At 68.9% G+C, this 52,233-nt stretch carries 43 protein-coding genes and 1 tRNA gene; 18 read left to right on the top strand and 26 right to left on the bottom strand.

From position 1 onward, the window contains the following. The 4 genes from AC3WQY_RS20390 to AC3WQY_RS20375 form a co-directional block, all read left to right on the top strand. On the top strand, positions 1-724 hold a 724-nt coding region (locus AC3WQY_RS20390), incomplete at its 5' end, for a C40 family peptidase (RefSeq protein ID WP_492710370.1). 94 nt (positions 725-818) lie between these two features. Further along, positions 819-1,616, top strand: coding sequence for a DUF2189 domain-containing protein (locus tag AC3WQY_RS20385; protein ID WP_285232591.1), 798 nt, complete (start codon positions 819-821; stop codon positions 1,614-1,616). A 284-nt stretch (positions 1,617-1,900) separates the two neighbouring features. Further along, on the top strand, positions 1,901-2,119 hold the full coding sequence (locus AC3WQY_RS20380; RefSeq protein ID WP_285232592.1) for a DUF2788 domain-containing protein: 219 nt from the start codon (positions 1,901-1,903) through the stop codon (positions 2,117-2,119). Continuing rightward, positions 2,116-2,739, top strand: coding sequence for a YitT family protein (locus AC3WQY_RS20375; RefSeq protein WP_285232593.1), 624 nt, complete (start codon positions 2,116-2,118; stop codon positions 2,737-2,739). The genes AC3WQY_RS20380 and AC3WQY_RS20375 overlap by 4 nt, the downstream gene beginning before the upstream one ends. Here the strand turns inward: AC3WQY_RS20375 and AC3WQY_RS20370 are convergent. From AC3WQY_RS20370 to AC3WQY_RS20355, 4 genes are all read right to left on the bottom strand, one after another. Continuing rightward, complete coding sequence (locus tag AC3WQY_RS20370) at positions 2,732-3,310, bottom strand: DUF3501 family protein (RefSeq protein ID WP_492710369.1); 579 nt, start codon at positions 3,308-3,310, stop codon at positions 2,732-2,734. The two genes, AC3WQY_RS20375 and AC3WQY_RS20370, sit on opposite strands and share 8 nt — an antisense overlap. A gap of 16 nt (positions 3,311-3,326) precedes the next feature. Further along, positions 3,327-4,682: a (Fe-S)-binding protein gene (locus AC3WQY_RS20365; protein WP_492710368.1), complete on the bottom strand. Its 1,356-nt coding sequence runs from the start codon at positions 4,680-4,682 to the stop codon at positions 3,327-3,329. Positions 4,683-4,747: 65 nt separating this feature from the next. Next, positions 4,748-5,170, bottom strand: a complete 423-nt coding sequence (locus tag AC3WQY_RS20360) for a rubrerythrin family protein (RefSeq protein ID WP_285232596.1) — start codon at positions 5,168-5,170, stop codon at positions 4,748-4,750. 126 nt (positions 5,171-5,296) lie between these two features. After that, a complete protein-coding gene (locus AC3WQY_RS20355) occupies positions 5,297-6,166 on the bottom strand; it encodes an alpha/beta hydrolase (protein ID WP_492710367.1) in 870 nt (289 codons plus the stop codon). Between the two features lie 104 nt (positions 6,167-6,270). On the opposite strand from AC3WQY_RS20355, the gene AC3WQY_RS20350 reads away from it, so the two are divergent. Then, positions 6,271-6,346: transfer RNA gene (locus tag AC3WQY_RS20350), tRNA-Ala, on the top strand. A 283-nt stretch (positions 6,347-6,629) separates the two neighbouring features. Here the strand turns inward: AC3WQY_RS20350 and AC3WQY_RS20345 are convergent. Then, positions 6,630-7,628 carry a universal stress protein gene (locus AC3WQY_RS20345; protein ID WP_492710365.1) on the bottom strand — a complete coding sequence of 333 codons (999 nt, stop codon included), beginning with the start codon at positions 7,626-7,628 and terminating at the stop codon, positions 6,630-6,632. A gap of 147 nt (positions 7,629-7,775) precedes the next feature. Here AC3WQY_RS20345 and AC3WQY_RS20340 point away from each other — a divergent pair, with 147 nt between their 5' ends. The 4 genes from AC3WQY_RS20340 (at position 7,776) to AC3WQY_RS20325 (ending at position 14,858) form a co-directional block, all read left to right on the top strand. Continuing rightward, positions 7,776-10,454, top strand: a complete 2,679-nt coding sequence (locus AC3WQY_RS20340; protein WP_492710363.1) for a winged helix-turn-helix domain-containing protein — start codon at positions 7,776-7,778, stop codon at positions 10,452-10,454. Positions 10,455-10,559: 105 nt separating this feature from the next. Further along, positions 10,560-11,621, top strand: coding sequence for a beta-keto acid cleavage family enzyme (locus tag AC3WQY_RS20335; RefSeq protein WP_492710361.1), 1,062 nt, complete (start codon positions 10,560-10,562; stop codon positions 11,619-11,621). A gap of 2 nt (positions 11,622-11,623) precedes the next feature. Next, positions 11,624-12,178: an RBBP9/YdeN family alpha/beta hydrolase gene (locus AC3WQY_RS20330; protein WP_492710360.1), complete on the top strand. Its 555-nt coding sequence runs from the start codon at positions 11,624-11,626 to the stop codon at positions 12,176-12,178. A 94-nt stretch (positions 12,179-12,272) separates the two neighbouring features. Further along, positions 12,273-14,858 (top strand): sensor domain-containing diguanylate cyclase, encoded by a 2,586-nt coding sequence (locus AC3WQY_RS20325; protein ID WP_492710359.1) that lies wholly within the window; start codon positions 12,273-12,275, stop codon positions 14,856-14,858. A 42-nt stretch (positions 14,859-14,900) separates the two neighbouring features. Here the strand turns inward: AC3WQY_RS20325 and AC3WQY_RS20320 are convergent, their stop codons facing one another. The 7 genes from AC3WQY_RS20320 to AC3WQY_RS20290 form a co-directional block, all read right to left on the bottom strand. After that, the gene (locus AC3WQY_RS20320; RefSeq protein ID WP_492710358.1) at positions 14,901-16,325 is read right to left on the bottom strand and encodes a GGDEF domain-containing protein; all 1,425 of its coding nucleotides are present in this window, start codon (positions 16,323-16,325) and stop codon (positions 14,901-14,903) included. Positions 16,326-16,345: 20 nt separating this feature from the next. Beyond that, positions 16,346-16,642 carry a hypothetical protein gene (locus tag AC3WQY_RS20315; protein WP_492710357.1) on the bottom strand — a complete coding sequence of 99 codons (297 nt, stop codon included), beginning with the start codon at positions 16,640-16,642 and terminating at the stop codon, positions 16,346-16,348. 94 nt (positions 16,643-16,736) lie between these two features. Beyond that, positions 16,737-19,112: an efflux RND transporter permease subunit gene (locus tag AC3WQY_RS20310; protein ID WP_492710356.1), complete on the bottom strand. Its 2,376-nt coding sequence runs from the start codon at positions 19,110-19,112 to the stop codon at positions 16,737-16,739. 21 nt (positions 19,113-19,133) lie between these two features. After that, complete coding sequence (locus AC3WQY_RS20305) at positions 19,134-20,213, bottom strand: WD40/YVTN/BNR-like repeat-containing protein (protein ID WP_492710355.1); 1,080 nt, start codon at positions 20,211-20,213, stop codon at positions 19,134-19,136. Positions 20,214-20,225: 12 nt separating this feature from the next. After that, positions 20,226-21,581 carry a DUF1329 domain-containing protein gene (locus AC3WQY_RS20300; RefSeq protein WP_492710353.1) on the bottom strand — a complete coding sequence of 452 codons (1,356 nt, stop codon included), beginning with the start codon at positions 21,579-21,581 and terminating at the stop codon, positions 20,226-20,228. Positions 21,582-21,592: 11 nt separating this feature from the next. Beyond that, positions 21,593-23,281: a DUF1302 domain-containing protein gene (locus tag AC3WQY_RS20295; RefSeq protein WP_492710351.1), complete on the bottom strand. Its 1,689-nt coding sequence runs from the start codon at positions 23,279-23,281 to the stop codon at positions 21,593-21,595. A gap of 236 nt (positions 23,282-23,517) precedes the next feature. After that, entirely contained in the window at positions 23,518-24,366 is an 849-nt protein-coding gene (locus AC3WQY_RS20290; protein ID WP_492710371.1) for a TauD/TfdA dioxygenase family protein, read from the bottom strand. Positions 24,367-24,543: 177 nt separating this feature from the next. Between AC3WQY_RS20290 and AC3WQY_RS20285 the strand changes: the two genes are divergently transcribed. Next, positions 24,544-25,557, top strand: a complete 1,014-nt coding sequence (locus AC3WQY_RS20285; protein ID WP_492710350.1) for an AraC family transcriptional regulator — start codon at positions 24,544-24,546, stop codon at positions 25,555-25,557. 18 nt (positions 25,558-25,575) lie between these two features. On the opposite strand, the gene AC3WQY_RS20280 is transcribed toward AC3WQY_RS20285, so the two are convergent. From AC3WQY_RS20280 to AC3WQY_RS20260, 5 genes are read right to left on the bottom strand one after another with little or no spacing between them, the layout of a single operon-like run. Further along, on the bottom strand, positions 25,576-26,211 hold the full coding sequence (locus AC3WQY_RS20280; protein ID WP_492710348.1) for a DsbA family protein: 636 nt from the start codon (positions 26,209-26,211) through the stop codon (positions 25,576-25,578). Then, a complete protein-coding gene (locus AC3WQY_RS20275; RefSeq protein WP_492710346.1) occupies positions 26,208-27,191 on the bottom strand; it encodes a quinone oxidoreductase family protein in 984 nt (327 codons plus the stop codon). Before AC3WQY_RS20275 ends, AC3WQY_RS20280 begins: the two co-directional genes overlap by 4 nt. 33 nt (positions 27,192-27,224) lie before the next feature. After that, the gene (locus AC3WQY_RS20270) at positions 27,225-28,529 is read right to left on the bottom strand and encodes an MFS transporter (protein ID WP_492710345.1); all 1,305 of its coding nucleotides are present in this window, start codon (positions 28,527-28,529) and stop codon (positions 27,225-27,227) included. Positions 28,530-28,559: 30 nt separating this feature from the next. Beyond that, positions 28,560-29,564: a YeiH family protein gene (locus tag AC3WQY_RS20265; RefSeq protein WP_492710343.1), complete on the bottom strand. Its 1,005-nt coding sequence runs from the start codon at positions 29,562-29,564 to the stop codon at positions 28,560-28,562. Further along, a complete protein-coding gene (locus tag AC3WQY_RS20260; RefSeq protein ID WP_492710342.1) occupies positions 29,561-31,195 on the bottom strand; it encodes a 3-(methylthio)propionyl-CoA ligase in 1,635 nt (544 codons plus the stop codon). Before AC3WQY_RS20260 ends, AC3WQY_RS20265 begins: the two co-directional genes overlap by 4 nt. A gap of 551 nt (positions 31,196-31,746) precedes the next feature. On the opposite strand from AC3WQY_RS20260, the gene AC3WQY_RS20255 reads away from it, so the two are divergent. From AC3WQY_RS20255 to AC3WQY_RS20245, 3 genes are all read left to right on the top strand, one after another. Beyond that, on the top strand, positions 31,747-33,291 hold the full coding sequence (locus AC3WQY_RS20255; protein WP_492710340.1) for a methyl-accepting chemotaxis protein: 1,545 nt from the start codon (positions 31,747-31,749) through the stop codon (positions 33,289-33,291). A 145-nt stretch (positions 33,292-33,436) separates the two neighbouring features. Next, positions 33,437-35,023, top strand: a complete 1,587-nt coding sequence (locus AC3WQY_RS20250) for a putative bifunctional diguanylate cyclase/phosphodiesterase (RefSeq protein ID WP_492710339.1) — start codon at positions 33,437-33,439, stop codon at positions 35,021-35,023. After that, entirely contained in the window at positions 35,020-35,859 is an 840-nt protein-coding gene (locus tag AC3WQY_RS20245) for a hypothetical protein (RefSeq protein ID WP_492710338.1), read from the top strand. The genes AC3WQY_RS20250 and AC3WQY_RS20245 overlap by 4 nt, the downstream gene beginning before the upstream one ends. Before the next feature lie 133 nt (positions 35,860-35,992). Here AC3WQY_RS20245 and AC3WQY_RS20240 read toward each other — a convergent pair whose 3' ends face one another. After that, complete coding sequence (locus AC3WQY_RS20240) at positions 35,993-36,412, bottom strand: DoxX family protein (RefSeq protein WP_492710337.1); 420 nt, start codon at positions 36,410-36,412, stop codon at positions 35,993-35,995. A gap of 111 nt (positions 36,413-36,523) precedes the next feature. On the opposite strand from AC3WQY_RS20240, the gene chrA reads away from it, so the two are divergent. Continuing rightward, the gene (gene chrA, locus AC3WQY_RS20235) at positions 36,524-37,861 is read left to right on the top strand and encodes a chromate efflux transporter (protein WP_492710336.1); all 1,338 of its coding nucleotides are present in this window, start codon (positions 36,524-36,526) and stop codon (positions 37,859-37,861) included. Positions 37,862-37,870: 9 nt separating this feature from the next. On the opposite strand, the gene AC3WQY_RS20230 is transcribed toward chrA, so the two are convergent. The 8 genes from AC3WQY_RS20230 to AC3WQY_RS20195 form a co-directional block, all read right to left on the bottom strand. Next, positions 37,871-38,086, bottom strand: a complete 216-nt coding sequence (locus AC3WQY_RS20230) for a hypothetical protein (RefSeq protein ID WP_492710334.1) — start codon at positions 38,084-38,086, stop codon at positions 37,871-37,873. 80 nt (positions 38,087-38,166) lie between these two features. Beyond that, positions 38,167-38,688 carry a hypothetical protein gene (locus tag AC3WQY_RS20225; RefSeq protein ID WP_492710333.1) on the bottom strand — a complete coding sequence of 174 codons (522 nt, stop codon included), beginning with the start codon at positions 38,686-38,688 and terminating at the stop codon, positions 38,167-38,169. Then, positions 38,681-39,946 carry a TolC family protein gene (locus AC3WQY_RS20220; RefSeq protein WP_492710332.1) on the bottom strand — a complete coding sequence of 422 codons (1,266 nt, stop codon included), beginning with the start codon at positions 39,944-39,946 and terminating at the stop codon, positions 38,681-38,683. The genes AC3WQY_RS20225 and AC3WQY_RS20220 overlap by 8 nt, the downstream gene beginning before the upstream one ends. Then, a complete protein-coding gene (locus AC3WQY_RS20215; RefSeq protein WP_285232604.1) occupies positions 39,946-40,245 on the bottom strand; it encodes a DUF3240 family protein in 300 nt (99 codons plus the stop codon). The genes AC3WQY_RS20220 and AC3WQY_RS20215 overlap by 1 nt, the downstream gene beginning before the upstream one ends. Further along, entirely contained in the window at positions 40,238-43,333 is a 3,096-nt protein-coding gene (locus AC3WQY_RS20210; protein WP_492710330.1) for an efflux RND transporter permease subunit, read from the bottom strand. Before AC3WQY_RS20210 ends, AC3WQY_RS20215 begins: the two co-directional genes overlap by 8 nt. Position 43,334: 1 nt before the next feature. After that, positions 43,335-44,468 (bottom strand): efflux RND transporter periplasmic adaptor subunit, encoded by a 1,134-nt coding sequence (locus AC3WQY_RS20205; protein WP_492710329.1) that lies wholly within the window; start codon positions 44,466-44,468, stop codon positions 43,335-43,337. 85 nt (positions 44,469-44,553) lie between these two features. Continuing rightward, complete coding sequence (locus AC3WQY_RS20200; RefSeq protein ID WP_492710328.1) at positions 44,554-44,907, bottom strand: hypothetical protein; 354 nt, start codon at positions 44,905-44,907, stop codon at positions 44,554-44,556. Positions 44,908-44,984: 77 nt separating this feature from the next. After that, entirely contained in the window at positions 44,985-45,689 is a 705-nt protein-coding gene (locus AC3WQY_RS20195; protein WP_285232608.1) for a winged helix-turn-helix transcriptional regulator, read from the bottom strand. Between the two features lie 232 nt (positions 45,690-45,921). Here AC3WQY_RS20195 and AC3WQY_RS20190 point away from each other — a divergent pair, with 232 nt between their 5' ends. The 4 genes from AC3WQY_RS20190 to AC3WQY_RS20175 all read left to right on the top strand — a co-directional run. Beyond that, positions 45,922-46,815 (top strand): hypothetical protein, encoded by an 894-nt coding sequence (locus AC3WQY_RS20190; protein WP_492710327.1) that lies wholly within the window; start codon positions 45,922-45,924, stop codon positions 46,813-46,815. Positions 46,816-46,854: 39 nt separating this feature from the next. Further along, the gene (locus AC3WQY_RS20185) at positions 46,855-48,636 is read left to right on the top strand and encodes a cytochrome c3 family protein (RefSeq protein ID WP_285232610.1); all 1,782 of its coding nucleotides are present in this window, start codon (positions 46,855-46,857) and stop codon (positions 48,634-48,636) included. Then, positions 48,633-51,749, top strand: coding sequence for a cytochrome c3 family protein (locus AC3WQY_RS20180; RefSeq protein WP_492710326.1), 3,117 nt, complete (start codon positions 48,633-48,635; stop codon positions 51,747-51,749). Before AC3WQY_RS20185 ends, AC3WQY_RS20180 begins: the two co-directional genes overlap by 4 nt. 11 nt (positions 51,750-51,760) lie before the next feature. Next, positions 51,761-52,233 (top strand): hypothetical protein (locus AC3WQY_RS20175; RefSeq protein WP_492710325.1); only part of this gene is annotated, 473 nt, incomplete at its 3' end.

The following is a 52,233-nucleotide window of genomic DNA, read 5'->3' as shown; positions in this document are numbered from 1 at the left end:
CACCCGCCCTGCCCGTCTCAAGCCACTGGCTTGCGGGCTGAGCCTGTGCGCGGGTCTGCTGGGCAGCGGGGCCTGGGCACAGCAAGCGCCGCAAAACCTGACCCCACCGCCCGGCACGATGACCGGCGCCTACGGCCAGAGCCTGCTGCAACAAGCGCCCGCGGCCGTAACGCCGGCCCCGGCGACAGCTGGCCAAAATGCCAGCAACGCCACCAACGCCACCGACGCCGTCTCGCGTTTTCTGCAGGAGCGCGGCCTCCTGAGCCAGGCGCAGCTGGAGTCCAACAAATTCCTCAGCTCGGTGCGCGATACCGCCTCCGACCTGGTGCTGTCGGCGATGAACTTCCTCGGCGTGCCCTACAAGCGCGGCGGCAATTCGATCGACAGCGGTTTCGATTGCAGCGGCTTCACCCGCCACATCTTCGAAAAGAGCGTGGGCCTGGTGCTGCCGCACCGCGCCGACGAGCAAGCCCGGCTCTCCAGCCTGATGCCCATCAAGCAGGACGAGCTCAAGCCCGGCGATCTGGTGTTCTTCAACACCATGCGCCGCACCTTCTCGCATGTGGGCATCTATGTGGGCGAGGGCAAGTTCATCCACGCCCCGCGCACCGGCAGCTCCGTGCGCGTGGAAGACATGCGCGAGGCCTACTGGGCCAAGCGCTTCACCGGCGCGCGCCGCGCCGACCTGGGCAGCGCGGTCGACGCCAGCACCTTGCTGCGCTGAGCGCCCCCGAAGGGGCCCGCGCACAAGCGGCCAAGGGTTCTCTTGATGACCATCAAGCCGCCTGCCGTGCGAGCATGGCAGCATGATGATCTTCATGCCCAACAAACATACCGAGAAAGCCCTGCAGGAGTCGCGCCGCTTCGGCGTCAAGCCCGTGCCCGTGCTGCGCCCACTGGGCTGGCTGGCGCGCGGCTGGGCCGATCTGGTGCATTGCCCCGGCCCCTCGCTGCTGCATGGCCTGGTGCTGGCGCTGGCCGGCGCCGCCATCTTCATGCTGGCGCGCCACCGCTTCTGGCTGCTGGCCGGCGCCTTCAGCGGCTTCCTGCTCGTCGCCCCCATCCTGGCCACCGGCCTCTACGCGATCAGCCGTGAGCTGGAGCGCGGCCGGCGCGCGACGCTCGCCACCGTGCTGCAGGTCTGGAAGCCGCGCGACGGCCGCCTGGTGGGCTTCGGCCTGCTGCTGGCCCTGGCCGGCAGCGGCTGGGTGCTGACCTCGGCGGCGCTCATCACCGGCTTTGCCGGCGTGCCCATCACCAAGCCGCTGGATTTCGTGCGCCATGTGGTGCTGAACGAGGGCTCGCACCTGTTCGAAGCCTGGCTGGCGCTGGGCGCGGTGCTGGCCGCGCCGGTGTTCGCCTCCACCCTGATTGCCGTGCCGCTGCTGCTGGATCGCCAGATCAGCGTGCTGGGCGCCGTCTTCACCAGCTGGCGCGCGGTGATGGAATACCCGGCGCCGGTGGCGCTGTGGGCCGCCCTCATCATGGCCCTGACCCTCGTGGGCATGGCCACCCTGATGCTGGGCCTGGTGGTGATCCTGCCCTGGCTGGGCCACGCCAGCTGGCATGCCTACCGCGACCTGGTGGATACCTCGGGCATGGCCCGCATCGATTGACCAGGGCCTACTAACACTGCGTTTGCCAGATGCGTTGCCACCAGAAAAGCCGTGAACTAGGCGCAAACCGAAGCCGGGGCCACTCCCCCGGCGAGGCTTTGCAACGACGTGCACGGCCTTTCTGGTGGCACCCCGAAGGGAACGGGGCTGGCAGGGCCCATCTCGTCGTTGAACTCCTCACCCAGGCAGAAAGCCTGGGCTTCGTAGTCCGCCTAGACCTGGGCCCTGCCGGCCCCGTTCGCACTGGCGAACGCAGTATTCGTAGGCCCTAAAGACCTGACCCCATGTTCGGATACTCGGAAGAGCAGATCGCGCAATTCGGCCTGACGTTCGGCGTCACGGCCTTCATGCTCTACATGGTGTTCATCATCCTGCAGCTGGCGCGCGAGTCCAAGGCCGGCAAGTTCGGCACCTTCATCCTGCTGCTGGGCCTGGGCTTCGGCCTGGTAGGCTTTGCCGCCAAGGGCCTGATCAAGTACTTCCTGAGCGGCCTGGGCGAATGAGCAATAGCAACAAAGCCGGCACGCGCAGCTTCCGCCACTCGCTGTTCGAGGATGCCCAGGCCCTCATCACCGGCACCCTGTTCGTGGCGCTGGGCGTGGCGCTGTTCAAGCAGGCCGGCATGCTCACCGGCGGCACGGTGGGCATCGCCTTCCTGCTGCACTACGCCAGCGGCCTGCCCTTCGGCGCGCTGTTCTTCTGCCTGAACCTGCCTTTTTACTGGCTGGCCTACCGCCGCATGGGCCTGGCCTTCACGGTCAAGACCGTCTGCGCGGTGACGCTGATGTCGCTGCTGGCCGAGGTGCTGCCGCGCTGGCTGCAGTTTGCGCAGCTGAACATCTGGTTTGCCGCGATTGCCGGCGGCTTGCTGATCGGCGCCGGCATGCTGATCCTGTTCCGCCACAAGGCCAGCCTGGGCGGGCTCAACATCCTGGTGCTGTTCCTGCAGGAAAAGCGTGGCTGGCGCGCCGGCTACGTGCAGGCGGCGCTCGACGCGGCGATCCTCCTGAGTTCGCTCGCCTGGGTGGCGCCGGAGCGCATCGGCCTGTCGCTGATCGGCATGGCGGCCATGAATGCCGCGCTGGCGGTGAACCACCGTCCCGGGCGCTATCTGGCTATTTGAGATCCCCAGCCAGGCTGGCCAGGGTCTCGGCCGGGATCTGGCCGTGGATCGGGTAGTTGGCGTGGTCGCAGCCCAGCTTGGCGGCCGCGCCGGCGCGCAGCGCCTCGCGCATCGCGGGCGTGAACTCGAAGCGCACGAAATGCACGGCCGAGGTCTTCTCGGCGTTCTCGCGCTCCAGATCCTCGTCGGCGATCGCGTAGACCCGTGCATGGCCCTCGACCTCGACGAACAGGCGGTCCTCCACGCCGATCAGCCGCGCCAGCTCGCGCTTGCGCTCATGCGGGTCGGGATACTCGAGCAGCATGGTGGCCTTCCAGTTCGTGCCATCGGGCACCAAGGGCAGGTAGGCGTCCAGCTCGCCCTGTATGCCCTCCTCCTCGAAGATCTTCTCGATGCGCAGCATCTCCTGGATCTGATAACGGATGGTCTGCTCGTCCTCGAACTGCAAGCTCATGTGCTCGCCCAGGGCCACGCTGCGCAGGCGGCGGTGCGCGATCACCGCGCCGTGGTGCTGCTTGCGGTGCCGGGCATAGGCCTCCAGGGTCATGAGGCTGTCGCGGGTGATGGTCATGTGCTCGCTCGTCTTGCTAGGTCAATCCATAGGCCATGCGCAAGAGGCTCAGCGGGTGAGCCAGATGCCTGGCCGGCGTGCCGGCCTGCTGCATGCCCTGGGCGATGTGGTGGCCGGCCAGCGCGCAATCGCTGGCGATATGGTCGGGCTCGTCCTTGGCCATGGCCTTGAAGACCGGCTTGCCGATCTTCATCGCCACCGGGTGGTAAGGCGTCTTCACGCCATAGGTGCCGGCATGGCCCGAGCAGCGCTCCACGGTGTTGAGCTGCACGCTCACCGTCTGGCCGATCAGCTTGAACATCTCCTCGGTCTTGCGGCCGATCTTCTGCACCCGGCCATGGCAGGGGATGTGGTAGCTGACCTTGCCCAGCGCGGCCTTGAAATCGGTTTTCAGCAGGCCGTCCTTGTGGCGCGCGATCAGGTACTCGAAGGGGTCCCAGACCGCCTCCATCACCAGCTGCACATCGGCCTCGTCCGGGAACATCAGCGGCAGCTCCTGCTTGAACATCAGGGTGCAGCTGGGAATGGCCGAGAGGATGGCATAGCCCTCGCGCGCATAGCGCGCCAGCACCGGGATGTTGGCGTCCTTGTGCTTCTCCACCGTGGCCAGATCGCCCAGCTCCAGTTTGGGCATGCCGCAGCATTTCTCCTTCTCGACGATCACGTAGGGGATGTCGTTGTGGGCCAGCACCTTGAGCAGGTCGTGGCCGATGCCGGGCTCGTTGTAGTTGATGTAGCAGGTCGCGAAGATCGCCACCTTGCCGGGCGTGCGCTCGCCATGCGTGGCCGGGCCCTCACCTGCACTTTTGGCCGCGCCCCAGCGAAAGCGCTGGCCGGCCAGCTCGGGCATCCAGGCCTCGGGATGCACGCCCAGGGCCGCGTCCATGGCCTTGCGCGCCACGCGGGTCTTGTTGACGGCATTCACCAGCTGCACCACCACCGGGATGCCGGCGAACTGGCCGTGCACATCGGTCGAGGCCAAGAAGCGCTCGCCCGCGCCCACCTCGCCCTTGCGGAACTTGATCGCCTTGGCACGCAGCATGGTGTGCGGGAAGTCCAGGTTCCAGACATGCGGCGGCACATAGGGGCACTTGGTCATGTAGCAGAGGTCGCAGAGATAGCACTGGTCCACGACCTTCCAGAAGTCCTGCTTGGCCACGCCGTCGAGCTCGCCGGTCTTGCCCTCGTCCACCAGATCGAACAGCGTCGGGAAACTCTGGCACAGGCTCACACAGCGGCGGCAGCCATGGCAGATATCGAAGATGCGCTCCATCTCGTGCAGGCATTGCTGCTCGTCGTAGAAGACGGGGTTCTTCCAGTCCAGCGGGTGCCGGGTGGGGGCTTCGAGATTGCCTTCGCGCTTGCTCGTCATGCAGTTGCTCCCGCATACAGGGGCGGCGTCCTGAAAACTTGTTCAGGGCGCCGCCACAGCCCTCCTCACATGTCTACCAGGGCATCCAGGGCCTTCTGGTAGCGGTTGGCATGCGAGCGCTCGGCCTTGGCCAGCGTCTCGAACCAATCGGCGATCTCGTCAAAGCCCTCGCTGCGTGCGGTCTTGGCCATGCCCGGGTACATATCGGTGTACTCGTGCGTCTCGCCGGCCACCGCGGCCTTGAGGTTGTCGCGCGTCGGCCCGATCGGCAGGCCGGTGGCCGGGTCGCCCACGGCCTCGAGAAACTCCAGATGGCCATGCGCATGGCCGGTCTCGCCCTCGGCGGTGGAGCGGAACAGCGCGGCCACATCGTTCTGGCCCTCGATGTCCGCCTTGTTCGCGAAGTAGAGGTAGCGTCGGTTCGCCTGCGATTCACCCGCAAACGCGTCCTTCAGGTTCTGCTCGGTCTTCGATCCTTTCAAGCCCATGTCGCTCTCCAGTGATGGTTGGTCGGTCGGTGGCTGCCTGAGAGGCCCGAAACTGCGACACCCGGCAGCACAGGGCGACGCTAACTCAAGCCACCAGGGCCCGCCAATACCAAGAATCAATCTGGCTCATAGCAGTGCGCTATACCAGCGCAGGTCCAGCAGCTTGCGCGCCAGCTGGTGGCTGCGCCCCTGCGGGTCGGCCAGGTCGTGCAGCACGGTGAAGTGGTTGAGCCCGGGCAGCGTCTCGCACACCGGCACCGCACGCTCGCCCCAGGCGCGGCGGATGGCGCTGTTCTGCTGCAGGAACTCCTCGCTCTCGGCCCCGCCCACCAGGGCGTAGAGGGGCGAATCGGGGGCCGGGAAGTTCACCGGGCTGAGGCGGCGCACCGCATCGGCGCCGAGCTGCAGGTCGCGCTGCAGATAGGGCGTCTGGCGGAGCGGCGCCAGATCATGCAGGCCCGAGAGCGAGAGCACGCCCTTGACCAGCTGGCGTGGCAGGTCGGGCGCCACGGCCTTCCAATCGCAGCAGCTCAGCATCGCGGCCAGATGGCCGCCGGCCGAATGCCCGGCCAGCACGATCTGGTTCGGGTCGCCGCCGAAATCGGCGATGTTGCGCCACACCCAGGCCAGCGCCTGGGTCAGCTGCAAGGGGATGCGCTCCATGCTGACGCCCGGGCACAGGCTGTAGTTGGGCAGCACCACCAGGGCACCCTCGTCGGTGAAGGCGGGCGCGATGAAGGAATGATCGGCCTTGTCCAGCGCACGCCAGTAGCCGCCATGCAGGAACACCAGCACCGGCGCCTTGGCGCTCTCGGTGCGGAACAGGTCCAGGCGCTCGTCGGGCCCGGCGCCGTAGGCCAGGTCCGGCTCGCAGGCCAGCTGCTCGCGCACCAGTTGCGAGGCCCGCTGCCAGCGCTCCAGCAGCACCGCGCTGTCGGCCACGCGGGCACGGTTGTTGTACTGGGCATCGAACCATTCGGGCGACCGGCTGGACATGAAATCCTCCGCAAACAAGCATCAAGACCCGGTAGTTTCCCCAGGTCCACCGGGCGAACGCTACCGCAAAAGCCCTAGGACTCTGGCTATACTTTCTCTGCGTCGGGGGGGTAGCTCAGCTGGGAGAGCGCCGCGTTCGCAATGCGGAGGTCGGGAGTTCGATCCTCCTCCTCTCCACCACCATCACCATCGTCGGCAGCTCAGCGCTGTGCGCCTTGACTCATAAAGCTGCCGGCTTGGCAGCTTTATGGGCTTCTGGAGGCGTCGGCAAGGTTATGAATACCACCCGCCCGGGCCGGGCATCGAAGGAATAGCCCTTGCGCCTCCGCAGCCGCGCGCCACTTTGACGTGGGCGACAGGGTGCGCTTGGCGTTTGAATCGCGCTGCCCTCTGACCTGATCTCGCCTCCGGTGGCTCGAGCAATGGCTGGGCAACGGCATCGCGCTTTGTGAGCCAGGAGTGCTCAGGTTGCCAGTTGGTCCAGTGCGCGCTGCGCCGCCACGCCGGTGTTGTAGGCAGCGCGGGCGCGCTCGCCCGCAAACACCTGATCCAGTGCCAGCCAGTCGGCATCGATCAGGTAGCGCTGCGCGGCCGGCAGCACCACGCCCTCCTCGCGGCCCAGATGCTCCCAGACGAACTCGGCATAGGCCTGCAAGTGCTGCTGCAAGGCCTGCCAGTCGCTGCGGCCGGCCGCGGCGGGGGACTCCAGCCGCGCCACGTCGTCGGCCAGTTGCTGCAGCAGCTCGTGGTCGCGCTCGTGTTGATGGTCCAGTTCGTCGAGCTCGGCGTTCAGCGTCAAGGTGCGCTGGCGTATCAGCGGGAACAGATGCTCGGACTCCTTGGGATGGTGTTGCTGGAAGGAAAACTCGGTCAGGAAGGCCAGTGCCGCCCGCATCGCCGCGGCGCTGGGCAGGCGCTCCGACTGCAGGCGATCCAGCCAGGCGTGCAGCACCGCGGCCAGGGCCCGGTGCTCGTCGCGGATCACGGCCAAGGCCCGCGATGGTGCCGGCAGCTCGCCGGTGGACGCCACCAGCACCGGCAGGCCGGCGTCGCGCAGCACCGCCAGCGTCTGCGAGCCCAGCGCCATGCCCAGTCGGCCATGCCGGCCATGCGAGGCCATCACGATCAGGTCGCAGCCGAGTTCGTGCGCCGCCTTCACGATGGCAGCTGCAACCTGATCGCCCACCGCGTGGTGGCTGCTGCAGGGCACGCCCAGCGCACGCGCGGCGGCGCTGGACTTGGCCAGCAGCTCGCGCGCATAGCCGCCCACGGCCAGGGCATGGGCTTCGGGCGCGGCGGCGCGCAGGATCTCGAGATCGCTGGCCAGATGCGCCGCATGGTTCGGCAGGGCATGGAAGAAGCTCACGCGCGCGCCCAGGCTGCGCGCCAGTGCCACCGCCTGGCCCACCAGGTCGATGGCAAGCTCGGTCGCGTCGACCGGAACGAGTAGGTGCTGGTACATGCGCGTCTCCCTCTTGAGGCTTGACCTTCATGCTAGGCAGCGCGCGCGCTGGCCTCCCCACTCTCGTCGGGGGGGCCACAGCACCAAGCAAGCTGGCGCCAGCCCCGCGGTTAGGATCGGGCACCTGCACGCCGCTCCAACCCCGCCTTGCTGCCGCCCGCCCCCGACCTGCTGCTGAAAGTGACGCCGCCGCGCGTGCCGCGCCAGCTGCTGGCGCGTGTGGCCTTGCAGATCGCCGGGCCGCGCCTGCGCGACGCCGCCAGCCTGCTGGTGCAGGCCCCCGCCGGCTATGGCAAGACCAGCCTGCTGGCGCAATGGCGGCTCGAGTTGATCGGCCATGGTGGCGTGGTGGCCTGGTTCTCCAGCCAGCCGCAGGACGACGAAGCGCGCCTGCTGCAAGGCCTGACCCTGGCGGTGCGCCTGGGCGCCAGCCGCCCCGCATTCGGCCAGCATCTGCTGGATGCGGGGGTGCAACAGGAGCCGCTGGAAGGCGTGACGCGTTGGCTGGCCGAGCTGGCCCAGGCCGCGCTGGACCTGACCCTGGTCATCGACGAGGCCGACCGGCTGCCACCCGCCAGCCGCGCCCTGCTGGCCTATCTGCTGCGCAACCAGCCCCCCAATCTGCGCGTCATCGTGGCGGCGCGCGCCGATTGCGATTTGGGCATGGACGACTTGCTGACCTATGGCCAGGCGCTGCGGCTTGAGCCTGCCGAGCTGCGCTTCAGCCTGGCGGAGGCGCTGGACCTGGCGCGCCAACGCCTGGGCGAGCGGCTGGACCTGGACATGGCGGCGCGGCTGCACGAACTCTGCGAGGGCTGGCCACTGGGCCTGCAACTGCTGCTCACCGCCCTGGCCAAGGGCGCCGACGCACGCGCTGCACTGAGTTCGCTGCAGGGCAGCGGCAGCCTGCGGCAGCAGCTGCTGGAGTTGCTGCTGGCCAATCTCTCGGAAGCCGACGTGCGTTTTCTGGAGGATGTGTCGCTGGTCGATCACCTGCACCCCGCGCTCTGCGCGGCGCTGAGCGGCCGCGCCGACGCCGCCGATTGCCTGGCCCGGCTGGTGCGCGACACCCCCCTGCTCAGCTGTGCCGAAGACAGCGACTGGCTGCGCCTGCATGCGCTGGCACGCGAACGCCTGCGCGAACGCGTGCAGGCCCGCCCCGCGGCCGAGCTGGCCGCCTTGCAGCAGCGCGCCGCCGCATGGCTGGAATCGCGCGGCATGCTGGAAGCTGCGGCCCGTCATGCCTGGGCCGCGGGCCAGCGCGACCAGGCCCTGGACCTGGCCGAGCGCAGCGTCTACGAGGCCCTGACCCGCCATGGCCACCATGCCGCGGTGCTGGAATGGCTGGCACGCCTGTCGCACGAGGAGCTGCAGCAGCGCCCGCGCCTGCAGCTGGCCGCCGCCTGGTCGCTGGCGTTGAGCGAGCATCACGAGGCCGCCGGCCAGGTGGTGGCACGCATCCTGGCCCAGCCGCGGGTGGACGAAGCCCTGCGCTGCGAATGCGCGCTGATACTCAGCGGCGCGGCCGTCTATGCCGATGACCCCGACCGTTTCGCGGCCCTGCACGATCCCTGGGCGCAGCAACCGCCGCTAACCGACCCCTTGCTGCTGCAGATTCATGCCAACCGCAGCGCCTTCCGCAGCCTGCTGGCGGGCGAGCCCGCGCTGGCGCGCCTGCGCCTGCAGGAGGCCAACGCCCTGGCGGGCGGTGGCAGCCGCTATCTGGCCCACTGGGCCGATCTGATACGCAGCATGAGCTGCTTGTGGGAAGGCCAGGTACACCAGGCCGAGGCACAGCTGCGCATGGCCCTGCGCCATGCCGAAACCGAGCTGGGCCGGCGCAGCACCTTTGCCTGCATGCTCGCCGCCCTGCTGGCCGCCGCGCTGTGGGAAAAGAACCAACCTGCCGAAGCCACCGCCCTGCTGGCCAATCGGCTCGACATCCTGGAACGCAGCGGCCTGCCCGAGACCGTGCTGCTGGGCTACCGCAGCATGGCGCGCATCGCCAATGCCGCCGGTGCCGAGCATCGCGCGCTGGAGTTGCTCGCCGCGCTGGACGCGGTGGGCCAGGCACGCCGGCTGCCGCGCTTGCGCATCGCCAGCCTCACCGAGCAGATGCGCCTGCACGCGGGGCGCTTCCGCAGCGAGACCTGCCGCGCCCTGCTGGTTCAGCTGGACGAGTTGCTGGCCGCGGCCGACCATCCGTCCGGCCCGCTGTGGCAGGGCAATGTGGCCATGCTGGCGGCGCTGGCGCGCGGCCATGCCGCCATCGCGGCGAAGGACTGGCGCACTGCCGCCGGCCTGCTCGACGCCGCCGTGAGCGGCGCCCAGGCGCTCAAGCTGGGGCGTTTTCGCATCGAGGCCCAGGCCCTGCGCGCCTATGCACTGGACCGTTGCGGCGAACGCGGCGCCGCGGCCCTGATGCGCGAGGCCATGGACCTGGCGGCCAGCCATGGCCTGGCGCGCGTGTTCATCGACGCCCACCCCGAGCTGGGCGATTGGGTGCGCCAGCTGCAGGCCGGCGACGAACACCCCACCACGAGCGTGCCGCGCGGTGTGCTGGCCGGCGCCATGCGCGTGCCGGCAGCCACCGAGGCCGCGCGGCCCCGCGTGGCGCCCAGCATGGCGCTCACGCCCAAGGAGCGCGAGGTGCTGGACCTGCTGGCGCGCAACCTCTCCAACAAGGAGATCGCGCTGGCCATGCAGGTGGGTGAAGAGACCATCAAATGGCATGTGAAGAATCTCTTCGCCAAGCTCGACGCCGGCACGCGCAAGCAGGTGGTGGGGCGCGCCCGCATCCTCGGCCTGCTGCCACCGCTGGAATAGCGCCCCCCTCTGCGATGGGGGGGCCATCCGGCCTCTCGCTCCTTACGCTGCGACCAGCAAGGTGCCATCCGCACCTCCCGATCGCCCGCAACCAGGAGCCCCCACATGAACTTCCTCGACGGTTCCCTGTTCCCCGAGAACCAGGACAAGCTCGTCATCACCGCCGCCCCCTATGGCCCCGAATGGATCCCCTCGGACTTTCCGGAAGACATCCCGGTGACCATGGAGGCGCAGGTCCAGAAGGCGGTCGACTGCTACAACGCCGGCGCCACCGTGCTGCACCTGCATGTGCGCGAGCTCGACGGCCGCGGCAGCAAGCGCCTGTCGATGTTCAACGAACTCATCGCCGGCGTGCGCAAGGCCGTGCCCGAGATGATCATCCAGGTCGGCGGCTCGATCTCCTTCGCCCCGGAATCCGAAGGTGCGGCCGCCAAATGGCTGTCCGACGATACTCGCCACATGCTGGCCGAGCTGGAGCCCAAGCCCGACCAGGTGACGGTGACCGTCAACACCACGCAGATGAATGTGGTCGAACAGATGGACGCCCGCGACATCGCCGGCACCTCGCTGGCCGAGCCCGCAGGCTTCCGCGCCTACTCCAACATGATCGTGCCCTCCGCGCCCGACTTCTTCGAGGAGCATGTGCAGCGCCTCACCAAGGCCGGCATCCAGAGCGCCTTCCAGTTCTACAACGTCAACAGCTACGAGACGGTCGAGCGCCTGATCCGTCGCGGCATCTACAAGGGCCCGCTGGTGTGCAACTGGGTGGCCATCGGTGGCGGCATGGACCAGCCGACCATCTACAGCCTCGCCAACTTCCTGCGCGCCGTCCCCGACGGCACCATGCTGACGGTGGAAAGCAGCATGCTCAACACCCTGCCCATCAACATGATGGGCATCGCCATGGGCCTGCATGTGCGCTGCGGCATCGAGGACAACCTCTGGAACCAGACGCGCACGGCCAAGATGACGACGGTGCAGCAGATCGAGCAGCTGGTGCGCATCTCGCGCGAGTTCGGCCGCGAGATCGCCAGCGCCAAGGAGGCGCGCGCGATCTGCAAGATCGGCGTGTTCTACGACAGCGTGGAGCAAACCCTGGCCGCCAATGGCTATGCGCCGAACGCGGCCGGCCGCCAGCAGGGCCATCTGCGCAAGGCGGCGGCCTGATCATGGTGGCGGCCACGGTCCTGATCGTTCCGGGCCTGCGTGACGAGGTCGCGCAGCATTGGCAGACCCTGCTGGCGGCGCAGTTGCCGCGCGTGGTCTGCGTGCCCGCCATGGGACGCGAGGACCTGGATTGCGCGCGGCGCGTCGCAGCCATCGAGGCGGCAGCGCAATCGGCGCAAGGGCCGCTGGTGGTCATCGCGCACAGCGGCGGCTGCATCATGCTGGCGCATTGGGCGCAACGGACGCGGCGCGCCGTGCAGGGCGCCCTGCTGGCCACACCGCCGGACTTCGAGCGGCCCATGCCCCCCGGCTACCCCGACATCGCCGCACTGCAGGCGGGCGGCTGGCTGCCCGTGCCACGGCAGCCCCTGCCCTTTCGCAGCATCGTCGCGGCCAGCCGCAACGACCCGCTGGGAGACTATGCGCGGGTCGCCGCACTGGCCACGGACTGGGGCGCCGAACTGATGGACCTGGGCGAGGTCGGTCACCTGAACCCGGCCTCGGGCTACGGGCACTGGCCGCAAGGCATGAGCTTGCTGCAGGGCCTGCTGCGATGAATTGACGCCCTCGCGTGCCAAGTTGTCAGGGACTCGACAGCGCGGACGGTGATGATGCGGCCCTTGCCGGCCACAAATCCGGACAAGAGCAGCCATGGGAGCTACCGGTGCCAACGAAGCGCCGTCGCTGGGGCATGCCGTGCACACGAGCACCCAACACAGCCCGCCGCACGCGTCGGGCATGCAGCAGGCCTTGCGCATGGGCGTGGCCGCGCTTGCCTATTACCTGGCAGCGCGCCTGGGCCTGCTGATTCCCTACATCGGATCGCATGTCTCGCTGATCTGGCTGCCTACCGGCATCGCGCTAGCAGCCTATCTGCGCTGGGGTAGCTCGATGGCGCCAGCCATGCTGTTGGCCGCCTTTCTGATCAACTACCAGATCGGCACGCCCGCCTGGGCGGCTGCCGGCATGGCGGCCGGCAATGCGCTGGGCCCCTGGCTAAGCGCCAGACTGCTCGGCCGCTTGGGCTTTGACGCGGCACTCACGCGCCGTGCCGACCTGGGCCATTACCTGCTGGCCGTGGCGCTGGGCATGCTGGTCACCGCCAGCAATGGTTGCGCCTGGCTGCGCATGGCGGGCTTCCTGACCGCCGAGCAATGGGCACCGGCCTGGATCACCTGGTGGACCGGCGATGCGGTTGGTGCGCTGCTGGGCGGCATTCCGCTGGTCGCGATGTCGCGCGCCAGCATGCGCAGCAGCTTCGCCGGCCGCCGTGGCCGTTTCAACATGGGCTTGCTGGGCCTGGTACTGGGCTGCGGACTGCTGACCTTCTCGCCCTGGACGGCGCCCTCGACGGCCTTGACCTTTCCCCTGCTGGCACTGCCCTTGTTCCTGATGGCCGTGCTGGCGCTGCGCGCCGGCGTGCTGGCGGCCTCGCTGGCGGTGTTGCTGCTGTCGGGCACGGCCGCCTGGGGCACTGCAAGCGGCATTGGCCCCTTCGCCGGATACGACGCCCACGCCGGGCTGCTGGCCCTGTGGAGCTACGTCACCGCCCAGGTCTGCACCGGCGTGCTGATTTGTGGCCTGGCGGCCGAGCTGTTGGCCAGCCAACGCCAGCAACAGGCGCAGTTCCAGCATGCCAGCGAAGGCATTCTGGTGGTCGATCCGGAAGGCCAACTGACGGCGCTGAACCCGAAGGCCCGGCTGATGCTGGAGCTGGCGCCGAAAGAGCCGCCTGGCACACCCGGCTTGGCGCTCACGCAACTGCCCAATGGCAATGGCACAGCTCTTGCCGAATGCCTGCAACAGCCGGCGGGCCAGCCGCGCCTGCTGACGCTATGCCGCAGCGATGGCCGGCGCCTCGAGGTGGAGGCCCAGACCGCACGCTACCGCGATGCGCGCGGCCGCCAGTTGTCGCAGCTGCTGCTGCGCGACGTGACCGAGGGCCGCGAGGCCCAGGCCAGGCTGGCGGCCAGCGAGGAGCGCCTGCGCGCCATCACCGACAGCGCGCCCGCGCTGATCGCCGATCACGATCGCGAATTCCGCTACCGCTTCGCCAACCGCACCTACCAGGACTGGCTGGGCATCGCGCCCGATACCGTTCTTGGGCAGACCGTGGCCGCGGTGCTGGGCGACGCGGCTTGGGCCGAGGTGCGGCCGGCCATGGAAGCCGCACTGCGCGGCGAAGCCGCGAGCTACGAGCGCCACATCCAGGGCCGGGCCGAGGAGCGCTGGATCCACGTCGCCTTGGTACCCAGGCGCGACGCCGCCGGGGCGGTGGACGGCTTCTACGCCCTGGCCAGCGATATCACGCCGCGCCGCCGTGCCGAACAGGCGCTGCGTCAGAGCGAGCAGCGCCTGCGCAGCATCACCGATCAACTGCCCATGCGCGTGTCCTATGTCGGCGCGGACGAGCGCTATCGCTTCATCAACCTGGCCTACGAGCGCGCCTTTGGCCGGCCGCGCCACGAGCTGCTGGGCCTCACCGTCCGCGAGGTGCTTGGCGCGGGCGCGTACGGCGAGGCCGCACCGCACATCCGACGCGCGCTGGCCGGCGAGACCGTGAGTTTCGACAGCGAGATCACCACGCGCGAAGGCTACCGCTGCTACCGCGCCAGCTACCTGCCCCAGTTCGCCGACGACGGCCGCGAGGTGCTGGGCTTTGTGGCGATGATTCTGGACACCACCGCGCAGAAGCAGGAGGAGCGCCGCCTGATCGAGCTGAGCCAGTCCGACAGCCTCACCGGCCTCCTGAACCGTGCCGGCTTCGAGCAGCGCGCGCATGAGGCCGTGCAGCGCTGCCAAAGCGTGGGCGGCACGATGGCCCTGATGCTGCTGGACCTGGACGGCTTCAAGCAGGTCAACGACAGCCTGGGCCACCTGGCCGGCGACCTGCTGCTGCGCGGCTTCGCCGGCCGGCTGTCGCGCAGCCTGCGCGGCGCCGACATCGTGGCCCGCCCCGGCGGCGACGAGTTCGCCGTCATCGTCGAACAGCTGGCCGCGCCGGCCGACGCTGCCACCATCGCCGGCAACATCGTGCAGGCGATGCGCGCACCCTTCGTGCTGGAAAACCGCTCCGTCCACATCAGCACCAGCATCGGCGTGGCGCTGTATCGCGGCGAGCCGGGGGCCACGCCGCGCGATATCAGCAAGCGCGCGGACAACCTGCTCTACGCGGCCAAGGCCGGCGGCCGCGACCGTTTCTGCATCGACGCCGCGGATGCCCTCTGCACCCCGTGAGCAGCTGTGCCTATCGAGTCAGACCGTGGGCCACGAACAGCCTCATGCCCGAGCCTGCACCACGCGGTTGCGCCCGCCAGCCTTGGCGGCATAGAGCGCCTGGTCGGCCTGCCTGACAAGCGACGCGGTCTGTAGTTCCAGCGCAGGGCCACCGGCCTGCGCATCCGGCTGCAGTGTCGCAATGCCAATGCTCACCGACATCGGTCGCCCCTGCGCCGCCAGATGCTGCTCACGCGCCACCTGATCCATGTGCCCATGCAAGCGCTGCGCCACGCGCAAGGCGCTTGCTGCATCGGTTTCAGGCAGCAGCACGGCGAACTCCTCGCCCCCGTAGCGGGCCACCAGATCCGAGCCGCGCTGCAAGGTAGCCTGCAGGCCCTGGGCGACGGCTCGCAGGCAGGCGTCGCCGTCCACATGACCATGCTCGTCGTTGAAGGCCTTGAAATGGTCGATGTCCATCATCAGCAGCGACAGCGGTCGCCCCATGCGCAGGCAGCGCCGCCATTCCTGCTGTAGGCCGGCATCGAAGGCCCGCCGGTTGGCAATGCCGGTCAGCCCGTCCAGCAGCGTGATCCGCTGCAGCGTGCCGGCCAGCTGTACCAGCTGCCGGTACAGCAGCCCGCTCTCCACCAGCAACACGAACAGTACAAAACTCGACGCCATCAAGCCGTAAACGCGCCCGGCATAGAAGCCCAGGTCAAAGCGTCCCTGGTTCAGCATGGCCGACAGCGCGATATCGATCAGCCAAGCCACCATGACCACCATGAGCCACAGGTCCAGCACCGAATGAGGCCGCCCCAGCCACAACAGGATCAGGGCCGCAACGCTGCAGCACCAGACGGTGCCGACCACAACGAGCATGGCCGGCGTGTAGCGGTGGCCAGCCATGATTTCGGGTAAGACCTGGGCCCAGCGTGTGGCCAGCAGGGTCAGCAACAGCACCGGCAGCGCCAGCACCAGCAGCAGGCCCAGGGTCTGCGGCCAGATGCGGGCGGTCGCCGGTACACGGGGATCGGGCAGCCGTTCGCTGCGCTTCAGCAAGGCATAGGCGCAGACGAACAAGGGGAAGCCGCCATGCCAGAACATATAGAGCCAGGCCGTGCTCTGCGGGCCGGCGCCCAGCAACCCGCCGGCAGCGAACAGCCCAGGGAAGCTGAGCGCATGGACCATGGTCATCTGCGCCGTGAACAAATAGGCCGCAGCCAGCACGAACAGCGAGCGGGCGCGCAAGGTCAGGAACTGGTTCAACAACAGCGCCGCCGTGATCAGGTCGGTGACGATCAGGGCAGCCTCATAGGCCGGAATAAAGGCCCACAAGGGTGTGAGCTGCGTCTTGGCCAGCGGCGCCAGCACCAGGAATAGCAGCAGGGAAATGAGCACCATGGCCAGCGCCACACGGCGCTCGGTGCGCCCGGCCGTCAACGTTGACAGGAACAGGGCCTCCTGTTTGAGCAACCGCTCGGGCATCGCCACCTCGTCTCGCTCTTCTAGGGCCTGCGCTGCATGGGCGCGGGCTCGGCGGACTCCCAACCTGCCTTGTACTCCGCCGGCGACACGCTTTCAATCGCCGATTCAGGGCGGGGTCGCCGCGCCAGGCCGCACCGGCCCGACGGTTGGACCCGGCACAGCCCCTGGCCCGCCGGTTCGAGCACCTGGGCTGAGGGCAGGAAGCCCTGCCGATCGCGCAGGGAAAAGGCGGCGAAGCCGATCGAGCAGCCGACGGCGATGGTCGCTTGCAGGCGTGCCGCGGTATGGCCTGCGCCCACCGCGACGGGGTTCAGCACCTGCGCCGGCTCGGCGCCCAGGCACTGCAGCCATCGCAGTGCGACTCGATCATTGGCCCAGCAGCAGATCCTGCGCCGCGACGCCCACCGACATTCAGTGCAAGGCCTTGGCGCCCGGCAGCAGCCAATGCGACAACGCCGGGATCAGCAGCACCGCGCCGACCATGTTCCAGATGAACATAAAGGCCAGCAGGATGCCCATATCGGCTTGGAACTTGATCGGGCTGAGCGCCCAGGTCACCACGCCGGCGGCCAGCGTGACGCCCACCAGCACCACCACCTTGCCGGTGAACTGCAGCGAGCGCCGGTAGGCCTCGCGCAGCGGCACGCCCAGGCGCTGCTGGGCCAGTTGCACCGACAGCAGATAGAGCGCGTAGTCGATGCCGATGCCCACGCCCAGCGCGATCACCGGCAGCGTGGCCACCTTCACGCCGATGCCCAGGGCGACCATCAGGGCCTCGCACAGCACCGAGGTGATGACCAGCGGCACCACCGCCACCACCACCGCGCGCCACGAGCGGAAGGTGATGAAGCTCAGCACGATCACGGCGCCATAGACCAGCAGCAGCATCTGCGTCCAGGCCTTCTTCACCACCTCGTTGGTGGCGGCCTCGATGCCGGCGCTGCCGGCGGCGAGCAGGAACTGGCGTTCCGCGCCGCTGTGCTCGCGCGCAAAGCCCTCGGCCGCGGCGGACACGCGCGCCAGCGTGTCGGCGCGGTGGTCCGAGAGATAGGCGATCACCGGCATCACCGAGCAGGCGGTGTTGAAGAGATCGGGGTTGTTGACGCTGGCCTGCTGGGCGGCATAGTTCAGCACGTCCTGGTTGCGCGTCAGCGTCAGCCACTTGGGCGCACCCTCGTTGCTGCCGGCGGTGATCTGGCGCACCGCGTTCGTCAGCGCCACCGTGGTCTGCACACCGGGCAGCTGCTGCAGCTGCCAGGCCAGGCGGTCGGCCTCGATCAGGGTCTCGTACTTGAGGCAGGCCTCGGGCGGCGTCTTCACCATCACCGCGAAGGTGTCGCTGGAGAGCGTGTAGTGGCCGGTCACGTAGGCGTTGTCGCGGTTGTAGCGCGAATCGGCGCGCAGCTCGGGGGCGCCGGGGTCGAGGTCGCCGATCTGCAGATGCCGGCTGGCCGCATAGCCGCCCAGCAGCAGCAGCGCCGCCACCGCCAGGGTGGCGTTGGCCCAGCGACGCTCGACAAAGCGCTCCAGCAGGCTCCAGTTGCCCTTGGACCCCGCCGCCTCCCGCGCCGCTGCGCGCGCGCTCACGCCTACATAGGAGAGCAGCACCGGCAACAGCAGCAGATTGGTGAAGATCAGCACCGCCACGCCCAGGCTGGCGGTGAGCGCCAGATCCTTGATGACCTCGATGTCGATCACCATCAGCACGCCGAAGCCCACCGCATCGGCCAAGAGCGCGGTGAGGCCGGCCAGGAACAGGCGGCGGAAGGTGTAGCGCGCGGCCACCAGGCGGTGCGCGCCGCGGCCGATGTCCTGCATGATGCCGTTCATCTTCTGCGCCCCATGGCTGACGCCGATGGCGAACACCAGGAAGGGCACCAGGATGGAATAGGGATCGAGCTCGAAGCCAAGCGCCGCCACCAGGCCCAGCTGCCACAGCACCGCCACCAGCGAGCAGGCGATCACCAGCACGGTGCTGCGCAGGCAGCGCGTGTAGGCATAGATGATGGCGGCCGCGACGGCCGCCGCCAGCGCGAAGTACAGCGCGACCTGGTAGAGCCCGTCGATCAGCTCGCCCACCAGCTTGGCGAAGCCGATCACATGCACCTGCACCGCACCCGCGGATTCCGCCTGGCTGCGCAGCTGCTCGATGGCCCTGGACAGGGCGTGATAGTCCAGCGGCTTGCCGCTGGCGGCATCCTGGTCCGGCAGGGGCACGACCAGCATGCTGGACTTGAAGTCGGTGCCCACCAGATTACCGACGATGCCGGCGCGCGCGATATTGGCGCGCAGCTGCTCGGTGGCCTGGGGGCCGCCGTCGTAGTTGTCTGGCATCACCGGCCCGCCGCGAAAGCCCTCTTCCGTCACCTCGTTCCAACGCACGCCCGGCGCCCACAGCGACTTCAGCCAGGCGCGGTCGACGCCCGGCAGCAGGAACAGCTCGTCGTGCAGCTTCTTGAGGCTCTGCTGGTACTGCGCATCGAAGATGTCACCCTTGGGATTGGCCACCACGATGCGCAGCGCATTGCCCAGGCCGCGCAATTCCACCTTGTTGGCCAGGTAGGCCTGGATATAGGGGTGGCTGCGCGGAATCATTTTTTCGAAGCTGGCATTCAGCCTGAGCTTGGTCGCCGCGCTCCAGCCCAGCAGCAGGGTCGCCATGAGGCACAACAGCAACATGCCGAGCCGGTGATTGAACACCAGGCGCTCCAGGCGCGAGCCGGAGCTCGGGTCGAATTGCGCCAGCGACCCGGGCAGGTCTTCAACAACAGGGGTCGGGCCGTGCATGCGGATTCCTTTGCTTGCCGCTCAGGGCAAGGAGATGGTCTGGGCGCCGCGCGCACCCACCAGCACCAGGCTGCGCGGCGCGCCTTCGGCCAGCGCCGCGGCCGGCAGGGTGCGTTCCAGCTTGAGGGCCTGGAAGCTCTGGCCGGCATCGCGGCTCAGCAGCAATTGGCCGCTCTGGCTCGCCAACAGCCAGCCGCCGTCGGCCAGCCGGGCATGGGCCGTCAGCCCGGCCTGCACGCCGGTGGGCACGGTGCTCCAGCTGCGGCCGGCGTCGGTGCTGCGCAGCGCGTTGCCGCGCAGCCCATGCACCAGCAGCATGGCCGCGTCGCCGGTGATGCCGAACAACGTGCCCTGGTAGGGCAGGCTCATGGCCTCGAAGCGGCCGCTCTGGGCATTGAGCCTGAGGGCCAGGCCCTGCTCGCCCACGGCATAGACGCTGCCGGCCAGGCCGCGCACCGCATACAGATGCAGGGCCTTGGGATTGTCGGCCAGGTGCAGCAGCGGCTCCCAATGTTCGCCGCCGTCGCGGCTCTGCAGAAAGAGCCCGAAGGCGCCCACCGCATAACCCTGTCGGGCGTCGGCAAACCAGACATCCAGCAGCGGGTTCTCGGCCCCCTGCGCCGCAAAGCGCCGGGCGTCCGCAAGTGCGGCCTCCAGGCGCTTGCGCTCGGCCGGCGGCGCGGCGTCGAGGGCCTGCTCGTAGAAGGCCACCATCTGCGCACCGAGCCGGCGGCCATCGAGCTGGCGGCGCCAGCTCTTGCCGGCATCGCTGCTGGCGAGGATCACGCCGTCATGGCCCACCGCCCAGCCGAGTTGCGCGCTCGGGAAGCTCAGCGCCAGCAGGTCCGAACTGAGCGGCACCGCGGCCTGGTGCCAGGTCTTGCCCTGGTCGTCCGAGTAGAGGATATGGCCGCGCTGGCCCGCCGCCACCAGCCGCGCGCCGGCCTTGGCCAGTGCCGCCAGCGGCGCACGGGATGCCAGCGTGCTGGGCTGGGCCGGGGTGTCCAGCACATCCTTGAAGGGCTGGGCCGCCAGGCCGCTGCCACCGGCCATGGCCAGCAGCAGGGATAGCAGCAAGGTGCGGCGGCAGGGCATGGCCATGGTGCTGCTCGCTCAGCGCACGCCGGCGCCGGCCAGCGAGTCGGCCGTCCACTCGCGCTCGGGCAGGGGCTTGCTGTGACGCAGGCCGCCGGTCTCGGCGATGTAGCCGGTGATGGCGTAGACGCCGCCGATCAGGTCATAGTGCCCGAACATGTCGGTATAGGGCGCGGGCAGGTCGTAGCTGGGTGCCATGTAGGCGAAGCCGGCGCGGTAGAGCTGGCCACGCGCGTCATAGGCGTCGGAGGCCACCGCGGCCCAGGAGTCCTCGTCCAGGTAGAAGTTGCGCTTGCTGTAGATGTGGCGCTTGCCCTCGCGCAGCGTGGCCTCCACCACCCACACGCGGTGCAGCTCCCAGCGCACCAGGTCGGGGTTGAGGTGCTTGGGCTTGAAGAGCTCGTCCTGCTTGGACTGGTAGACCGCCGCATAAGCGTTGTAGGGCACCAGCATCTCCTTCTTGCCGACCAGCTTGAAGTCGTAGCGGTCCATCGAACCGTTGAAGAGGAAGATGTCGTCAAAGGTCGAGGCGCCGGCCGTGCCGGGGTTGGGCGTGTCGAAGGCCAGATCGGGCGCCACCTTGACGCGGCGCTGGCCGGGCAGATAGCTCCAGGCGCGGCGCTCCTTCTGGCCCACGTCCAGCGGATCGACAATCAGCAGTGCCTCGCCGGCGCGGCGCGAGGGGCCGGTATAGCTCAGCTTGATGCGCCAGTAGGTATCGGCACTCTGCTTGGCGGCATCCCAGTAGGGATACTCCTGCACGCTCTGTCCCTCGGTCGCCAGGGTGGCACGGCCACTGGCATCGACGCTGAGGTTGCGGTACTTGGACTCGTAGGCCTGGCCATTGAAGCGCAAGAGGTGGTTCCACATCGCCTCATAGCCCGTCTTGGGGATGGGGAAGGGAAAACCGGCGTGGGCGTCCGAGATGCTGCGGCCATCGGCGCTGGTCTTGGCCTTGAGCGCGATCTTGGCAGTGTTGTCGGTGACCCATTTCGGGAAGGCCACGCTGCGCTGCGTCGGGTAGACATCGATGCGGAAGCTCGGGTACTTCTGCAAGAGGGCCTTGCTGCCCTCGGTGAGCTTGTCCGCATATTGCGCCATGTTCTTGGCGTCCACCGAGAACTTGGGCTTGTCGGCGGCAAAGGGGTTCGGGCGCATGCCGTCACCGGCCTTGAAGCCGGCCGGCGCCGAGGTGAGGCCGCCGGTGTAGGCGGGGATGCTGCCATCCTTGTTACCGGCCTTCTCGGCGCCCACGGCGGTGAGCGTGCTGCCGAGCTGCTTGGCTTCCTCGGCGCTGATCGCGGCCAGGGCGGGCAGGCTGCCGGCGGCCATCAGAGCCACCAACACGCGCTGGGAGAGTTGCTTGCTGTTCATCATCGCGATCCTCAGAAAGTGGTCTTGAAGGTCAGGCTCACGAAGCCGCGGTCCTGCAGCAAGGTGGTGAAGCCGTTCTGGGCGGTGACGGCCACGCCGTTGTCCTTGTAGACACCGATGTAGTCGACGAACTTGAGGTCGAAGCGGTACTGCTGCTGCACATCCAGGCTCAGCCCCAGGCTGAGATTGCCCATGCGCTCGTTACCGCCGAACACGGTGGCGGCATTGCCGCGCAGGCCCACCGAGAAGGCCAGTGGCGCCGACAGATCCACGCCCGGCAAGACCTGGAACCAGGTCGGCGTGAAGCCCAGGCCCACGCCCAGATAGCCCTTGGTGGTGCAGCCGTCCCACAGGTCCTTGCCCTTGCAAGGCGCAAAGCCGACGGCATTGAAGAGGTTCTCGCCACTGCGCACGCGCGTCCACTTGGAAGCGGTGAACTCCAGCATCCAGCTGGCCGAATCCCAGGCCGGGGTCTTGCTGACCACGCCCAACAGGTTCACCAGCGCATGCAGGGTGTCGCCACGCGGACCCTTGGTCTGGCCGGCGTCGGGCAGGCCCGGCGAGATGCCCAGCACCTGGCTGGACAGCGGCGTGTTGCGGCGCGCCGAGAACTCGGCCCCCAGGCTCACGCCAGCAATGCTCTTGGCCAGGCTCACGCCATAGAGACGGATGCCGTCGGCGTAGATGAGGTTGTAGCGGCTGTTGTTGGGTGCCACCTGGGTGATCAGGCTTTGCGGCATCTTGTCGGCGAAGTCGCGCACATAAAAGCCCAGGGTGCCGTCCAGCCAGGCGGGGCTCCAGCGTGCCGACAGGCCCCACTCACCACGCTGCTTGGGCTGCACCGCCGCGCCATGGGCGGCGAAGCCCAGGCCGGCGGAGATGAACTGGCGGTCCGGGCCGTTGAAGGCAAAGTCCACCGGGCCCAGATAGGTGCCGCCCTCGGGGTAGCGGAAGGACTCCCACTGCAGCATGTACTGGCCGGCCAGCGACAGCGTGTCGCTCACCTGCGCCTGCACGGACAGCTGGTTGAGCGGGCGGAACAGCTCCTTGGCCTCCACGCCCGGGGTGGCAAAGCCCTTCTGCAGGTCCAGCGGGTTCTGCGCGTAGGCGATGCCATGCAGATTGCCGCCCAGCAGCAGCGACTCGCCCCAGTACACGGTGTGGCGGCCCAGCTTGGCCTGCACCGGCACCTCGCCGATGTCGACGCCGCCGAACACGAAGGCGTCCATGAACTCGCCAGAACCACCGCGATAGAAGCGCTGGATGTAGGGGCTGTAGGTCTTGCCCGCGTAGCTGGGGATAGCGGTCAGCGGCGCATTCGGGTTGCTGCGGCTCTGCGTGCCATAGGCATAGTCGCGCCAGGCCGTCGCGCTGACGCGCGCACCGAAGCGCTTCTTGTAGACCAGATCGAACTCGGAGAGCAGGTCGATGCGCTTGGCCACCGCCTCGCCCTTGTCGAAGCTCCAGCTGCCCTCGTCGGCCACGGCGGAGTTGCCGATCTTGCTGTCGCGGCCTTCGACGCGCTGCGCGTAGTTCAGGCGCAGGGTGTTGTCGAAGCGCATCGACAGATCCGGGTTGCCCGCGTCGATCTCGAAGGCCTGGGCAGACCCGGCCAGCGTGGCCATGAGCAGCGTCGCCGCAGCGACGGGGTGGCGGCGGGCAAGGCACGCGCTCGGGTGTTGCAGTTGAGCTTTCTTCACTGTGTCTCCGCTTCTAGGTGGCTGGAATCGAACCGCTGTCGCGCCACGCGCAACAAGCCAGGTTCATGAAGAAAATTTTGTGGGCCGCCCCCTTCGTCACCCCCCCTCTTGGCAGGGGGGCTAGGGTCAGTGCGGAGAGGGCGGCGGGCGCGCACACCGCGCCCGCCGGCAAGACCTCACGGCTACGGCAGTTGCAGCAAGGGGCTGCAGGGTTTTGCGTCGTCGCGCGGGCCGCCTCAGTACGGCAGGTCGCCCATGATGCCGGCGCGCTCCATCTTGCGATGGCAGGGCGGGTAGTCCATCACCGCGTAATGCTGGGTGCTGCGGTTGTCCCAGAAGGCCATGCTGTTGGGCTTCCAGCGCCAGCGCACCTGGTACTCGGGGATGTAGACCTGGCTGATCAGATAGGCCAGTAACTGGCCGGCGCCGGGGTTGGCATCCTGGCCGAAGCGCACATGCTCGGGCGTGTGGTAATTGCTGAAATGGGTGGTGAAGGCGTTCACGAACAGCAGCTTCTCGCCCGTCTCGGGATGGGTGCGCACCACCGGGTGCTCGGCATCGGGGAACTGTGCCTTCAAGGCCAGGCGCTTTTCGAGCGTCATGGCGGCACCGAAGCTGGCTTCAATGCTGTGGCGGGCGCGCAGGCCAGCGATCTTGGCCTTCACGTCGGCTGGCAGGTTCTCGTAGGCCAGCACCATGTTGGCCCACATGGTGTCGCCACCCACCGGCGGGCATTCGATGCAACGCAGCACGCAGCCGAAGGGCGGTTTCTCGCGCCAGGTGGCGTCGGTGTGCCAGGCGTTCTCGTAGCGGTCGTTGGGCGCATCGGGCGACTTGTAGATGCGCACCAGCCCCGGGTGTTCCGGGTCGCTGCCGGCCACCGGGTGATCTTCCAGTTCGCCGAAGCGGCGTGCGAACGCCACATGCTCGGCGCGCGTGATGTCCTGGTCGCGGAAGAACAGCACGCGGTGCTTGAGCAGCAGGCCACGGATCTCGGCCATCAGGCCATCGTCGCGCGCGGCTGCACCAAGATGCACATTGGACAGCTCCGCGCCGATGCTGCAGGTCAGGGGTTCAACCCGCATGCTGCGCGTCAGGGAGGCGGCGCCGATCACGGCGGGGCTCATGGATTCTTGGCTCATCTGTGTGTCTCCGGTGGCCAATGGTGATTGTGTTGCGGATCAGTATGGAAGGCTGGTAGTCCTCCCGCTTGACTTCAGAAGACCGCCACTTACCATTTCACGCCACGCCTCCAGCCCCGTATGAACGCTCTCGTCCGCGCCGCCGCTCTCACCAACTATCTGGACGTCGCCGGCAGCGTCGGGCTGGACGCGATGCGCCAGTTGGCCGATGCGGGCCTGAGCGCTGCGGTACTGCGCACGCCGGATCTGAAGATCCCCGTCGAACGGGTGGCCGATCTGCTGGAACGCTCGGCCGCCACGTCGGGCTGCGAGTCCTTCGGCCTGCGCATGGCCGAGACGCGCCAGCTGTCCAACCTCGGCCCGGTGGGCATGCTGATACGCGACCAGCCGACCCTGCGCGACTCCCTGGCCGTGCTGCTGCGCTACCACATGGCCCTCAACGGTGGCCTGGCCCTGGTGATCGAGGAAGCCGCCGGTGTGGTGGTGATCCGCGAGGACGTGGTGGTGGGCCGCAGCGGCCCGGTGCGCCAGAGCGTCGAGTTGGCCATCGGCGTGATGCTGCGGCTGATGCGGCAATTCCTGGGCGGCGACTGGCGGCCGCGGCGGGTCTGCTTCACCCATGCCGCACCGGCCGACATCGGCACCCATATGCGCGTGTTCGGCCCCTGCGTGGAATTCCGCCACGATTTCAACGGCATCGTCTGCGGCCGCCAGGACCTCGACACCCCCAATCCGAGCGCGGATCCGGCGATGGCCCGCTACGCCCAGCAGCTTCTCGACACCACGCTGCGCGAGCAGGACGGCGCCCCGTCGCTGCTGGACGATGTGCGCAGCACCGCCCTGCTGCTGCTGCCCAGCGGCCGCTGCAGCATCGAGCAAGTGGCGGACCAGCTGGGCGTCGTCTGCCGCACGGTGCAGCGCCGCCTGGCCGACCACGGCACCAGCTTCTCGGAGGTCGTCAACAAGCTGCGCACCGAGCTGGCGCATCGCCATGTCGATGACAGCGAGCGGCCGCTCACCGAGGTGGCGGCGCTGCTGGGATTCTCGGCACCCAGCGGTTTCTCGCGTTGGTACACGGCGCAGTTCGGCCGCAGCCCGAGTCAGGCGCGCCAGGCGGCGCGGCGCGACGGTTGATGCACGCTGGCCGCAGGCTCAGCTCAGCGCCGGCTCGGGCCGCAGCGCCTGCCGCATCAATGCCAGCAGATGCTGATGCGACTGCGCGCCGCTGAGCGCATAGGTCCGCGCAACGACGAAGTAAGGCACGCCGGGCACGGCGCGCAGCGCGGGCGCCGGCGACGGGCTGGCCGAGGGCCGGACGCCGAAGTCCTGTGCCAGTTGCAGCAGCAGGGCCGCGTCGCCAAGATCCTCGCCGCACTGGAAATGGGCCGCGAACATGCGCTCCAGCAGCGCCTCCAGGGCGCTGGCATCGAGCTGCGCCTGCGCATCCCTCAGCAGCCCATGGGCCAGGGCCGTGTTGGGCATGCGCGCGACGCGCTCGAAGTCGTAGCTCAGGCGCACAGCGCGGCCGGCGGCCTGCACCTGCGCCTGGCGCGCGGCCACCGCCGCCGCCGAGCCCAGGCGCTCGAGGTAGAACTCGCGAAACGGCAGGCCCTGCTCGGGCAGGCCGGGCAGCAGCTGGTGCAGCTGCCAGTGCAGCTCGATCCGCAGCGCCGGCTGCTCGGCGAGCAGGGCGGCACGGGCGCGCTGCAGATGGCGCAGGCCGATCTGGCACCAGGGGCAGATCAGCTCGATATGCACATCGAGCCGCAGGGTCTGCCGCTCACTCACGGAATCAGCACCGTGGCACCCATGGTCTGGCGCGACTCGAGCGCGCGATGCGCCTCGGCCGCGTCGGCCAGGGCATAGCGCTGGCGCGGCGTGCTGACGATCTTGCCGGCCAGCACCAGGTCGAAGAGCTCGTCGGCCATCTTCAGCATATTCGGGCGCGGCAGCGCGTAGTCCACCATCGCCGGGCGCGTCACCCACAGCGAACCCTTGGCCGCCAGCAGCATGGTGTCTATCACCACCGGGCCGGAGCTGGTGCCATTGCTCACCAGGGTGCCGCGCTTTTGCAGGCAGTCCAGCGAGCCCATCAAGGTGTCCTTGCCCACCGAGTCGTAGACCACCGGCACGCCCTTGCCGCCGGTGATCTCGCGCACCCGCTCGACAAAGTTCTCGCGCTTGTAATTGATCACGTGGCTGCAACCGGCCTCCAGGGCCGCGGCAGCCTTCTCGTCCGAGCCCACCGTGCCTATCATGGTGACGCCGATGGCGCGCGCCCACTGGCAGGCGATCAGTCCCACGCCGCCGGCGGCGGCGTGATAGAGGATGGTGTCGCCGGCCTTGAGCGGGTAGACCTGCCGGAACAGGTACTGCGCCGTCAGGCCCTTCATGATCAGGGTCGAGGCGGTCTCGTCCGACACGCCATCGGGGATCTTGATCAGCACTTCGGCGGGCATGACGCGCCGCTCCGCATAGGCGCCCAAGGGGCCCAGCATGTAGCCGACGCGGTCGCCGGGGGTCAGAAAAGTGACGTCGGGGCCCACCGCCTCCACCACACCCACCGCGTCGGAGCCCAGGCCCGAACCCACGCCAGCGGGCAACTGCGCCGGGTAGCGGCCGGAGCGGAAGTAGATGTCGATGAAGTTGACCGCGATGCCGGTGTGGCGCACGCGCACCTGGCCGGGGCCGGGCTCGCCGACCTCGACTTCTTCCAGCTTCAGGACCTCGGGGCCGCCGGTGGCGTGAAAACGGATTGCCTTGCTCATGATGTTCTGCCTGTCTTTTTCAAAGATTGAGGATCAACCGGCGCTGACGCGGATGCCCGCCACCGCACGCATATCGGCTTCGTAAGTGCGCATCGCGCGGATGAAGGCCGCCGCAGCCAGCAGGCTGAACAACGGCACCAACGCCAGCGCGGTCTGCAGGCTCCACAGGTCGGACAGCCAGCCGGTGAGGAAGGGGCCCACCGCCAGGCCCAGCAGGTTCTGCGTCAGCGACAGCACCGCGGCGCCGGTGGAGCGCACGGCGGGATGGATCACGTCGAACACCACCGCCGTGATCGGGCCCACCGTGCAGGCCATCACGAAGCCGCCCAGCAGCACCAGTCCGAACTGGCCCTGGCCGGCCGGCAGCAGGCCGAAGGCCGCCACGAAGATCAGCGTGGTGAGCAGGCACAGGCCGGCCACCACCAGCAGGCGGCGGCGTGCCACCGCACCGGCCAGCTTCTCGACCACCGTGCCCCAGACGAAGCTGCCCAGCGCGCCGGCCAGCACCACCAGTGCGGCCTGCTTGCCCGCCTGGTCGGCGGGGACGCCGTGGTAGCGATTCAGGAAGCTGGGCAGCCAGGACCAGATCGCCGACACCACGATCAGTTGCATGGCCGCGCCCAGGCAGGCCCACACCAGGGTGCGCGTACGGGCCAGGGTGTGGGCGGTGCGGCGCAGCAGGCTGCGCAGCGAGAGCTGGGTGCCCGACTGGGTGGCGCCGTGGATGTCCACCGTCTTGTAGTCACGCACCAGCAGATAGAGCAATGCGAGCGCAAGACCTGGTACCCCAACCACGCCGAACGCCATCTGCCAGCCCCAGCGCGCTGCGATCACGCCACCCAGCAGCACGCCCAGCACCGAGCCCAGCGAGGCGGCGGCAAAGAAGCCGCCCAGCAGGGCTCCGCGCAGGCGGCGCGGGAACAGGCTGGCGATGAGTGCCGCGCCCACCGAGCCATAGCCGGCCTCGCCCGCCCCCACCATGGCGCGGGCGGCGAACAGCTGGGCATAGCCGCCTGCGAACATGCAGGAGATGGTGGCGCTGCTCCACACCAGGCCCATCACCACCACGCTCTTGACGCGGCTGAAGCGGTCCGCCAGCAGGGCCACCGGCAGGCCGCCAACCGCCACCACGATGGAGATCACCGAGACCAGGCCGCCCAGCTGCTTGTCGCTCAGATTCCAGTCGGCCTTCATATGGGGGAACAGCGAGACGATCACCTGGCGGTCGATGTAGTCGAACAGCATCAGGCCGAAGGTCATCGCGAAGGCAAACCAGGCCTGTGGCCGGCTCACCAGATAGTCGTCGCCGCCTGGGCCGTCGTCGTGAGGCAAATGCATCTCGGGTCTCGCTTCGCTCGTTCTTCTCGGTCAGGCGGCAAGCCGCATCAGGCCCAGCACCAGCAGGGCCAGGAAGACAGTCTCGCCCAACATCAGTGCCACCGGCTTGATGCCCACGGTCACCAGATCCTTGAGCTGGGTTTTCATGCCGATGCCGGCGATCGCCGCCACCAGACACCAGCGCGACAGCTCGCTGCCGAGGTTCTGCACGCTCTTGGGCACCCAGCCGGTGCTGTTGACGAGCACCAGCAGCGCAAAGCCCACCGCAAACCAGGGCAGCAGCGGCGGGCGCTGGCTGCCGGGCTCGACCCCGCGGGCGCGCGTGATGGCCGCGGCGAACACGATCACCGGCAGCAGCATGGCCACGCGCAACAGCTTCACCAGGGTGGCCACGTCGCCGGTCTCGCGCGACAGGCTGTAGCCGGCGCCCACCACCTGGGCCACGTCGTGGATGGTGCCGCCCAGAAACACGCCTGCGGCATTGGCGTCCAGGCCCAGGGCACGCACCAGCATCGGATAGGCAATCATCGCCAGCGTGGAAAGCGCGCTGACGCCGATCACCGTGAACAGCGTGGCGCGCTCCTTCTGCTCATGGGCCGGCAGCGCGGCCGACAGCGCCAGCGCCGCCGAGGCGCCACAGATCGCGGTAGCCCCGCCGGTGAGCAGGCCGAAGATGGCCTGGAAACCCAGCAGGCGCGCGGCCAGCATCGACAGGCTGATGGTCACCACCACCGAGACCACCACGATCAGCACCGGCGGCCAGCCCAGTTGCAGCACCTGGGCCACGGTGATGCGCAGCCCCAGCAGCGCCACGCCCACGCGCAGCAGCTCGCGCGCGGTGAAGCCGATGCCGGCGGCGCAAGCACCCTCGGCGGAAAGAAAATTCATCGCCATGCCCAGCAGCAGGGCGAACAGCATCACCGGCGCGCCGTAATGCTCGGACAGGAAGGTGGCGGCGGCGGCCACCACGCCGCAGGCCATCACCCCCGGGAAGAAGCCGCGGCCGCGCGTGCCGAGCAGGGCCAGGCTGCTCATGCCGCGGCAGCGCCCAACAGGTGGTTCTGGTATTGCTCGCGCAAGCGATGCTTGAGCATCTTGCCGGTGGCGCCCAGCGGGATCGCGTCGACGAACACCACGTCGTCGGGGGTCCACCATTTGGCAATCTTGCCCTCGAAGAACTGCAGCAGCTGCTCGCGCGACAGCTCGGCGCCGGGCCTCTTCACCACGATCAGCAGCGGACGCTCATCCCATTTGGCATGCCTGGCGGCGATGCAGGCGGCCATGGCCACGGCGGGATGCGCCATCGCGATGTTCTCCAGGTCGATCGAGCCAATCCATTCGCCGCCGCTCTTGATCACGTCCTTGGCGCGGTCGGTGATCTGCATGAAGCCATCGGCGTCGATGCTGCAGACATCGCCGGTGGGGAACCAACCGTCCACCAAGACATCGCCGCCTTCGCCCTTCAGATACTCGGCCACGATCCAGGGGCCGCGCACCAGCAGCTCGCCGCTGGCCTTGCCGTCCCAGGGCAGCTCGCGGCCGTCCTCGCCGACGATCTTCATGTCCACGCCGAACACCGCCCTGCCCTGCTTGGCCTGGATGGCCTCGCGCTGCTCCTTGGGCAGCGCCAGCTGCGCGCGCTTGAGCACGCAGGCCGTGCCCAGGGGGCTGATCTCGGTCATGCCCCAGGCATGCAGTACCTCGACCGCGTACTTGTCCTGGAAGGTCCGCATCATGGCCGGCGGGCAGGCCGAGCCGCCGATGACGGTGCGGCGCATGGTGCTGAAGGCCAGACCGTTCGCCTCCACATGGGCCAGCAGGCCCTGCCAGACCGTGGGCACGCCGGCCGAAACCGTGACGCCCTCGCTCTCGAACAGCTCATGCAGGCTCTTGCCGTCAAGACCTGGCCCCGGCAGCACCAGCTTGGCACCCACCATGCAGGCGGCATAGGGCAGGCCCCAGGCGTTGACGTGGAACATCGGCACCACCGGCAGGATGGTGTCGCGCGCCGAGCAGTTGAGCGAATCGGGCAGCGCCACCGCATAGCTGTGCAGCACCGTCGAGCGGTGGCTGTAGAGCACGCCCTTGGGGTGGCCGGTGGTGCCGCTGGTGTAGCAGAGGCTGGAGGCGCGCTGCTCGTCCAGCTGCGGCCAGGCATAGGCATCGCTGGCCGCATCCAACAGCTCCTCATAGCACAGCAGGCCGGGGACCTGGCTGTCGGCGGGCATGTGGGCGCGGTCCGTCAGCGCGACGAAATGCCTGATGGTCTTGACCTTGGGCGCGATGGCTTCGATGAGGGGCAGGAAGCTGAGATCGAAGAACAGCGCCTCGTCCTCGGCATGGTCGGCAATCCAGGTCATCTGGTCCGGATGCAGGCGCGGGTTGAGCGTGTGCAGCACATGGCCCGAGCCCGACACACCGTAATAGAGCTCCAGATGGCGGTAGCCGTTCCATGCCAGGGTACCGACGCGCGCGCCCTCGCTCAGGCCCAGGCCGGCCAGGGCGTTGGCGACACGGCGCGAGCGCGCCGCCAGCTCGCGGAAGCTGTAGCGGTGGATGTCACCCTCGACGCGGCGCGAGACGATCTGCTGCGCGCCATGGTGGCGCTCGGCATGCACCAGCAGGGAAGACACCAGCAGCGACTGCTGCATCATCAAGCCATTCATCGTCGATCACTCCGGGCATTGCAATGGCCCGGATTCTTGGACGCGGCCGAATGCTTTGATTGCCGAGGCGTGACAGCGGCTTATCCGTCGGCGCCAGGCAGGGTAAACCATGAAGGACTCGCATCTCGCACCGATGGCGCGCCTTGCCAAGCCAAGGCCGCCATGCCCAATCAAGCCTTCAAGCAAGGTCAAGGTGTCGGCGAGCGCACCGATACAGCGGTGATGCTTGAACATGCTCACACCCCATGTCTGAGTGACCGAAATCAGGCGCTTCAGGACTTGCGAACGGGAATACCCGGCATTTGTTCACACGCGTCGAATTGCATGTCGCGCTCGGATATCAAGCCGTCGCATTGAGATAAGTAAGCGGCGATCGTTTCTCATCCAATCCGCTGAGACCGCGCTGCGCCGGCGATCCGCTCGGCAGCATTTCTGCTCCCGGCACCTGCGCGGCAGCGTTATCTGCCCTCAACAACCCCGCCGCGGATCGAGCAACACGAGACCCGCACGTGTCTGCCACGACATCGGGTTTCAGCAAAGGAGCTACTGCAATGCGCACCAACCAGCCGATCACTCAGCGCGAATTCGACTTTCCAAGCGATGCCACCCTGATGTCGACTACCGACACACAGAGCTATGTCAAGTATGCGAACGAAGCTTTCGTGGCGGTCAGCGGCTTCACGCGCGATGAGATCCACGGGCAGCCTCACAACTTCGTGCGACACCCCGACATGCCCGCCGAGGCCTTTGCTGACATGTGGCAGACGCTCAAAGGTGGCGAACCCTGGACCGCCTTGGTGAAGAATCGTCGCAAAAACGGCGACCACTATTGGGTGCGGGCGAACGCCGTTCCCGTGATCCGCGACGGGCGCCAGCAGGGTTTCATGTCTGTTCGGACCAAGCCCAGCCGAGACGAAATCGCGGCAGCCGAGGCGCTTTACAAGGACATCCGCGAGGGTCGCGCCGGCAATCGGCGCATTCACAAGGGGCTGCTGGTTCGGACCGGACTGGGCGCGCTGCTCAGCCTGCGCCAGACCTTGAGCGTGCGAGGCCGTATCCGGCTGACCACTTGCGCCACCTGGCTGCTGATGAGCAGCCTGTTGGCGACCCAATCCACCAATTTGACCGGGACTCTGGTGTCGGCTGGTCTGGCAGCCGTTGCGGCCCTGTTTGGCATGTTCATCCTGGAAGCCCAACTGGCCCGCCCTCTGGAGCAATTGCGCCGGCAAGCCCTGGCGGTGGCCACGGGCGAGAGCCGCGAGGTGGCGCACATGAACCGTGTCGATGAAATCGGCATGACCATGCGCACCATCAGCCAGCTCGGCCTGATGTTCCGATGGCTGGTAGACGACGTGAGTCAGCAGGTCCTGAGCGTGCAAACGGCTGTCAGTGAAATTGTGCAGGGCAACAATGACCTGAGTTCGCGCACCGAGCAGGCGGCTTCCAGCGTGCAGCAGACTGCCTCGTCGATGGAACAGATGACGTCGACGGTGAGTAATAACGCCGACACCGCGCAGCAGGCCAATCAGCTCTCCGGTGCAGCCAGCGATGCTGCCGCCAAGGGCGGGCAAACGGTGTCCCAGGTGATATCGACCATGAGCGACATCACCGCCAGTTCGAAGAAGATCTCCGACATCATCGGCGTCATCGACGGCATCGCCTTCCAGACGAACATCCTGGCACTCAATGCTGCCGTCGAGGCGGCGCGCGCCGGAGAGCAAGGCCGCGGCTTCGCGGTGGTGGCTGGTGAGGTCCGCAACCTCGCACAACGGAGTGCCGAGGCGGCGCGGGAGATCAAAGGCCTGATTGGCACCAGCGTCGAGAAGGTCGAAACCGGAGCCCGAATCGTCGATGATGCCGGCCGAACGATGGATGACATCATGACACAGGTGCGGCGCGTCTCCGATCTCATCGGCGACATCAGCGCCGCGACCAGTGAACAAAGCAAGGGCATCTCCCAAGTCAGCCAGGCGGTCGGGCACCTGGACCAGATCACGCAGCAGAACGCGGCCCTGGTCGAGCAAAGCACCGCGGCGTCCGCCAGCCTGCAGCAGCAAACTGAGCGGCTGGTCGAGGCCGTGAGCGTGTTTCGCTGAGCCGTGCGGATTTCGCCCCAAGTTCAGACGCCAGACGCGCGTTGCCTTACCATCAGCCAAGCGCCTCGGCTCGACGGCGGATTGCGACGTCGATTGCCGACGCTCGGTGCCATGTACGAATGAAGCCGACCACGGACCACCAGCGATGTCTTTGCCTACCGGCGCACCCCCAGGCCCCGCAGCACGGCGCCTGACCGCAAGACGGACCGATTCGCTCCTGGCGGCAAGCGAAGCGCTGTTGCGTGAGTCCGCGGCGCACGAAAGCTCCGACGAGCGGACGCTCGCGGTGATCGCGGATCTGGTGCACGCCGCGACGCACGATCTCCTGACCGGCTTGCCCACCCGCGGCGTGGTGCTGACCGAACTGGCAAGCGCGTTGCAGAGCGAACCGGTCGGCGCCCTCCAGGTGGCGGTGCTCTTCATCGATGTCGACAACTTCAAGCTGGTGAACGACTCGCTGGGGCACGACAGCGGCGACGAGTTGCTCCGCGAGATGAGTCAGCGCATCACCGCCTGCGTGGGTTCGGCCGGAACCGTCAGCCGCTTTGGTGGCGACGAACTGGTGGTACTGCTGCCGCGGACGAATCAAGCCGCGGTGTCGGACCTGGGTGCACGCGTGCTGGCCGTGATGGCGACCCCGATCCTTGTGGCAGGCCGCGAAGTGGTGACGTCGGTGAGCATCGGCGCGGCCCTTTGCACGCCCGGGACGCAGTCCGCGGAGCAGATTCTTCGCGACGCCGATACGGCGCTCTACGCCGCCAAGAGCCGCGGGCGCAACAGGCTCGAACGCTTCAACGAAGAGCTGCATGCGCGCGTCGCGAGGCGAATGCGCGTCGAGTCGGACCTCCGCGTGGCGTTGCGCGAGGCGCAGATCTACGTCCATTACCAGCCGCAGGTCAATCTCGTGACGGGCCGCATCGTGGGCGTGGAGGCCCTGGCACGCTGGCAGCATCCCGAGCTGGGGCAGGTATCGCCGGCGGAGTTCATCCCGATTGCCGAAGACTCACGACTCATCGACGAACTGGGCTGGCAGGTGCTGTGGGCAGCATGCCGGCAACTGGCCGCCTGGAGCGCGACAGCCTGCGGGCAGTCGCTGTCGATGACCGTCAACATCTCGCCGCGCCAGCTCAACCAGCCCGACTTTGCGGCCGAGCTCCAGCACTTGCTGCACGAGACCGGCATACAGCCGCGCTCCCTGTGCCTGGAACTGACCGAAAGCGAGCTCATGAGCCCCAACGCAGACATCGTGGGCATGCTGACCCAGATACGCCGCATGGGCATCTACGTGGCCATGGACGATTTCGGCACCGAGCATTCGTCGCTCGCGCGCCTGCGCGACCTGCCCGTTGAAGTGCTGAAGATCGATCGGTCATTCATTGACGGACTGCCCTCCGAGGCAGGCGATACGGCCATCGTGTCGTCGATCCTCAGCCTCGCCTACGCCATGGGCAAGCATGTGATTGCCGAAGGCGTCGAGACGCAAGAACAGGCGCTGGCGCTGCGTGATATGGGATGCCCGGTAGCGCAGGGCTATCTGTTCTCGTGGCCGGTGCGGCCGACTGACATCCCGCCGCTGCTGGAGCGCCCGTTGTGGCAGCCGCCCGCCGACGGTAAAAGTCGCTTGAAGCTCCTGATCGGGGCCAAGGTCCGGCGCGCGCACCGATCCTTTATTGACGAGTTCCTCTTCCACATCGGCGCACCGATGGGCAACTCAAAGGAAGCAGATTCATGATGTGGATCGTCGGCATAGGCAATCTGCTGGTGGGCGCTGCGTACACCTGCCTTGGCTTGTTGAGCGCGTGGGAGGCCTTCAGCCAGTACCGGCATCGGGGCCTGTCGCGCTTCGGCCTGGGCTTCTCGCTGATGGCGGCGAGCTGCGGCCCGCATCACCTGGTCCACGGCTGGTGCGTCCTGCATGGCGGCACGGTGTCGCCGGCGATGCTGGCCGTCACCCTGCTCGGGTTGCCCGCGGGATTGGTGTTCTGCTTGCTGCGCATTGAGGCGATGCTGGGCGGCCCCGGCGATCGGGTGCTTGACACGGGCCCTACCACTATCGCTGCATCGACGATCGCCAGCCTAGGAGCCGTCGGCATGCTCGCCGGCTGGGCCATCGCTTCTCCGTCCGTTCCGCTTACGGACATTTGTAGCGCGAGTGGCATCCAGTTGGTGGTGGACACGGCCATACGGACGCGCGAACTCTCCGCGCTAGTGATGTTCACAAATCTCTTCGTGGTAGTGACCTACGGCATGGTGGGCTGGTATCTTGTGGCCACCCAAGTGCGCCGCTACGTATTGGATCGCTCGTGGTCCTTGTCGGGCCTCTCGCTGGCCGCCGTGTTCCCGACCTGCGCAGCCATGCATTTGATCCTCGCTCTGACCGCGGAACATGACACTGCGACCCTCGGTTTCGACCTCATCGGTGTGCCGGCTTCCATCTACTTCCTCTGGGTGGTGCGACGGCTCCACTCGAACTCCGTTATCGACTGGAATCGCCGCCCGCTGGTGGGGGTGTCCGCTGCGCCCGCGCGCAATGCGCCATGGGGTGACCCGCCTGCCGTGATGCGATAGGCGCTGAGGTTTGGCGCGCCCCGGGCGGGCGTGGTAATGCCAATGCCCCCTCGCCTTCACGGGCGCCAAACCGCCAGCCAGGACCGGGTCGCCGTTCAGGTGGCCAACCAGGACACCAGCGTTCTCGCGGGCTCTAGGCGCTGCGCTGCCGGCGCGCGTCCAGGCTCCAATCGCCCGGGCCCCAGGCGGCCAGGATCAGCAGGCCGCCCACCACACCGATGTTCTTGAAGAACAGCAGCTGCGGGATCATCTGCTGGCCCTCGGGCGCGGCCCAGAAGGCGTGGAAGAACACCGAGGCGGCGAGCGTGAACAGCGCCAGCACCAGTGCCGCCCAGCGCGTGCCCAGGCCCAGGATCAGGGCCAGGGCACCGACAATCTCCACCACCAGGGCCAGGGCGGCGCCCACCTGGGGCATCGGCAGACCCACCGAGGCGATATAGCCCACCGTGCCGGCAAAGCCGCCGAGCTTGGCGAGGCCCGCGGGCAGGAACAGGCAGGCGAGCAGCAAGCGCCCCAAGAGGGTGGCCAGGTTTTGCATGGGCTGTGCGGGCATGAGCGTGCTCCTAAAGCGTTGGGATGGATGGATCGACGGAAAATCCGCCCCGAATGTAGCGTCCTTGCGCGTGAGCGCAAACGTCGCCGTTCACTGGTGTAATCCCGCCCCATGGAGAACCATCCCGCCCCCGTCAGTTTCTGGGCCGCGCTGCGCTTCTGGCTCAAGCTGGGTTTCATCAGCTTTGGCGGCCCGGCCGGCCAGATCGCGGTGATGCATGCCGAGCTGGTGGAGCGGCGCCGCTGGATCAGCGAGCGGCGCTTTCTGCATGCGCTCAACTACTGCATGCTGCTGCCCGGCCCCGAGGCCCAGCAGCTGGCCACCTATATCGGCTGGCTGCTGCACCGCGGCTGGGGTGGCATCGTCGCGGGCGGCCTGTTCGTGCTGCCCTCGCTGTTCATCCTGATGGGGCTGTCCTGGCTCTACATGGCGCATGGGCAGCTGCCAGTCGTGGCGGGCATCTTCTATGGCCTCAAGCCCGCCGTCACCGCGCTGGTGCTGCATGCCGCCCATCGCATCGGCACGCGCGCGCTGAAGAACGGCTGGCTATGGGCGATTGCGGGCGCGGCCTTCGTCGCCATCTTTGCGCTCGATGCGCCCTTCCCGCTGATCGTGCTCGGCGCGGCGCTGCTCGGCCATCTGGGTGGCCGGTATGCGCCGGCGCTGTTCGCGCCGGGCGGCGCGCATGGTCAGGCCCGGCCGCAAGGCCATGGGCCAGCCCTGATCGACGACGACAGCCCCACCCCGCCCCATGCCCTCTTCAGCCGCGCGCGGCTGGCCCGCGTGCTGCTGCTGGGCCTGGGCCTGTGGGCGCTGGTGTTCGGCCTGTTGCTGGCACGCTGGGGCTGGCAGGGCACGCTGACGCAGATGGGCTGGTTCTTCACCAAGGCAGCGCTGCTGACCTTTGGCGGCGCCTATGCGGTGCTGCCCTATGTCTACCAGGGCGCGGTGGAACAGCAGCAATGGCTCAGCGGCGCACAGATGATCGACGGCCTGGCGCTGGGCGAGACCACCCCCGGCCCGCTCATCATGGTGGTGGCCTTTGTCGGCTTCGTGGGCGGCTGGGTCAAGCAGGTCTGCGGGCCCGACGCCCTCTTGCTGAGCGGTGCGCTGGCCGCCAGCGTGGTGACCTTCTTCACCTTCCTGCCCTCCTTCGTGTTCATCTTCGCCGGCGCGCCCCTGATCGAATCCACCCATGGCAAGCTGAAGTTCACCGCGCCGCTCACCGCCATCACCGCCGCGGTGGTGGGCGTGATCCTCAACCTGGCGCTGTTCTTCGCCTTCCACGTGCTGTGGTCGCGCGGCTTTGGCGGCCCCTTCGACTGGGTCTCGGCCCTGATCGCATTGGCGGCCAGCGTCGCGCTGTTCCGCTTCAAGCTGGGCGTGCTGCCGCTGCTGGCGGCCTGCGCCGGCGCCGGGCTGCTGCTCAAATTGTGGCCGCTGCAATGATCAGCCGTCTCAACCGTCGATAGGCACGCCCCCGGTCCAGCGGCACATCCAGCCCTCCCACCAATCCTGGCCGACGGCACGCATCGCGTCCTGCCAGATCAGCATGGCCTGCCATTGCGCGGCCTGCAGCTTGAGCAGGTCCTGCATCCAGCTTGCGGCATCGGGCAGGGCTGGGGCCGCGGCCGGACGGTGCGGCGCGGCATCGGGTGTTCTCGTCTTCGTCATGCTTGCTCCCCAGCGGCTGCTGCGCTTGTCGAGCCAATGTAGGCCGCCGCCCAGGCCGGCCGTTGACGCAGCGCAATCCCTCAGCGTTCGCCCAGAAAGCGCAGCCCGTCCAGCAGCGGCCGCGCTTCGGCCGCCTCCATGGGCGTGAGCCAGTACTCGCGCAGCGACCAGAACACCCAGCCCTCCAGCCGCAGCACCCGCACCTCGCCGGCGCGTGCCTGCAGGCGCAGCTGGTAGCTGCCGCCCTGCCATTGCAGGCGCAGCAACTGCTCGCCGGGCGGCAGCTGCAGACGCACCAGGCTGCGCGGCAGCGTGGCCAGCGGCGCGCCCGCGCCGGCGCTCACGCTGACCGGCTTGATGTCGTCGCTCCAATGCTGGCGCAGGATGTAGACGGTGCTGCACGGCCCCATCGGCGCGAGCGCGCGCGCCTGCGCCGCACGCGCCGGCTCCACCGGCGGCGCGTCCACGCACACCAGGCGCCGCGGCTTGAGCTGCTGCTGGCATATGCGGCCCGGCAGCGGCGCTAGCGTCGGCTCCGGCAACGTCGCGCAGCCCGCCAGCAGGGCCGATGCCAGCCCGAGCGCGGCGGCGCACCTAGTCATGCTCGAGGCCCCAGATCAGATGGGCGTCGATGAGCAGGCGGTGGCGCGCGCGCAGCGCCTGCACGCGCGCCTCCTGCTCGGCACGCTGCGCCTCCAGCCATTGACGGCGCGCCAGCAGCAGCGCCTGCAACTCGCCCTCACCCAGGGCATAGGCTTTTTGCAGCATCGCGGCGCTCTCCCCCGCCAGACCGGCCGCCTGCGCGGCCAGCTGCCAGCGCGTCAGGGCCTCATCCCATTCGGCCACGCCGCCGGCCAGCTCGAGCTCCAGCGCCTCGCGCTCGCGCGCCAGCGCGGCGCGTGCCACCTCCACCTCGGCCAGGGCCTGCTGCAGGCGCGCCTCGCGGTAGGCACCGCCCAGCGGCAGGCTCAGGCTGATGCCCACCACGCGCTCGTTGCGGAAGGCCTCGGAGGCGGTGTAGAGGCCCAGCGTGGGGTCGGGCCGCTTGTCGGCACGCGCGCGCGCCGCCTCTAGCTCGGCACGCTGCAGCAGGCCCTCGGCGGTGCGCAGCAGGTCGGACTCGGCCAGGATGCGCGGCGCCCAGTCCAGCGCCGGTGTCGCGATGGCGGCCGGATCGGCCAGCGCCGGCGCTTCAACGGGCAGATGGGCCGGCAGCTCGGCAAAGCGCCGCTGCAGGCGCAGGCGCGCGAGCGCAAGGCGGCTGGCGGCGGCGCTGCGCTGACGCTGCAGCTCGGCCAGCTCGCTGCGGGCCAGGCCCTGCTCCAGGCGCGCGGCATCGCCGGCGCGCAGGCGCTTGCCCACCACCTGCAGATTCGCCTCGCCCAGCGCCAGCTGCTGCTGCGCCAGCGCCTGCGCGGCACTCGCGGCCTGCCAGTCCAGCCACAGCTCGGCCAGGGCGCGCGCCGCCTCGTGGCGCGCCTCGCCCAGGCGGGCGCGAGCGATGTCCTGGTCCAGCTCGCCAAGCCGGCGGTCCAGCGCGGCCTTGCCGCCCAGGCGCAGGGTGCGCTCGAGGCCCAGGCTCCATTCCTGCGAGCTACCCAGCTCGCGCACGCGGCGGCGCTGGCCACTGGCCTTGAGCAGCCATTCATGCGAAGAGGCCGCGAGCGCGGCCGCGCCATGGCCGGCGCTGCCCAGCGCGGCCTGGGCCTGCAGCACCATCGGGTCGCGCTCCAGCCAGGCCGCGGCCTGCGCGGTATCCGGCAGGCCCGCCGGCGTGGGCTGGGCCTGCACCTGTGCCCACGCGCGCAGCGGCAGCACCAGGCCCCAACACATCGACAGGGAGATCAACAGGGCACGCATCAGAACTCTCCTTCCATCACCAGGGCATGGGCCCAGAAGCGCAGGCCCGTGCCGGCGAATTCCTCGCGCAGCCGGGTGCGCAGCACCTGCAGCTCCTCCGCACTCAGGAGCACCTGCACCTGCACCGAGCGGCTGCGCCCCATCACCTGTTCGGTGGGGCTGAGCCGGCCATGCGGCGTGCCGTGGCTGAAGGTGGGGCTGCTGGTGAAGAGCTCGTCGCCCACATGCAGCAGCAGGGCATCGAGCAGCTTTTCTTCCACCGACGGTGGGCAGATCAGGGTCAGGCAGTACTCAGCCATGGGCGGCCTCCTTGGCGCTCGCGGGCGCGCTCGGCGCGGCAAAGCGCAGATACAGAATGGGCAGCAGGATCAGCGTCAGCGCAGTGGCGCTGATGAGCCCGCCGATCACCACGATGGCCAGCGGCCGCTGGATTTCCGAACCCGGCCCGCTGGCGAACAGCAGCGGGATCAGGCCGAAGGCGGTGATGGCCGCCGTCATCAGCACCGGCCGCAGGCGGCGCTCGGCGCCCTGCAGCACGCAGTCGCGCAGGCTCAGGCCCTCGGCCTGCAGCTGGTTGAAATAGCTCAGCAGCACCACGCCGTTCAGCACCGCGATGCCCAGCAGCGCGATGAAGCCCACCGAGGCCGGCACCGAGAGGTACTCGCCGCTGAGCCACAGCGCCGCCACCCCGCCCACCAGCGCGAAGGGGATGTTGCTGAGCACCAGCAGGGCCTGGCGCACCGAGCCGAAGGTGGAGAACAGGATCAGGAAGATGAAGCCCAGCGAGAGCGGCACCACCAGGCTCAGGCGCGCCGCGGCGCGCTGCTGGTTCTCGAACTGCCCGCCCCAGCTGAGGCGGTAGCCGGCCGGCAGCGGCACGGCCTCGGCCACGCGTGCCTTGGCCTCCTCCACAAAGCCCACCAGATCGCGCCCGCTGACATTGGCGATCACCACGCCGTAGCGGCTGCCCAGCTCGCGCTCGATCTTCACCGGGCCCGATTCGCGCGTCAGCGTGGCCAGGGCCTGCAAGGGCACCGCCAGGCCCTCGCGGGTGGTGATGCGCAGGGCCGCGAACTCGGCCGGCGAGATGCGCAGCAGATCCGGGCCGCGCAGCAGGATGGGGGTGCGGCGGTTGCCCTCCAGCACCTGGCCCACGCGCAGGCCCTCCACCTGCACGCGCAGCGCGTCCTGCACCTCCTCCACCGTGAGGCCATGGCGGCCCGCCTCCAGACGATCGACGCGCACGCGCAGGTACTGCACGCCGTCGTTCTCCACCGTGTAGACATCCTGGCTGCCGGGCACGCGCTTGAGCGCCGCCTCGATGCGCTGGCTGAGCGTGTTGAGCGTCGCCAGATCGGGCCCGAACACCTTCACCGCGAGATCGCCGCGCACGCCGATGATCATCTCGGAGACGCGCATCTCGATCGGCTGGGTGAAGCTGTAGCTGATGCCGGGGATCTGGTCCAGCTGGCTGCGGATGCGCGCGATCAGCGCCTCCTTGTCGGCCAGCTGCCATTCGGCGCGCGGCTTCAGCACCAGGAAGCTGTCGGTCTGGTTCAGCCCCATCGGGTCGAGGCCGATCTCGTCGGAGCCGGCGCGCGCCACCACGCCGCGGATCTCGGGAATCTGCATCAGCGCCTGCTGGATCTTGAGGTCCAGCGCCGCGCTCTGCTCCAGGCTGATCGAGGGCAGCTTCTCGATGCCGACGATCAGGTCGCCCTCGTCCATGGCCGGCAGAAAGGTCTTGCCCACCTGGGTGTAGAGCAGGCCGGCCAGCGCCAGCAGCGCCGCGGCCAGGCCGAACACCAGGCGCTGGCGCTGCAGCGCGGCGCGCAGCAGCGGCCGGTACAGGCGCAGCAGCTGGCGCGGCAGCCAGGGTTCCTCGTGCGCCAGCTTTTTCAGCAGCAGCGAAGCCAGCACCGGGATCACGGTGAGCGAGAGCAGCAGCGAGCCGGCCAATGCGAACACGATGGTCAGCGCCACCGGCGCGAAGTACTTGCCCTCCAGGCCCTGCAGGCTCAGCAGCGGCAGGAACACGGTGACGATGATGAGCACGCCGGCCACCACCGGCGCGGCCACCTCATGCACCGCGCGCAGCACGATGTGCAGGCGCGGCAGCTTGCCGCCGGCACGCTCATGCGCGAGCTGCTGCACGATGTTCTCCACCACCACCACCGCGGCGTCCACCAGCATGCCCAGCGCGATCGCCAGCCCGCCCAGGCTCATCAGATTGGCCGACATGCCGGCCACCCGCATCAGCACAAAGGTCCACAGCGCCGCCAGCGGCAGCACCAGGGCCACCACGATGGCGGCGCGCAGATTACCCAGGAAGGCGCCCAGCAGCAGCAGCACCAGCAGGGTGGCCTCGATGAGCGCCTTGGAGACCGTGCCCACCGCCTTCTGCACCAGCTCGGCGCGGTTGTAGAACACCTGCACGCGCACACCCGGCGGCAGGCTGGGCCGCAGCTCGGCCAGCTTGCGCTCCACGCCCTCCACCACCTGCTGCGCATTCGCGCCTGCCAGGCCCAGCACCAGGCCCTCCACCGCCTCGGCGCGGCCGCTCTGCGTGACCACGCCGTTGCGCGTCACGCTGCCCTCGCGCACCTCGGCCAGGTCGCCCAGGCGCAGGATGCTGCCGGCCTTGCGGGCCACCACCACGGCGCGCAGATCGGCAAGGCTCTGGATGCTGCCCTCGCTGCGCACCAGCAGCACCTCGTCGCCCTCGGTCAGGCGGCCGGCGCCGTCATTGCGGTTGTTGGCGGCGATGGCCGCCTGCACGTCGGCGCTGCCGAGGCCCAGCGCGGCCAGCTTGGCCGGGTCGGGCAGCACCTCGAAGGCGCGCAGCTTGCCGCCCAGCACGTTCACATCGGCCACGCCGGGCACGGTACGCAGCGCCGGGCGTATCACCCAGTCCAGCAGGCTGCGGCGCGCCTCCAGCGAGAGCTCGGGCGCCTCCACGGTGAACTGGAACATCTCGCCCAGCGGCGTGGTGATGGGCGCCATGCCGCCGCTCACGCCGGGCGGTAGCTCGGCCTGGATGGTGGCCAGGCGTTCGGCCACCTGCTGGCGCGCCCAGTAGACATCGGTGCCGTCCTGGAAATCCACCGTCACGTCCACCAGGCCGTACTTGGACACCGAGCGCAGCATGCGCTGCTGCGGGATGCCCAGCATCTCCACCTCGATGGGCGCGGCGATGCGGGTCTCCACCTCCTCGGGCGTCATACCCGCGGCCTTCATGATGATCTTGACCTGGGTGCTGGAGACGTCCGGGAAGGCGTCGATCGGCAGCTGGCGGAAGGCGTACCAGCCGCCACCCGCCAGCAACGCCGTGGCCAGCAGCACGAAGAGGCGCTGCGCCAGGGCGAACTGAACCATCTGCTTGAGCATCTCACTGCCCCCCGCTCTTGCCCTGCCAGGCGGCCTTCAGCGCTACCACGGCGCTGGCCGCCACCTGCTGGCCGGCCTGCAAGGGGCCGCGCACCTGCACGCTGTCGCCGCCGCTGGCGAGCAGCTGCACCGGCGTGGCACGGAAGCCCTGCTCGCTGCGCACGAACACATAGGCCTGCTCGTCCTGGCGCGCCAGCGCCGCCAGCGGCAGCACCCAGGCGTCCTTGGCTGCGGCGGCGGGCAGCTGTACCTGCAGCACCTCGCCCGGGCGCAGCAGCGCCGCGCCCTCGCTGACGCGCGCCCGCAGCGTGAGCGTCTGGCCCTCGCTGACCTGGCCGGCGAGCGAGAGCACGCGTGCCTTGATGGCACGGCCCGGCACCGTCAGTTCGGCCCGGGGCGGCAGGGCCGCGGGCCGGGCGTCCAGCTGCACCTCCAGCCACAGCTCGCCCTGCTCGGCGATGTGCAGCAAGGCATCGGCCTCGCGCACGCGCTGGCCGGGCCTGAGCTCGAGCGCCGTCAGCTGCCCCGCCACCTTGGCACGCAGGGTCAGGCCTTGCTCCAGCGGCCCGCCGGCGCGCAGGCGCTGCATGAGGGCCGCATCGGCACCGGCCAGGCGCAGCGCGGCCTCGGCCTGCTGCAGGCGGGCGCGCTCGCTGCGCTCGGCCGCCTGCGCCTCCAGCACGCGGCGCTCGGCGATCACGCCCTCCTCCAGCAGCCGCTGCTCGCGCGCCAGCGCCTTGGCGGCCAGCTCATGCCGGCTGGCGGCGTCCATCAGGCGCAGCTGCAGCTCGGCGTACTCCGGGCTGGCCAGGCGCAGCAGGGGCTGGCCGGGCCTGACAAGCTCCTGCCCGCTCACGAACAGGCGCTCCACCACGCCGCCCACCGGGGCGCTGAGCACCTGCTCGCGCCCGGGCGGCAGCACCACCTTGGCGCTGTGCAGCAGCGTCGGTGCGGCGGCGTTGGGCGCCAGCGTGTGCAGGCGCACGCCCAGGGTCTGCAGCTGGGCGGGCGAGACCGCGAATGCGGCCGCCGGCGCGGGCTCTGCGCTGGCCGCGCAGCCAGCCGCGGCGAGCAAAAGGGGCAGGAAGGAATGGCCGGCGCGCAGGGCTGCGCGCGCGATCGGATCAACGATCATGCGTGATGACTCCGTATGAGAGGAAACGAGACGGGAACGGCGGCCGCGCCGGCGCTCCGCCGGGCAGGCCGCAATCAGGCCAGCATCAGGCGCGTGGGGGACGTTCCAGGCTGCGCAGTGGCGGCAGCTGGATGGCGGTGCGCTGCGGCTCGGCGGGCGCGCACAGGCTGGCGGACAGCAGGGGCAGATCGAAGTCCATCAGCAGGCTCGGCGCATGCACGCAGGCATCGTCCAGCGCATGCTGCTGCGAGGCCTTGGACTTGTCCTTGTGCACCGAGCCATCGCGGTCGTGGTGATGGCTCTCCAGCTTGAGAAAATGCAACTGGGCATTCAGCTGGCTGTCGCCGCGCGTCAGCAGCACGCCCACACCGGCGACCGCCAATGCCTGCCAGCACAGGCACAACATCAGCAGCAGGTGAAGAACAGGCTTGAAGCGCATGGGCGCGCAGTCTAACGCAGCAGGCTTGCGGCAGCGCAAGGCAAAAGCCCTGCATGACGCCCCGCCTTCAGCGGCGCTTAATCCGCAGGTAGCAGGCGGTAGCCCTCGCCGCGCACGGTCTCGATGCGCGTCAGCAGCAGCTTGCGGCGCAGGCTGTGCACATGCACGTCGATCGCATTGCTTTCCAGGTCCTGGCCCCAGCGGTAGAGCTGGGCGAGGATCTGGTCGCGCGTGCACAGCGCGCCGGCGGGCGCCATCAGCAGCGCCAGCAGATCGAACTCGCGGCTCGTCAGCCCGAGCGCGCGGCCCTGCTCGAAGGCGCAGCGGCCCTGGGCGTCCAGCACCAGCGCCCCCGCCAGCAGGGCCGATGCCAGATTGCCACGGCCGCCCAGCACCATGGCCTGCAGGCGCGCCGCCAGCTGCGCCGCGTCGACCGGCCGCAACGCATAGGAATGGGCGGGCAGCGCGCTGCGCAACAGCGGCGCGAGCTCGGCCGCCGCGCAGCACACCAGCAGATGCGGGCGCTCCACCGGCGAGGTGCCGCGCACCAGTTGCTCGGGCTCGCACCAGGCGGCGCCGGCGTAGTCCAGCACCAGCGCGTCGAAGGCCTGGGTCTGCAAGGTCTGCTGCAGCGCGGCGGCATCGGCCACCAGCGCCGGCCGCCAGCCACGCTCCACCAGCAGCTGCATCAGCCGGGTCTGCAGCGCGGGGTCGTCCAGCGCCAGCAGGGCGCGAAAGGCGTGCGCGCTATCGGGGGCGCGGGAGGGTAAGGCTTGCTTCACCTCGCCAGCCTTGCCGCGCCGGCTTAAGCCCAGATGAAGCGCGCGCGGCCGGCCGCGCTTCATGTCTGCTTAATGCACTTTCAAGAGCATGGATGTAAGCGGAGGTTGCCAGCTCGGGCAGGCGCAACAAGCGCTTACCGCCTTAATGATGAAGCGCGGCCGCCTGCGCAGACTGCGCCCCAACCAGGCTGGCCAAGCGCCCAAGCCATCAAGAACAAGTCGTCGGGAATCGATGTCCAACACGCTCTCATCCATGCATGTCGCGGCCACCAGGCCGGCCAGCCGGCAGCGGCCCTGGTGGGCCGAGGCCCTGCTCTACCTGGGCATTGCCGCGCTGGTGGCGGCGGCCTGGCTGGCGGTGCGGGCGCTGGATCTGCGCGCCGCCTCGGAGCGCGGCTACTGGCTGGGCGTGGCGGGCGGCTGCATGATGCTGCTGCTGTTTGCCTACCCCTTGCGCAAGCGCCTGCGCCTGATGGCGCGCTGGGGCGCGGCCAAGTGGTGGTTCGCGGTGCACATGGTGCTGGGCATAGGCGGGCCCTGGCTGGTGCTGGTGCACTCGGGCTTCCAGATCGGTTCGCTGAACGCCGGCGTGGCGCTCTACAGCATGCTGATCGTGGCGGGCAGCGGCGTGGTCGGGCGCTTTCTCTATCTGCGCATCCACCGCGGCCTCAGCGGCGAGCGCCAGAGCCTGGCCCAGCTGCAGCGGAGCCTGGGCCTGCAGCACGACGGCCTGCATTCGGCGCTGGGCTTCTCGCCCCTGCTGGAGCGCAGCCTGCTGCGTTTCGAGACCTATGCCCTGGCCGGCCAGGGCAGCCTGCGTCAGCATCTGCGCGCCTACACCCTGCTGCCGCTGCGCCATGCCGCCACGCGCGAGCGCTGCCTGCGCGCGCTGCGCCCGGCGCTGCGCAAGCAGGCGGGGCTGCAGGGTTGGGACGAGGCGACGCGGCGGCGCCAGCACCGGCTGCTGCGCCAGACGGTGATCGGCTATCTGCAGGCGGTACAGCGGGTGGCGCAGTTCCAGGCCGCGGTGCGGCTGTTCTCGCTCTGGCATGTGCTGCATGTGCCCTTCGTCTACCTGATGGTGATTTGCGCCGTGGCGCATGTCATCGCGGTGCACGCGTACTGAGATGTTGCATGGGCGTCCCCAGTGCACTCGGGCCCAGGCATGAGGCTGCTGCGCGCCTGCCTCATCTGGCTGTGCCTGTGCACGGGCATGGTGCCGGCCTGGGCGCAGAGCATGGAATCGGTGCTCTCGCCCGGCGCGCTCAGCAAGGCCCACCTGAAATGGGAAGACAGCTGCAAGAGCTGCCATGTGCCCTTCGACCGCAAGGCGCAGGACAAGCTCTGCGCCGACTGCCACAAGGACATCGCGCGCGACCTGGCCGAACGCAGCGGCATGCATGGCCGCATCAAGCCGCAGCCCTGCCGCGCCTGCCACACCGAACACCGGGGGCGTGAGATGCAGATCGCCGCCTTCGACAAGCCCAAGTTCGACCACCAACAGACCGACTACCTGCTGCGAGGCAGGCACCGCGAACTGGACTGCGCCAAATGCCATGCGCCCGCCGCCAAGTACAGCGCGGCGCCGCATGACTGCCAGTCCTGCCACCGCAAGGATGATGTGCACAAGGCCGCGCTGGGCGCCAAGTGCGAGAACTGCCACGAGGAGAAGAGCTGGAAGGAAACGCGCTTCGATCACGGCAAGACCCGCTACCCGCTCACCGGCGCCCACCTGCCGGCGCGCTGCGAGTCCTGCCACAAGACGCGTGAATACAAGGACACCCCGCAAACCTGCATCGGCTGCCACCGCAAGGACGACAAGCACAAGGCGCAGTTCGGTGAGAAGTGCGAGAGCTGTCATGCCACCCAGCGCTGGAAGGAGGTGAGCTTCCGCCACGAGCTCGACACACGCTACCCGCTGCGCGACAAGCACCGGGACCTGCGCTGCAGCGCCTGCCACGGCGGCCCGCTCTACAAGGACAAGCTCGCCAGCGACTGCGTGAGCTGCCACCGCAAGGACGACAAGCACAAGGCCAGCCTGGGCACGCAGTGCCAGAGCTGCCACAGCGAGCGCGGCTGGAAGGAAGTGCAGCGCTTCGACCACGACCGCAGCGCCTTTCCCCTGCTGGGCCGGCATGCGAGGGCGGGCTGCAAGGACTGCCACCAGAGTCTGGTCTATCGCGAGGCGCCCAAGGACTGCGTGGCCTGCCACCGCAAGGACGACCAGCATGCTGGCTCATTGGGCGAGCGCTGCGCCGACTGCCACAGCGAGCAGGACTGGAAGGCGCCGCGCTTCGAGCACGCACGCACGCGCTTTGCCCTGCGTGGTGCGCACGCCGCGCCCACGCTCGCCTGCAGCGCCTGCCACCAGGATGCGCGCCATTTCCGCGCCACGGCCATGGACTGCATCAGCTGCCACCGCAAGGACGACAAGCACGAACGCCAGCTTGGCGAGCAATGCGAGAGCTGCCACGCCGAGCTGCGCTGGAAGGACAGCCGCTTCGACCACGCCAAGGCGCGCTTTGCGCTGGCGGGTGCGCATCTGGCACTGGAATGCAAGGCCTGCCACCAAAGCCCGCGCTTCCGCGACGCGGCGCGCGACTGCGTGGGCTGCCACCTCAAGGACGACCGGCACAAGGCCCGCCTGGGCAGCGCCTGCGAGAGCTGCCACAACGTGCGCGCCTGGCGGCTCTGGCGTTTCGATCACGAGCGCCAGACCGACTACAAGCTGCTGGGCGCGCATGCAAAGCTGCGCTGCGAGAGCTGCCACACCCAGCCCGCACCGGCGGGCCGGAAGAAAACGGCAGCACTGCAGCGCGAATGCGTCGCCTGCCATGCCAAGGACGATGCGCACGACCGCGGCTTCGGCCTGCGTTGTGAGCAATGCCACCAAGCCACGCAATGGAAGCAGGTGCTCAACAGCACGGCACGAGGAGGATCGCCATGAGAGCCCTGTTGCGCCATTTCCTGCTGACGGTGTTGCTGTGCACCTTGGGCTGGGCCCTGGCCGCCCCCGGCAAGGATTTCGACCATCTGCGCACCGGCTTCGCGCTCAGCGGCTCGCACCAGAACCAGCGCTGCGAGAGCTGCCACATCGGTGGCGTGTTCAAGGGCACGCCGCGCGATTGCGAGTCCTGCCACACCAGCGGCGCGCGCTTTGCGCGCACCAACACCGTCAAGCCGAGCGCGCACATCCCCACCCAGCAGGCCTGCGACAGCTGCCATTCCACGCGCAGCTTCAGCGGTGCGCGCATGGACCACAGCGGCGTGGCCAAGGGCAGCTGCCAGAGCTGCCACAACGGCAGCCAGGCCGGTGGCAAGCCGGCCGATCACCTCAGCACCAGTGCGGCCTGTGACAGCTGCCACCGCAGCAGCGCCTGGAAGCCGGCCGCCAACTTCAACCATGCCGGCGTGGCGGCCGGCAGCTGCGCCAACTGCCACGCCGCGCTCAAGCCCGCCACCGCGGTGCACGCGGGCCAGACCGTCTGCGACAACTGCCACAAGAGCACCAGCAGCTGGGTCGGCGCCAAGGTGGAGCACGGTAGCTTCAACGCCAGCACCAACTGCGCCGGCTGTCACAACGGCAGCGCCGCCAGCGGCAAGCCCGGCAGCCATATGCCGGTGGGCAGCGCCAACTGCGGCAGCTGCCACGGCAGCAACGGCTGGAAGCCCAGCAAGTGGAACCACAGCCAGCTCGCCGTGGCCAACCAATGCGCGAGCTGCCACAGCGGCGCCTTCCCGCCGGCCGATGGCAAACCGGCCACCCACACGCCCTACCAGAACGTCAGCGCGCTGGCCTCGGCCAATTGCGACAGCTGCCACAAGGCCGGCTACGCCAGCTGGACGCCCGCCAAGCTGCATGCCAGCGTGAGCGTGAGCAGCCAGTGCAGCAGCTGCCACGCCAGCAGCAAGCCAAACACCGCCGTGCACAGTGGCCAGACCGTCTGCGAGAACTGCCACAAGAGCACCAGCAGCTGGGCCGGCGCCAAGGTCGATCACAGCGGCTTCAGCGTCGCGACGAACTGCAGCAGCTGCCACAACGGCACGGCGGCCACCGGCAAGAGCGCCAATCACATCCCGGTGGCGGCCACCAACTGCATCGCCTGCCACGGCACCAGCGGCTGGAAACCGACGAAGTGGAACCACAGCCAGCTCACCGTGGCCAACCAGTGCAGCAGCTGCCACAGCGGCGCCTTCCCGCCCGCCGATGGCAAGTCGGCCGCGCACACGCCCTACCAGCTGGTGGCCACGATCGCCGCCAGCAACTGCGACAGTTGCCACAAGGCCGGCTATGCGAGCTGGACGCCCGCCAGGCTGCATGCCAGCGTGGCCGTGAGCAGCCAGTGCAGCAGCTGCCACCTCAGCGCGCGCCCCGCCACCGCGGTGCACGCGGGCCAGACCGTCTGCGAGAACTGCCACAAGAGCACCAGTGCCTGGACGGGCGCCAAGGTGGACCACAGCGGCTTCACGGTGGCCACCAACTGCTCAAGCTGCCACAACGGCAGCGCCGCCACCGGCAAGAGCGCCAATCACATCCCGGTGGCCGCCACCAACTGCATCGCCTGCCACGGCACCAGCGGCTGGAAGCCGACGAAGTGGAACCACACCCAGCTGACGGTGGTGAACCAGTGCGCGAGCTGCCACAGCGGCGCCTATCCACCGGCCGATGGCAAGCCCGCGGCGCACACGCCCTACCAGCTGGTGGCCACGATCGCGGCCAGCAACTGCGACGGCTGCCACAAGGCCGGCTACGCGAGCTGGACACCGGCCAAGCTGCACAGCAGCGTGAGCGTGAGCGGCCAATGCAGCAGCTGCCACCTCAGCAACCGCCCGGCCACCGCGGTGCACGCGGGCCAGACCGTCTGCGAAAACTGCCACAAGAGCACCAGTGCCTGGACGGGCGCCAAGGTGGACCACAGCGGCTTCACTGTGGCCACCAACTGCTCAAGCTGCCACAACGGCAGCGCCGCCACCGGCAAGAGCGCCAATCACATCTCGGTGGCCGCCACCAACTGCATCGCCTGCCACAGCACGGCCGGCTGGAAGCCGACGAAGTGGAACCACACCCAGGTGACGGTGGTGAACCAGTGCGCGAGCTGCCACAGCGGCGCCTACCCGCCCGCCGATGGCAAGCCCGCGGCGCACACGCCCTACCAGCTGGTGGCCACGATCGCCGCCAGCAACTGCGACAGTTGCCACAAGGCCGGGTATGCGAGCTGGACGCCGGCCCGCCTGCACAGCAGCGTCAGCGTGAGCAGCCAATGCAGCAGCTGCCACCTCAGCAACCGCCCGGCCACCGCGGTGCACGCGGGCCAGACCGTCTGCGAGAACTGCCACAAGAGCACCAGCAGCTGGGCCGGTGCCAAGGTGGACCACAGCGGCTTCACGGTGGCCACCAACTGTTCAAGCTGCCACAACGGCACGGCCGCCACCGGCAAGCCGGTCAACCACATCCCCGTGCAGACCACCAACTGCATTGCCTGTCACGGCACCAGCGGCTGGAAACCGACGAAGTGGAACCACACCCAGATCGCGGTGCTGGACTGCGCCAGCTGCCACAACGGCAGCTACCCGCCGGCCGATGGCAAGCCGGCCCAGCACATCCCCTACCAGGCGCTCACCGGCGTGCTGGCGAGCAACTGCAACAGCTGCCACAAGGGCGGCTACGCCAGCTGGGCCAACGGCAAGCTGCACAGCAGCGTGACGGTGACCGGCCAGTGCAAGCAATGCCACAACGGCAGCTACCTCTCGCAGGGCGCCGTGGCCAAGCCCAGCAACCACATCCCCGAGTCGCAGCTGCTGAACGGCGCGGCGCTGGAGTGCAACGCCTGCCACACCAGTACCACCGCCTGGAGCCAGCGCATGAATCACAACGCCAGCATGGGCAGCGGCGCGGGCTGGTGCAAGGCCTGCCACGCCAGCGGCACCAGCTACCTGGGCAGCATGGAGCGCAAGGCCCTGACCCACCGCACCAAAACGCCCGTGCCTACGGACTGCTCCGAATCCGGCTGCCACCGCCCGCTGGGCAACAAGGGCGCGGCCTACACCAAATGGGACTGATGAAAGCTGCCATGAAAATCAAGAAAAAGGGGCCGCGCCTGCTGGCGCTGCACCTCGCACTGCTTGCCGCGGCCGCCCAGGCCCAGCTGGTGGACGATGTGGAGATACGCCGCGAGGGCGAGGACGCGGTGCTGCAGGTGCGCTTCGTCACCCCGGTGCAGCTGCTGCGCAGCCTGAGCGCCCGCAGCGGCGATCTGGGCCAGGTCTACTACGACCTGCTGCCGACGCGCGAGCCGCTCAATCTCGCCATCAGCTCCGAGCGCCGCCTGCCGGCCGGCGCCCGCAGCCCGCTGCTGATACTCACCGACGAAGCCGCCGGCGGGGCCGAACGCAGCCGCAAGCTGGTGCTGCGCTTCAGCGCCAACACGCCCTTCGTGGCGCGCAGCACCCAGGGCGGCCGCAGCATCGAGCTGGTGCTGCGCGGCCAGGGTGCGGCGCTGGCCGGCGCCGGCACGCCGACCGCCGCCATGCCCTCCCCCACGCC

This window comes from Roseateles sp. FW301-B2 (genome assembly GCF_058788955.1).
The sequence above is the reverse complement of the archived record's forward strand: the minus strand, read 5'-3'. Positions and strand labels throughout refer to the sequence as shown.

What these genes read in the sequence shown, in the direction of transcription:
- AC3WQY_RS20265 (WP_492710343.1), bottom strand. Translation starts at nt 29,564, where the DNA reads ATGAGCAGCCTGGCCCTGCTCGGCACGCGCGGCCGCGGCTTCTTCCCG.
- AC3WQY_RS20320 (WP_492710358.1), bottom strand. Translation starts at nt 16,325, where the DNA reads ATGCCCGAGCGGTTGCTCAAACAGGAGGCCCTGTTCCTGTCAACGTTG.
- AC3WQY_RS20385 (WP_285232591.1), top strand. Translation starts at nt 819, where the DNA reads ATGCCCAACAAACATACCGAGAAAGCCCTGCAGGAGTCGCGCCGCTTC.
- AC3WQY_RS20310 (WP_492710356.1), bottom strand. Translation starts at nt 19,112, where the DNA reads ATGCACGGCCCGACCCCTGTTGTTGAAGACCTGCCCGGGTCGCTGGCG.
- AC3WQY_RS20210 (WP_492710330.1), bottom strand. Translation starts at nt 43,333, where the DNA reads ATGCTCAAGCAGATGGTTCAGTTCGCCCTGGCGCAGCGCCTCTTCGTG.
- AC3WQY_RS20375 (WP_285232593.1), top strand. Translation starts at nt 2,116, where the DNA reads ATGAGCAATAGCAACAAAGCCGGCACGCGCAGCTTCCGCCACTCGCTG.
- AC3WQY_RS20290 (WP_492710371.1), bottom strand. Translation starts at nt 24,366, where the DNA reads ATGCGGGTTGAACCCCTGACCTGCAGCATCGGCGCGGAGCTGTCCAAT.
- AC3WQY_RS20225 (WP_492710333.1), bottom strand. Translation starts at nt 38,688, where the DNA reads ATGACTAGGTGCGCCGCCGCGCTCGGGCTGGCATCGGCCCTGCTGGCG.
- AC3WQY_RS20355 (WP_492710367.1), bottom strand. Translation starts at nt 6,166, where the DNA reads ATGTCCAGCCGGTCGCCCGAATGGTTCGATGCCCAGTACAACAACCGT.
- AC3WQY_RS20345 (WP_492710365.1), bottom strand. Translation starts at nt 7,628, where the DNA reads ATGTACCAGCACCTACTCGTTCCGGTCGACGCGACCGAGCTTGCCATC.
- chrA (WP_492710336.1), top strand. Translation starts at nt 36,524, where the DNA reads ATGGAGAACCATCCCGCCCCCGTCAGTTTCTGGGCCGCGCTGCGCTTC.
- AC3WQY_RS20360 (WP_285232596.1), bottom strand. Translation starts at nt 5,170, where the DNA reads ATGGGCTTGAAAGGATCGAAGACCGAGCAGAACCTGAAGGACGCGTTT.
- AC3WQY_RS20285 (WP_492710350.1), top strand. Translation starts at nt 24,544, where the DNA reads ATGAACGCTCTCGTCCGCGCCGCCGCTCTCACCAACTATCTGGACGTC.
- AC3WQY_RS20220 (WP_492710332.1), bottom strand. Translation starts at nt 39,946, where the DNA reads ATGCGTGCCCTGTTGATCTCCCTGTCGATGTGTTGGGGCCTGGTGCTG.
- AC3WQY_RS20335 (WP_492710361.1), top strand. Translation starts at nt 10,560, where the DNA reads ATGAACTTCCTCGACGGTTCCCTGTTCCCCGAGAACCAGGACAAGCTC.
- AC3WQY_RS20260 (WP_492710342.1), bottom strand. Translation starts at nt 31,195, where the DNA reads ATGAATGGCTTGATGATGCAGCAGTCGCTGCTGGTGTCTTCCCTGCTG.
- AC3WQY_RS20325 (WP_492710359.1), top strand. Translation starts at nt 12,273, where the DNA reads ATGGGAGCTACCGGTGCCAACGAAGCGCCGTCGCTGGGGCATGCCGTG.
- AC3WQY_RS20205 (WP_492710329.1), bottom strand. Translation starts at nt 44,468, where the DNA reads ATGATCGTTGATCCGATCGCGCGCGCAGCCCTGCGCGCCGGCCATTCC.
- AC3WQY_RS20230 (WP_492710334.1), bottom strand. Translation starts at nt 38,086, where the DNA reads ATGACGAAGACGAGAACACCCGATGCCGCGCCGCACCGTCCGGCCGCG.
- AC3WQY_RS20380 (WP_285232592.1), top strand. Translation starts at nt 1,901, where the DNA reads ATGTTCGGATACTCGGAAGAGCAGATCGCGCAATTCGGCCTGACGTTC.
- AC3WQY_RS20200 (WP_492710328.1), bottom strand. Translation starts at nt 44,907, where the DNA reads ATGCGCTTCAAGCCTGTTCTTCACCTGCTGCTGATGTTGTGCCTGTGC.
- AC3WQY_RS20255 (WP_492710340.1), top strand. Translation starts at nt 31,747, where the DNA reads ATGCGCACCAACCAGCCGATCACTCAGCGCGAATTCGACTTTCCAAGC.
- AC3WQY_RS20185 (WP_285232610.1), top strand. Translation starts at nt 46,855, where the DNA reads ATGAGGCTGCTGCGCGCCTGCCTCATCTGGCTGTGCCTGTGCACGGGC.
- AC3WQY_RS20245 (WP_492710338.1), top strand. Translation starts at nt 35,020, where the DNA reads ATGATGTGGATCGTCGGCATAGGCAATCTGCTGGTGGGCGCTGCGTAC.
- AC3WQY_RS20370 (WP_492710369.1), bottom strand. Translation starts at nt 3,310, where the DNA reads ATGACCATCACCCGCGACAGCCTCATGACCCTGGAGGCCTATGCCCGG.
- AC3WQY_RS20240 (WP_492710337.1), bottom strand. Translation starts at nt 36,412, where the DNA reads ATGCCCGCACAGCCCATGCAAAACCTGGCCACCCTCTTGGGGCGCTTG.
- AC3WQY_RS20300 (WP_492710353.1), bottom strand. Translation starts at nt 21,581, where the DNA reads ATGAACAGCAAGCAACTCTCCCAGCGCGTGTTGGTGGCTCTGATGGCC.
- AC3WQY_RS20215 (WP_285232604.1), bottom strand. Translation starts at nt 40,245, where the DNA reads ATGGCTGAGTACTGCCTGACCCTGATCTGCCCACCGTCGGTGGAAGAA.
- AC3WQY_RS20365 (WP_492710368.1), bottom strand. Translation starts at nt 4,682, where the DNA reads ATGACGAGCAAGCGCGAAGGCAATCTCGAAGCCCCCACCCGGCACCCG.
- AC3WQY_RS20330 (WP_492710360.1), top strand. Translation starts at nt 11,624, where the DNA reads ATGGTGGCGGCCACGGTCCTGATCGTTCCGGGCCTGCGTGACGAGGTC.
- AC3WQY_RS20270 (WP_492710345.1), bottom strand. Translation starts at nt 28,529, where the DNA reads ATGCATTTGCCTCACGACGACGGCCCAGGCGGCGACGACTATCTGGTG.
- AC3WQY_RS20180 (WP_492710326.1), top strand. Translation starts at nt 48,633, where the DNA reads ATGAGAGCCCTGTTGCGCCATTTCCTGCTGACGGTGTTGCTGTGCACC.
- AC3WQY_RS20305 (WP_492710355.1), bottom strand. Translation starts at nt 20,213, where the DNA reads ATGGCCATGCCCTGCCGCCGCACCTTGCTGCTATCCCTGCTGCTGGCC.
- AC3WQY_RS20250 (WP_492710339.1), top strand. Translation starts at nt 33,437, where the DNA reads ATGTCTTTGCCTACCGGCGCACCCCCAGGCCCCGCAGCACGGCGCCTG.
- AC3WQY_RS20190 (WP_492710327.1), top strand. Translation starts at nt 45,922, where the DNA reads ATGTCCAACACGCTCTCATCCATGCATGTCGCGGCCACCAGGCCGGCC.
- AC3WQY_RS20275 (WP_492710346.1), bottom strand. Translation starts at nt 27,191, where the DNA reads ATGAGCAAGGCAATCCGTTTTCACGCCACCGGCGGCCCCGAGGTCCTG.